Origin of the sequence: Kitasatospora sp. NPDC088346 (genome assembly GCF_044740765.1) — a bacterium.
Lineage (GTDB): Bacteria > Actinomycetota > Actinomycetes > Streptomycetales > Streptomycetaceae > Kitasatospora.
In genome coordinates, this window is the sequence record NZ_JBIURH010000047.1 from 1 (window position 1) to 56750 (window position 56750).

The window sequence follows — 56750 nt, forward strand, 5'->3', positions numbered from 1 at the left end:
CCGGTGCGGGCGGTCATCATCTCGGCGAAGGTCCGGACGTGGTCGGCGGTGGCGTCGAGCTGGGGGCAGCGGGCGAGGATTCCCTTGAGCTTGAGGGTCTCGTCAGTGCTGAGGCTGTCGGGGTGGCGGGTTATCCAGCTGGTCACATCACGGACCGAGGGCGGCCGGGTGGAGCGGTCCTGCGGCTGGGCACCGGATCGCAGTGGTCGCAGGTAGTCGCGCAGGACCGTCAGGCCGCCGGTGTAGCCGGCGGCCTTGATCTCGTCGAAGAGCGTCTTCGCGGTGGTGCAGCCTTCCTGCCATCGCTGGTGGAGGTAGGGCTTGAAGTCGTCCAGGACGCTGGTGCGGCCCTGCCACTTGCCGACCACGAGTTCTTCGGGGGCGGCGGCGTGGGCGAACCTGCGCACTGTGCCGCGGGCCAAGCCCAGTCGGCGGCTGATCTCCCGCCGGGACAGGCCCTGGTCGAGGAGGGTGTGCACGGCCTGGTGCCGCTCGCGGGTGCGGTCCGCGTATCGGTGGGCGCCCCGGTCTGCCTTCGCCGTCGCGGTGATCTTCCCCAGTTCGGCGAGGGCCGCCGCGGATTCCTCGGAGGTGGGGACGTAGGCGGGTTCGCGCAGCTGGGTGGAGTGCCGGGTGACGCAGCGTTCCACGGCTTCGGTGAGGTTGTGGAACAGGTGCCAGCGGTCAGCGACCTGGACCGCGTTCGGCGCACCGAGGCGGGCGCCTTCGGCGTAGGTAGTGGCGCGGTCGCGGCAGATGACCTCAACGCCAGGGTGCTCGGTCAGCCAGCGGGCGAGGGTGGCGGCCTCACGGTCGGGCAGCAGGTCGACGGGACGGCGGGTCTCGATGTTGATCAGCACGGTGCCGTATACGTGGCCCTTGCGCAGGGCGAAGTCGTCAACTCCGAGCACTCGTGGTGTCGTTGTCTGCGGGTCGGGCATCGCGCGGATCAGCCGCAGCAGGGTCGAGCGGCTGACCTTCGAGCTGAGGACGTCGGACAGTCTGGCGCCGGCTCGGCCGGCCAGCATCAGCGCCACCGCCTGCAGGATCGTGTGCAGCCGCAGGCTCCGCCGCCCGTGGCGGAAGGTGAGGCCTGCGACCTGCTCGACGAACGTCGCGCGGGGGCACGACGTCGCGGGGCAGCGGAAGCGCCGGACCTGCAGCTTCACGACCACCCGTCGGCCACCGACTGCCGAGTCCGCCAACCGGCGCTCGTAGCGGCTGTGGACCCGACGTGATCTGGCACCGCAGGCCGGGCAGAGCGCCTCGGGCGCACACGCGCAGGCAGCGACGGTCACGGTATCGCCGCCGATCTCGATGTTCGCTATCTCCAGGTTGTCCAGGTCCGGGAACAGGACTTTCTCGGCATCCACGTCGTTCACGGCCATTGATCATCACGTACATGGCGCCGTCCCAGTCGGAGATCATCGAAAGTGATCACAAGTCGTTGGTGTCGTTCGTGAACGGGATCGGTTCTGATCTTGGGGCGGTGGTGGCGGGGTTGAGTTTGCCGTTCAGCTCGGGGGCGGTGGAGGGGCAGGTGAACCGGATCAAGATGCTGAAGCGGCAGATGTTCGGTCGCGGGGGCCTGGACCTCCTGCGCAAGCGCGTGCTCCTCGCCGCGTGACCGGCACCCGCTCCCGGCCCGCTCGGTGACGATCAGTCATATCAGCACGGAAAGTGATCCAGAACCCACCCTGCTGATGCTGCGCCGGGAAGGCGAGTGGTTGGACATGCGCACTTTCCCCGCTCCGCTGTACGGCCGCGCCCGCGACGCCTCGGTGGTCTGGGAGCAGCCGGGGCTGGAGCTGGACGTTCTCCTGGCCACCGGCGAGGGACAGCACCTGGAGTGCAAGCGGGAGATCCCGGCGGCCGGCGAGTCCCGCAGGAAGATGCTCAAGACCATCGCGGCCTTTGCCTCGCAGGACGGCGGCACCGTTCTGATCGGGGTGCAGGACGACTTGGAGATCGTCGGCCTTCCCGGGAGCCGGAGTGTCGACGAGCAGCTTCTCCAGGTCGCGAGCATCATCAGGGACAGCCTGGAACCCGAGCCGCCCTATACCACCCGCGTGATTGACCACGAGGGGAAGAAGGTGCTGGCGATCGAGGTTTCGGCCGGTGGCCAGATGCACGCCTACTGCAACGGCCAGCGCCTGGAGTTCTACGTCCGGCGCGGTCCGAACACGGTGCCCGCCCGCCACTACGAGGTCGCAGCCGGTTTTCGCGATCCGCATGCGCTTTCGGCAGGGAGGGTGACGGGCGCTTTCTGACGCCCTTTGACATCTGCGACCTGGGCTCTGGCTGCCATCACGGCGGCCAGAGCCCAGGTCGTTGCATGCCCGGGCTTGCCCGGCCCTGGAGAGGCGGAGCCGCCTTCCGTGCCGTTCCTCCCCACGGGTGAAGCGGTGGTGAGTCGCACACCCAGGGTGATACTCTGAGGCAATACTTGAATATCGACTTTAAAGTTAGACGAGGAGGTGCGGAAGATGGTGGACGACGAAGACCTCGAGCTGCTGAGCGAAGGGCCGAGCCATACGCGGTTTCTGCTCGGGCGGATTGCCGAGGAGGCGCAGCGCGCCCAGGCTCTGGAGGACCCGCTGGAGCAGGCGAAGGCCCTCGCGCTGCTGATCCAGCCGTACGCGGGCTGGGCGCTGCAGGCGGCGGTCTGGGACTGTCGAGGCCGGGACATGAAGTGGTCGGTGATCGCGCCGGAGGTCGGCCTGTCACAGGCCGTGCTGTCCCGTCAGGTCCGTGCGAACGGACCGGTGGTCACCATCACCCCGTACTACGGGCCCGGCAGCCGCAACGCCGATGGCCAGACCCCGCTGCGCCTGGCGGTCACCAGCCTGGTCCGCCACACCATGGCGCTGGCGATGCGGTCCTCGGACGAGCGCAGTCCACTGCTGGCCCGGCTCTACATCGCGGTGATGGCCATGGCCCAGGCCCAGGCGACCAACCAGGTCGAGGCGTTGCTGACGACGGTGCAGGAAGTGCTCCGTCAAGCCGACGGACTTGCCCCCGAAACCGCCGTCAGCGAGCCCGACCGGGCGGTGCTGGGTGCGCTGGACGAGCTGAGGACCGCGTTCCGGCGCGATCAGGGCACGATCCGTGTTGCCGCGGAGCTCAAGCAGGCCATCGAGTCTTCGAAGGGGGAGTGACCCGCTGATGGACCGTAAGACGTACACCGCCGAGCTCGCCTCTCTTCGCGAGCTGCACCGAGATCACGGCCGCCGAGAAGACCATGGCGGCTGCGGAGAAGGAGCTGGACAAGCTCACCGCCCGGCGTACGCGCCGGGTTGCCGGTTGCCGGTCCGCAGCTGGGAGGCATCCTCGGCGAACGTTGTGTCTCTGACGTGGTGCAGGGCCTCGACCTTCCAGTGGTCGCGGATCAACCGCGCGAGCTGGGCGGGAGTGGCCTGTTCGGCGGTCAGGCTGGTGACCGCGTAGACGGTCATGATGGTGGTCTTGCCGGTCTTGCGGTTGGTGCGGCGGCGCTTGAGCTGGACGGCTTGCCGGGCGCCGGGGAAGAGGAGGTTGTTGACGGTGGCCACCTTGATCCGGCGGACCTCGGAGCGTCCGTGGCCGGTGCCTGTGGTGCGATCCTGGAGCGGGATCTCGCGCCAGGGAAGGGACTCGAGCTGCTTGCGCAGCTTCTTCTGGTTGCCCTTGGCGATCACGATGTAGTGCGCTTCCCGGTCCAGAAGGTAGGCGGCGTGCTCTCGCTGGGTGTGCATCGCGTCGCTGGTGATGACCACACCGGCGAGATCGGCGACCGCCTCCAGCAGCGGCTGGAAGCAGGTGATCTCGTTCGTCTTCTCCTGCACGTCCAGCTGGGCCAGGACCAGGCCGGTGGTGTGGTCGAGGGCGGCGAGCAGGTGGATCTTGCGGCCCTTGGCCCTGGCCACGCCGCGCAGGCTCTTTCCGTCCACGGCCAGCCCGCGTAGCCCGGCATCACCGGCGGCCTCTCGGCGGCGGTCGGCGAGCCAGCGGCCGACCGAGCGGTCAAGTGCGTCGCCGTCGATCCTGGCCAGCAGCCGCCGAACGGTCGTTTCGGCAGGTAGGAGCCGCTTGGGGAGCAGCGGGTCGGGGCGCAGTCCGACCTGCTCCAGCACGTGCACGGGGGCGTCGGCGATCCACTCGCCGACTGCGAGCAGTGACGTGGCTCCGGCGAGTACCGCGCACGCGGTCAGCGCGAGCACGACGACCAGGGCGTGACGTACTCCGCGCGGATCACGAGGGTCTGGCACCTCCGCCAGCCGCTCCAGCAGGCCCGGGACCTCCTCGGGCGCGGCCTCGGGCTGCTCGCGGAGCTGGTCAAGAGCAGGTGGGATCGGCGATGTTGCGTCGGCAGGCACGGTCTTCCACTCGGATCACGGGGCGTCGAGAACTCCATGATCTTGGAAGCCGTGCCTGCCATGTTTTCAGGGGCCTCGCCGAGCTGACAGACCATCACGAATCGGACGCCCTGCGACTACGCCGAAGCCCTGGTCCGGCAGGGCGTGCAGGCGGGCGAACGCGCTGGTGATCGTGTCGGTCCAGGGCCAGTGGCGGGCCAGGCGGAGGTAGTGGCGGCGGCCGGTGGTGACGAGTTGGGCGGCGGCGGAGAAGAGCCGCAGCCGAATGCGCTTGGGCTCCCACCGACGAGTGTCGCCGGTCAGCGCGAGCATGGGCATCCAGGCGAGTAGGTCGAGCGCGAGCTGGACGACCTCCAGCCAGACCTGGTTCTGGGCCGCCTGGTGCAGGGGCAGGTTGCGCAGGCCTGTGTCGCGGGCGGCGCGGATGCGGTCCTCGGCGCGGGCGCGCTGGCGGTGCCGCAGCTCCAGGCGCGCGATCGGAGTGCCGGTGGTGTTGGTGGCGAAGCAGGCCAGGCGCATGCCGTCGGCGTCGGTGAAGCGCAACTGGGCTCCGGGGTGGGGCCGTTCCTTGCGGACGATGAGCCGCATCCCCTTCGGCCAGCCTTTGAGGACATCGCCGGCGAGTTCGGCGACCCAGGCGCCGTCGCGGACATCGCCACCGGGTTCGACAGCCGGGGTCCAGGCCGTGGCCGGGATCTTCAGCACGGCCTGGTGGATGGCGTCGGTGATTGTCATCCCGACCGAGTAGGACAGCCAGCGGCCGCGTGCGGTGAGCCAGTCGAGGAAGTCGTGGGTGCCGCCGGCAGAGTCGGTGCGGATCAGGGTGCGGCGTCCGCGCCGGTACCTCTTCGGCAACTGGGCCAGCGCCGTCCGGGCCGCTTCGATGTGGTCGGCGGCCGTGTTGCTGCCCGCGTTCCCCGGCCGCAGCAGCCCGGCGACCGGCTCTCCGGAGCCCTCGCGGCCGTGGTCGACGAATGCGAACAGCGGGTGATGGCCGAACGTCTTCTTCCAGGTCCTGGCCGCGTCCTGCTTCTCGGAGTGCGCGAGGACCAGCACTCCGTCGATGTCCACGATCACCTCGCCGCCCGCGTCCGGGGCCGCCTCGCCGGCCAACCGCCAGACCCGATCGCGGACTTCGGCCCGTGCCCGCCGGATCGCCCCCAAGTGCGCGGGGCCCTGCCCCTGCGAGGGTGTCGACCAAGCGGGAGACGGTCGGGTCGGAGGCCACCGGACCGAACGCGCCGCCGGCTCCTGCGTTCAGGGCGACGTTGATCTTGGACCAGCCGGGCGGTACCGGCTCGGTGCCCTCCAGGACGGTGAGGTTGGTGACGGCCACGTATGCCTCCAGATGTGCGGGGCGGCTGCCGGACGACAGATCCGCCCATCGAATACTCCTCAATGTAGTCAAGTAGCAACGCAAAGTAACGAGCCTGTCCGAAGCGGCGGCCATGGCAACCGGGCCCGCACTGCTGCGCCCTGCCCGGCGAGGATGGGGAGGCGGACAGTGGCGTCGATCGACTGGGACCGCCGCCTGTGCTGCGCCTTCTCCCTTGTTGCGCCCGTCGGATGGTGGCCGCGCGGCGGGATCGGTCCGGGGCTGTACCCAGTGCTCATCCCACGCCGCATACCAAACGGAATACCTCCAGGTATCCTGACTGATATGGCGCTGACCACGATAAAAGTGAAGGCCGAGGTCCGCGACGAGCTCGCGCGTCTGGCGGCCGACGACCTCGGCGGGGTGACCCTGGGCACCGCACTCGAGCACCTGCTGACCGAGCACCGCAAGGCCCAGATCCTGGCCGCCTATGCCCGCCTGGAGGCCGTCCAGACGGCCTGGACCGACTGCCAGAACGAGCTGGACGAGTGGGACGCCGTGGCCGGTGACGGCCTGGGCGGTGAGGCGTGAGCCGCAAGTCCGCCCCCTGGCAGGTCTGGATGGCCGACCTCTCCCCGGTCACCGCCTCCGAGCAGGCCGGCCGCCGTCCCGTCGTGGTCGTCTCCAGCCCCCTGTTCGCCCGCTTCCCGACCGCCATGGCCATCGTGGCGCCCCTCGCCACCGCCGACCGCGGCCTGCCCCACCACGTGCCCGTCACCTCCACCCAGTCCGGCCTCAACCGCCCCAGCTGGGCCCTGACCGACGGCGTCCGCACCATCTCCGAGCAGCGCCTCATCGGCAGCCGACCCCTCGGCACCGTCACCGACAAGGAAGCCGACGACATCCGCACCTACCTGCGGATGATGATCGACCTGTAAGCCCACCCCCGGCCACCTTTCCACGGAGCGGTGCCCCGCTGCCGTACGGTGTCCGGCAGCCGAAGGAGGAACCCAAGTGAGCGCTCAGCCGATACACGGTCCCGAGCTGATCCCGCAGCCCGCCCGGACACCCCTGGCCCTGTATGAGGCCGTCGCGGCCCTCCTCCCACACCGGCTGGCCGAGATGACCGCCGACCAGGCCCAGGCCATGACGGAGGCGGTAGAGCGCCAGAGCCTCAAGCCCCTGCTGCGCTTCACCACGAAGTGGGCGGTGGACGTCGAGATCGCGCGGCACCCGGAGACGCTCTCCGAGCTGCACCGTGCCGAGTACCTCGCCACCCACGCCAAGGCGCCGGAAGAGCGCAGGCGGCAGGCCGCCCTCGCTGGAGCCATCGTGACCGCCGCCGCTGAAGCGGTGCGCGGGTGAGCTGGTGCTGGGAATACAACCCGGACGAGGCAGGCGTCGTGGCCGGCGCACCGCTCGCCTTCGTGGCCCAGATCGAGAAGAAGGCCGACGAGATCGTACGCGCCGCCGCAGCGCTCTACCTGGACGGCACCACCTACCGGGGACCAGGCGAAAGAATGAAAACCGCCGACGTCGACGACGGCATTTTCTGGTACATGATTATCCCGCGCGACGAACGCGTCTACATTCTCCGAGTCCAGGCCCTGTAGCCCTGCGACAGGAATTCCGTACAGCCGAATTCTGGTGCGCGTCGGGGGAGTGGCAGTGGTGGGGCGTCAGTGTTCTGGCAGTGGTTGAGGTCCTGTTTCTACTTCGGTGTCGTGGCCGGTGGTGGCGTGTCACTGATGAGGTGTGGACGAACGAGCTGTTTTCGGGCGTGATCGGGCCCGCCGGGTCGCGGTTGCGCGTCTCTTCGCTCTCGACGCGCGTGGTGAGCCGCTCTCGGCGCACATGTACGCCTGGTCGCGTCCGCGGTGGGGGTGGGGGAGTGCACGGTGTGGCGGTGGTTGGCCGCTGCGAGGAGTTTCGGATGTGCAACTCCTGTTCCTGCCGGGCGTTTCACCCTTGCTCCAGCGGTCCGGCATCTTCTGGCCCTGTGGGGTGGGAACACGGCGGCGGTGCACCGGAGAGTTGGCCGCGCCGTGCGGCAGCCGAGCCGTCGCTGCCGGCTCCTCCGTCGCTGCGCACGCTCCAGCGGGCGGTTGCCCGGGACTTGTCGGCCGGGCACCCGGGCCGGACTCCGTGGTGGGGAGAAGGCGCGCCGTGTCCACGATGTCTTCGGGCGCCGGCCGCCGACCTGGCGCAACGCCTGCTGGGAGGGCGACCACAAACGGGTTCCCGTACAGGTCGACGTGGAGGGGGAGTTGGCGTGTCCGTGGGTCACCTGGTTCATTGACTGCGCCACCCGCCGCGATCACCGGGGTGGCCGTCACCCCACACGCACCGTCCCGGGACGCGGTGCTGGCCGCCCGGCGGATCGCGATCACTCGGACCGGCTCCCACGGCCTGATCGGGGGCCTGCCGTCCCTGGTACGCGTTGACCGGGGCAAGGAGTTCCTGTGTGCCAGACCGGCGCGGGTATCGGGCCCGCCGGTATCGGGAGGGGCAGCGGCCCGGGCCTGGGGAATTGGGCCGACCGCCCTGCCTGCGGGTTCTGTTTTCGCTACGCTCGGTGCGCGGCCTGCCCTCGGTCGTGCAGTCGTCTCGAGAGTGGTTTTCCGTTCGTGGCAAGTGTCCTGCGTGTCATCGAGGTCCCCGACGAGTCCGTTCCCGACCGCGGTATCCCCGGCGACCGGGTCCCGGGCGTGGTGTCGGCGGCCGTGACTCCTGACCGGTTTGCGGAGCTGGCCGGCTGCGCCGCGGTGTTCCTGCCTGCGGATCCGCCCCGGCTGGGCCGGATGGCGTTCTGCCATACCGATGCCTCCGTCTCGCCCGCCTCCCCGCCGGGTGCGGACGGCCGGCTCACGGTGGTGCGGCCGCACGGCTCTTCGGTGCGCCGCAGGGAGGTCCCGGCCACGGTCGTGCCGCTTCTGCAGGCGCTGGCGCCTCTCGGCCTTGCACGCCGGATGCCGGGTGCTGATCCGGCGGCCGCGTTCTGGGGTGCGGCGGCCGTCCTCGCACTGCAGCTGCTGTCCCGTGGCCGGCTCCTGCCCGGGGTCAGCCCGCAGGGGTTCGACGCCTGGCGTATCGGGCCGTACGACCCGGACGACATCCTGCGGGTGCGGGAGTTGGCGGCGGCGATGCCGCCCGAGGCGCGGGCGCATCCGCTGCCCGGCCCGGCACCGCTGCAGTTGCCGGCGGCCGAGCCTCTGCTGCGGGCTTTCCTCGACGCGATCGCCGACGCGCTGCCGCGTACTCCCGCCGCGCACCTGGCCGCCGGCGGTACGGCGTGGGCGGCCAGGGCACCGCAGCACGTCCCCCACCAGCGCGCCTGGACGGCCCAGGTGGCCGCCGGGCTGGATGCCGGCGTACGCCTGTCCCTACGCCTGGAATTCCCGTCCCTGACCGCCCTTCAGGACGGCGAGGACGACTGGGACGACATCGACGACCAGCACGCCCCGGATGGCCCGGCCGCCGGTGACGACTTCTGGGGCGGCGGGACCGGGGACGGTTTGTTCCGGGCCGTCGTCCAGCTGCACAGCCTGGGCGAGGCTGCGCTGGTCGCGGATGCCGCGGACATCTGGACGGGCCGCTCCCCGGCCGCACACGCCTTCGGCCCCCGGGCGAAGATCGACACCCTGCTGGCCCTGCGCCGCGCCGCCCGCGCCTGGCCACCGCTGGGCCGCCTGCTGACCGCCGCCGCCCCGACAGGGCTGGACCTGTCCGACACCGAGGTGCAGGACCTCCTGGGTGAGGCCGCCACCGACCTGGCCGCGGCCGGTATCCAGGTCCACTGGCCCAAGGAACTGGCCCGCGACCTCCTCGCCCACGCGGTCATCGAACCCGCCGAGCGGGCCGGCTCCGACCTCCCCTCCCTGCTGGATGCCGACACCCTCCTCACCTTCCGCTGGCAGCTCACCATCGGCGGCCACGAGCTCACCCCGGCCGAACTCGACCGCCTCGCCGAAACCCAGCGCCCCCTGGTCAGGCTGCGCGACCAGTGGGTGGTGATCGACCCCGAGGCGCTGCGCCGCGCCCGGGACCGTGAAGCACGCGCCCTCACTCCCGTCGAAGCCCTGGCCGCGGTCCTGGCCGGCAGTACACAGGCCGACGGGACACGGGTCGAGGTCGTCGCCCGTGGCTGGCTCGCGGAGCTGAAGGAGCGCCTGGCCGATCCCGAGGCCACCGCCCGCCGCGCCCCGCTAAAGGCCCCGGCCGCGCTCCGGGCGACGCTGCGGGACTACCAGCTGCGGGGTCTGACCTGGCTGCACCAGATGACCTCTCTCGGTCTCGGCGCCTGCCTGGCCGACGACATGGGGCTGGGCAAGACCATCACCCTGATCGCCCTGCACCTGCACCGCCAAACCGCCCCGGCCACCGCCGGTCCGACACTGGTCATCTGCCCGACCTCGCTGCTCGGCAACTGGCAGCGCGAGATCGAGCGCTTCGCTCCCGGCACACCCGTGCGCCGCTTCCACGGTCCCGCCCGCACCCTTGACGGCCTCGCACCGGGCGAGATCGTCCTCACCACCTATGCCACGATGCGCCTGGACACCGAACACCTCACCCACACCGGCACCGGTGCCGACGTCTGGGGGCTGCTGGTCGCGGACGAGGCGCAGCACGTCAAGAACCCCTTCTCCGCCACAGCCAAGGCCCTGCGCACCATCCCCACCCGCGCCAAGGTCGCCCTCACCGGCACCCCGGTCGAGAACAACCTGTCCGAACTGTGGGCCCTCCTCGACTGGACCACCCCCGGCCTGCTCGGCCCCCTCAAGACCTTCCGCGACACCTACGCCCGCGGCGCGGAAAGCGGCCAGGACCCCCACGCCGCCGACCGGCTCGCCCACACCGTGCGCCCGTTCCTGCTGCGCCGCCGCAAGTCCGATCCCGGGATCGCCCCGGAGCTCCCGCCGAAGACCGAGACGGACCGTGCGGTCGCTCTGACGAAGGAGCAGATCGCCCTGTACGAGGCGGTGGTCCGCGAGACCATGGCCGAGATCGGGCAGAACACCGGTATCGCCCGGCGCGGTCTGGTCGTCAAGCTGCTGACCGCCCTGAAGCAGATCTGCAACCACCCAGGCCAGTACCTGAAGGAGACCGGCGGCAAAATTGCTGGCCGGTCCGGGAAACTCGAGCTCCTCGACGAACTCCTGGACACGATCCTGTCCGAGGACGCCTCGGTGCTGGTCTTCACCCAGTACGTGGCGATGGCCCGCCTGATCGAGGCGCACCTGACGGCGCGCGGGATGCCGGTCCAGTTCCTGCACGGCGGTACCCCGGTGAAGCAGCGGGAGGAGATGGTGCAGCGCTTCCAGGACGGGAAGGTACCCGTCTTCCTGCTCTCCCTGAAGGCGGCCGGGACCGGCCTGAACCTGACCCGCGCCGGGCATGTGATCCACTTCGACCGGTGGTGGAACCCCGCGGTCGAGGACCAGGCCACCGACCGGGCGTACCGGATCGGGCAGACCCAGCCGGTGCAGGTGCACCGCATGATCACGGAAGGCACCGTGGAGGACCGCATCGCCGACATGCTGAAACGCAAGAAGGCGCTCGCCGACGCCGTGCTGAGCGGCGGCGAGGCCGCGTTCACCGAACTGAGCGACGCGGAACTCGCCGACCTCGTCCAGCTGCGTGTGAGCACCCGGTGAGCCGCTCAGTGAAGCAGCCGACAAGCCGCGCGAGGAAGCCGGACGACGGCCGCACCCGCGTCTTCCCCCCGCTGCCGCCAGCCCCGGGACGCCGCTCGTTCGCCGAATCCTGGTGGGGCAATGCCTGGGTCGAGGCCTTGGAAGGCCCGCAGCGCTCAGCTACCGGGCGCCTGGCCCGGGGACGCACCTACGCGCGGGCCGGCAACGTCGGCGAGATCACCGTCACCCCCGGCCGGGTGTCCGCCCGCGTCCAGGGCAGCCGCCGCACCCCCTACCGCACATCCATGACCATCCCCCAGCTCACAGACCGCGACTGGGACCTCCTCCTGGACACCGCCGCCGGACAGGCCGGACACATCGCAGCCCTCCTCGACCACGACATGCCCACCGCACTGGCCGACGACGCCGCCCGCGCCGGAGTACGGCTCCTCCCCGAACAGGGCGAACCGGCCCCCGACTGCTCCTGCCCCGACTGGGGCTACCCCTGCAAGCACGCCGCCGCCGTCTATTACCAGGTCGCCCGCCTCCTCGACGAGGACCCCTTCGTCCTGCTCCTGCTGCGCGGACGCGGCGAGCGCGAACTCATGGACGAACTCCAGCGCCGCAACGCCGCCCAGGCAGCGGCCGAAAACACCGAACCCACGGCCGCCCCACCCGCCGCACCGCCAGGTGTGTCCGCCCGCGAGGCATTCGCCGCCGCCCGCATCGGGATCCCCCCGATCCCTGCCCCACCGGCCCCGGTCGAGCAACCCGGAAAGGCCGCGCACCTCGCCGACGCGGGCGACCCCGCGCCCGGCGTCGACCCGTCCGCCCTGGAATTCCTCGCCGCCGACACCGCCGCCCGCGCGGCCCTCCTGCTCCACCACGCACTCCTGCCCCTCCCGGGCGCCCGCCGGAGCGAGGCCGGCATCGCCAGGACCGAGCCCAGCGTGGACGAGGACCTGGTCCGGCTCGCCGCAGCCGCGCCCCCACCGCACGTCCTCGCCCGCCTGTCCGACAGCGGCGGCCGCACCCCCGAAGAACTCTCCCGAGCGGTACAGGCCTGGCACCACGGCGGCCCATCCGCACTCCCCATCCTCGACGAGACATGGGAACCCGCACCCCAGCAGATCGCCACCGCTCGCGACACGATCAAACAGGCATGGGACGGTGAACGGCCCCCCGCACTGCGAACCACCCGCAACCGACTCACCGTCATCGGCCACGACGCCCAACTACGACTCGGCACCGACGGACGCTGGCACCCCTACCGCAAAGACCGGGGCACCTGGTGGCCAGCCGGCCCCGCCGACCCGGACCCGGCGGCCGCACTGACCACCCTGCTCGCCGACTGAACACCCAAAGTGGCCGCCCGTGCCCAACTCTCCCTGGACGACCAACAGCAGCCGGCTCGCGCATCGGCAGCCCAGGCGGTCAACAAGCCAACCCCGAGGACCTCCAGTTGTCCGAGCTGCTCCGGGCTGAGCTTCGCGCGTCGAGCCGTGGTGTTGTTCAGCAGGCCCCCAGCGCCAGCCCCTCGCCGGTCTTGAAACCCGAGTTCGACAGTTGGTGGGCATGCCACCGCGCGGCTGATCGTGCGCCGCGTCCGCCGCTTGAACGCCGAGGGCGCGGCCGGACAGGGCGAGCTTTTCACCACCTGGCGCTACCACCCGGTGTTGGCGCTGATCGCGGCGGCGACGTGCGGGTTCATCCGCACGGTCACGGAGAAGCGGGCGTTCGCTCGGCGGCAGGCGGCCACGACGTCGGCGTTGTAGAACTGGCTGTCCGCCCGGACGATCACCGTGCCGCTCGCGCCGGCCTGCCCGGTGGCCGCGAGGGCCTCGGCGGTGAAGGACCCGGCTCCGCGGGCGTCGGCCGCTTTGCCCCACCGCAGCCGGACCGCCGCGATCACCGGGCGGGCCAACGGCGTGGAGAGGGTGGCGAGGATCGGGTACAAGGTGCGCACGCCCTTGAATCGTCCGACCTCGGCGCCCTGCTTGGCGCGACCGTAGACGCGTCGGTGGGTGGGGTCGATGTCCACGAAGGCCACTTGGTCGACCCCGGGCAGCAGGGGGGTGGCGCGGGCCAGGCGGGCGAGGAAGTCCCGCTGCACCGCATGGAGTTGGCGGTTGTGTCCGTGTGTGAAGGCGCGCAGGAAGGTGCCCAGTGTGGACGGCGCGCGCACCCCGCCGAACAGTCGCTCTGTCGCGCCGTGCCGGAGCCGGTCGGTGTCGTCGATCGAGTCGGCCCCGGCGCACATCGCTGCGACCAGCGTCATCACCTTCGCGGCCGGATTGGCACCGGCACCGCTGCCGGTGCCTTCGATGCGCAGCCTGTCGCCGACCAGGGCGGGCAGGCCGGCGCGCTCGGCCAGGCGGACCAGCGGGACCAGCCCCGCGTCCGCGATCAGATTCGGCTCGTCGAACACGACGGAGACGGCCGAGACAGCGTGAGAGGATTGCACTTACGAGATGCCTTGCCGATTGTGCGTGGTGGAGCCTAGAGAACTCCCATCATCGCAGGTCGCAAGGCATCTCTTCGTTCTGCGGAACCATCCCGACAGCGATCAACTGGTGGATCCGGGCTGAAGTAGCGGGCCTCGATCGTGCGGCTGTGGAAGGTGATGGTGCGCTTGAGGTCGCGCTCCACGATCGTCTTGGCCAGCCCGGCCTGCATCGCCGCGATCCGCTCCGCCGGCACCTCGTCCTCACTCCCGTCCTCGGCCTCACCCACCCCGGCACCCCAGGGCACCGGCTGCGCCCCGGCGGCCTTGCGGTCGGCCAGGGGGTCGCGCAGCTCCAGGACCACCACCTCGAAGGGCGCCAACAGCGATTTTTCGATCGCTTCGGCCAGCCCCAGCGAGTACACGTGGGGGCCGTAGACGCGCACATCGTCCATGGACACGGCCAGTTCCTCGGGGAGCGGCTGGTGGGCGCCCTCGCGCTGCTTGAGCGGCCGGGTGGGCGGGGCCCAGATCCGCGGGGTGGCGGTCATGTAGCAGCGGCGGGCGGCCGGGATCGCGGCCTGGTCGTGGACCAGGGTCCACGACTTCTCCACGCTGCCCGAAGACCGGTGGGCCTCATCACAGACCATCAGGGCCAGCTCGGGCAGCAGCTCCTGCTTCGCCTGAGCTCAGTAGGCGTAGGCGTTGCGGACCGCACCCGCCGAGGCGTAGGTGGCGAACAGCGTCAGCGGCCGGCGCCCCTTGGCCGCCGTCGAGATCCAGTCCGCGATGACGAGCCCGCTGGTGGAGGCCGGCACCCCGGGCGGCAGCTCCTTGGCGGCCAGGGAGCACACGGCGTGCATCTCCCCGGACCGCCCGGCCTTCCGCCAGGAGGCGATCATCTGCAGCAGCAGATCCAGGGTGGGCACCACGACCAGGACCACACCGCGCGGCGCCAGCCGCTGCCCGGCCGCGGCCCCCACGTAGCTCTTGCCGGAGCCGGTGGCCATCTGCACCGTCACCCGCAGACCGTCCGTGGCCACCTGCCCCGGGTCGTCCTTGGCGCCGGTCAGGTAGCGGCCCTTGAACAGCTCGGCGGCCATCGCCCCGGCCCTCGGGTTCTCGTTCTGGCCGGCGATGGTCTTCCAGAAGGTGGCGTCGGGCTTGAGGTAGCTGGTGCCGCCGGTGTGGATGATCTCGATCCGGCCCAGGTCCGCGACGCCGATCGTGCCCTGGCAGTTGCCCTTGGTGTCGGTCGCCAGGTCGAGGGTCATCTTCTGACCCTCCACCACCAGGTTGCCGCTCACCTTCACCGAGGACAGCGAGGCCATCGCGTCGTGCGCCCGCTTCTCGATCTCGGCGGCGGTCAGCCTGTCGGGGTCCAGGCACCCGGCGGCGTCCCCGCCCGCGGTGGCGCTGCGCGAGGAGGTGGCCCGGGCGGTGTCGGAGGACAGGGCCCCCTTGTCGTGGCCGCACCCGCCCGCTCCCAGCACCAGGGCGCAGCAGGTGGCGGCGGTGGCAAGACGCTTCGCGAGCATGGGAGTCCTTCTCCTCGGCAGGGGCAGGCGGCCAGTATGGAGCCGATCGCGCTGTCGCCCGCGCGAGTTCCCGCCGGGCGGGAAACGGCGGCGCGGAGTCCGGCAACGGAGCTCTTCGCGGTCGCTCGAGGCTGCCCGCCGGCGGCTCACGGGGCCGGTGCCGGGCGGGCGTTGCCTCGACGGCCGGGGTCCCCAGGCCGGGCGCGGTCCGCGTTCGCGCACACCCATCGCGCGGCGGCGCCGGCGGGCCACGAGCGGGCGGCATCTCGGGGCTCCTCCCATGCCCGTCGATCCGGACAAGGACCGGCCCGTCCCCGCCTGCGGGACTGCCGGAGCGCGGGGTCCGGCGGGCGCCCGCAACCCGGCGGTGCGGCTCCGGTCGGGGCACCGACCGAGAGGTCACCCGGGTGTGGCGGGCGGCGAAGGGACCGGGTGCCGGCCGCCGGGCGGGCGGCCCGCGGCACCGTCCGGGGGCCGGTGCGTTTGTCCTGCGGGCGGGCGGCGATACTCCGGGGCATGAGTGATCGTCGCCCGCTGGGCCTGCCGGTGTTCTCCGCCGATGCCTCGGACCGGCCCGCCGTGCCGGGCCCGCGCCCGCTTCCGTTGCTCGACCGGGCCCTGTTCCTGCCGCCGCCGTCCGACGAGCCCCAGTCCTCCGCACCGGCCCGCCGCCCGCTGGCCGACCGCGGGCCCCTGTTCTCCGGCGGCGCCTGAACGGGCCTCAGCCGGCGGAGAACAGGGGACCCGGCGGGCACCGGCGGCGTGAGCCGGTCCCGGGCGGTCAGCCTCCGGGCCCGCTCCCCGGACCGCCGCCAGCGCCCCGCACGGTGTCCATCTCCTGCGCCTCGGCCAACGCGTCCAGCCGCCGCTCCAGGGCGCGGCGCTCGCGCTCCTCCTGGTCGGCCAGCTCCTGCTCGTACGGGTCGAGTTCGCGCGGCGGCGGCCCGAGTCGGGCCTTGATCCGCTCGTGGTTCTCGCGTCTGTCCTGCTGGGCGAGAAGCTCCGGGTGGCCGTCGAAGCACCCGTACCCGTACTCGTCGCCGGGTGCGGAGGTCGGGCCGGGGTCGGCCAGCCGTTCCCGTGCGCCCATCCACGCCTGCGCACCCCGGGTGACGCCGAACACGGCCAGGAGTACGGCCATCTGCTCGGCGGTCGGCAGCGCCAGCCCGGCCAGGATCGCGTGGGCCCTGCTCCTGCCGATCCGGTGGCCGGCCCGCGCGGTGCGGGCCTCGACGTCCCGGTAGGTCAGTCCGGCCCGCATACGGGACAGGGCCTCGCCCAGATCCGCGAGCGTGCGTACCCGGTGCGGGCGCCGGTAGCGCCCGGCACCCGCCCCGGGCGCCCGCTCGAACCTGGCCCTCTCCCACAACCGGCACGCTTCCCGTACACACTCCGGGAGCTCGCCCGCGTGCTGGGGTGCCGGGCAGGGCGGTGGCGCTGTCGGCTGCAGATCCCCCTGCCCGCCGGCCGCCGCCAGGCCGTGGCCGCCCTCGGGCCCACCCTCGTGATCGTCATCGTGCTGCTCGCCCGCGGCTACGACATCGCCCTCAGGCTCCCGGTCAGGCCCCGGCCGGGGCCCACGCGTGAGGGGCGGGGACGCGGCCAGCGCGAACATCTCCACGGTCTCCCGCGCGGGGACGCCGGCGCCGGACACGGCCCGGCTGAGTGTGGACGCCGACAGCGCCACCGCCGAGGCGTCGGCCGCGGCCAGTTCCTCGGTGCGCCGGGCCAGTTCGCGGAAGCTGGCGCCGCTGGCGCGCTTGAGCCGCAGCAGGTGGTTGACCAGGGCGCGATGGCGGGGGCCCGGGGATGGTGCGTGGGCCACGGGTCACCGCCGACCGGGGAGGCGGCGCGGCTCCGGGCCCTTGCGGGCGGTGTCGGCCCGGGCGGCCAGGACGCGATCGAGCGCACCCAGGGCGAAAGCGGTCAAGGCCTCGGTGGCGGACCGGCCGGCGCAGCTCAGGGCGACCAGGACCACCAGCACCACGACGGTGTCGGGGCCGACGAGCCACCAGGGCAGCAGGCGCAGCCGCGGCCGCAGCGGGCCCCGGGCGGTGGCGGGCATGCACGGGAAAGCGAACACGGACACTCCAGTAAGTAGAAGGCGGCCGGAGCCAGTTGTGGCCCCGCGCCGCTGGCGGTCCGTCATCCGGACCAGGACCCACATTCGCGGATGCCGGCCGTCTGCCGCGAACCGAAATGCAGTGCCGCCGCGACGACGTCTTCGAAGGCGAAATCCGGCGCTGCGGGGCTGCCTAGCAGGCCGGCGGGGGCAGGGAGCCCTAGCCGGGCAGCCCTGTGGTGCAATCCTGTCCTTTGGTACGTGTACGACTCGTTCGGGTGGTGGCGGCCGCACCACCCGCTACCCGGGCCGGGCCCGCGGCGTTGGTCCGGGCGACCGCCCGCCGACCGACCGAAGGACCCCCCGTGCGCCTTGGCCCCGCCCTCACCGCCGCCGTGGCCGCCGCCCTGCTGCTCGCCGCCCCAGCCCCCCCATGCCGCCGCGCACGGCGGGTCCGGCCGGCGGGCGGCGGGGGAGAGCGTCACCACGACGCTGTACGGGGCGATCGACGCGCTGCCGGTCACGGACGAGGACCGCACCGGCTACCTGCGCTCCGCGTTCCGGCACTGGATCGACGCCGACAAGGACGGCTGCGACACCCGCAAGGAGGTGCTGCTCGCCGAGGCCGTCGAGCAGCCCGCCGTCGGACCCAAGTGCGCCCTGGAGGGCGGGACGTGGTTCTCCCCGTACGACGACGTGGTGCTGCGGGACGCGAAGCAGCTGGACGTCGACCATCTCGTACCGCTGGCCGAATCCTGGGACTCGGGAGCCTCCGCGTGGAGCGCGAAGGAGCGGGAGGCCTACGCCAACGACCTGGCCGAGCCCCGCGCGCTGATCGCGGTCTCCGCCCGCTCCAACCGGGCCAAGGCCGACAAGGACGTGACCGACTGGCTCCCGCCCGCCGCCGGGTACATGTGCACCTACGTGTCCGACTGGACCGCGATCAAGACCCGGTGGGGACTTGCGGTCGACCCCGCCGAGGCGGCGACCCTGCACCGGCTGGCCGCCGGGTGCTCCGACACGCCCCTGACGGTCACCCTTGCACGCTGAACGCCGCGGCCCCGGCACGTCGCCGGCGTCGGACCCCGGTGAGCACCACCGGCCGGGCAGCGACCCGCGAGGTAACCTGACCGGCGGCGCCCGGCGGCCACGAGACGCACACCTCACCCCGCCGGGCGCCACCCGCACAGCCCGGGAACACCGACGCACCAAGGACACCCGCCGGCCCCGGTGCGACGCGAACCGCCCGCCCGCCGGACCCGCAGGCGCCGCACGGCGGGGTGCCGGTCCGGCTACGCACTACCGGGCCGGCGCCCCGCCGGAGGATCAGTTCGCCGCGCCGACCGTCGCGGTGGCGGTGTACAGGCCGCGTCCGGTGCGCTGCGCCTGGCCGGCCTTGGTGAGGCGTTCCAGGCGGGCGCGGACGGCGTTGACGTTCGAGTCGAGGGCGTCCAGGCCGAGCGCGGTGGTCACCTCGCGGGCCCGCAGCGGCGCGGCGGCCGCGGAGAGCGCCGCGAGGACGCCGGCCGCGTCGGTCAGGCTCTGCCGGCGGTCGGATTCCGTGCGGCGTGCCCCGGTCGTCGCGGTCGGGCTGTCGGCCGGGCCGGCCTGCGCGGGCAGGGTGACGGCCTTCGCGCGGGCGGCGGAGGACGTGCCGCTCTTCGCCGCCTTCCGGGCGCTCTTCCTCGCGGGCTTCGCGGAGGACTTCCCCGCAGCGTCGTCTACGGCGGCTGTCGTCTTCTTCGCGGGGCGCTTGGCCGCTGCCCGGGCGGGGGCCGCCTTGGCGCGTGCCGATGCCTCGGCCACGGCGGCGGCTGGGGCCTGCTGTTCCGGGGTGGGCACGGCGGTGGACTTCGCCGCCTTCTTCCTACCGGTGGCGGACTTGGCAGCCCGCCGAGCGGCGGGCTTGCGGACGCGGGCCACGGCCTCGGCCGTGTCCGACGCGGCCGCGCCGGCGATCGCCGCAACGGGCGCGTTCTTCCCCGTGGCCGCGGCCTTGCGCACGACCCGCCTACGGGCAGGCTCTGCCGCCGCGGGCGCGGCGGTGGTGGCCTGCTCGGCGGCCGGGTCGGCGCCGGCATCCGCCTCCGACTCCGCCGGCGAGGCCGTGTGTTCCGGCTCCGGTGCGGTGGGGGAGTCCGCGCCGTGGTGCGCGAGCAGCGTGTCGGCCAGCGCCGTGAGCCCTTCCAACGCCCCGACCATGGCGTTCTCCTGGGCGGTCACGGCCGCGAGCTGCTCCTCCAACTGGCGGCGCCGCTCGCGCACGGCGGGCAGCTGCGCCTCCAGCAGGGCGACCGTCGCTCCCACACCACTGTCCGTACCGAACGTGCTGGTTGCCACAACATCTCCTACCGGATCGTCAATCACCGCTCGTAGCAGCCGAATGTACGGCCTCCACCACGGATACCCGGCGCTTTGTCGGAAAATTCCCACCCAACGAGGTGCCCGCACCGCGCACCGGCCGTGGGCCGGCCCCGGGTCCGGAACGGACAGGGGCTGCGGTGTGCCAGACGGTGCCCGTGCGGTGCTGCTCACCGCATGGGCACCGTCGTCGGCTTTCTCAGTGCCGCGCCAACCTATCGGAACACCGTCGCGCCACCGCCCCGGGCCCATCGGGCACGGTCGGGCCGGTCGTGGCCGCCCGGGTGCCGGTGGTCAGGGGTGTTCGGTGAGCGGGGGTGCGTCGGCCTGGTCGAGGATGTGGTCGATGACCTCCAGGAGCGCCGGCAGGTCGTGGACCCAGTCGCCGGTGGTGGCCATGGCGAGGGCGGTGCGGGTCGCCGCGGTGAGCGCGACGGCGGCGGTGAGGTCCCCGACACCGAGGTGCTGGCCCTGCAGGGGAGCGAGGAGGGACCCGGCGGGGCCGAGGTAGGGATCGAGGTGGGCGAGCAGGACGGTGCGCTCGTCGTCGGTCAGGCCGGCCAGGCGCCGGCCGAAGGCCATCAGCACGAACGTCGTGGCCTCGGCCATGCCGGTGAGGGCGTCGCCGGCCTCGGAGTGGGGGCGGCGCGAGGCGAGCGCGGACAGCCACAGCCCGGCCCGGGCCCCGCGCTCGGCCGCCGCCCGCAGCACCGCCGCCCGCCCGGACCCCGCCTCCGGCGATCCCGGGCGGGGCGGGGCGAGACGCGGAACGGGGCCGAACCGGGTGCGCAGGACAGGTCGCTGGGACGACGGGGTGCTCATGACGGCGATTTTCCCGGCCCGGCCGGCGCCCGTCCCGCGCCTGGCGGGCCGGCACCCGTTCGGCCGACAAACCCGCCGGCCGAGCCCCGCAACGGCGGCTCGCGTGGTGAGCCATGCCGGTCCAAGGTGGTGCGGGCAGCGGCCGGTCAGCGAGCGGACGCGGCTGATCGCCGGGTGTTGTAGCCGGCCGCTACAGGTGCTGCCGCCGGTGGCGGCTCGACGCGCAGGCGGGCCGGCGCCGCCAGGCAGCCCACCGGCACGGCTGCGGGCCCGGGCCAGTGGCCGTGCGTTCCGGTTGCGGTGGTGGTGTGTCAGAACGTGGACGCCGGGCGGCGGCGAGCGTGGCAGGATTCCGGGGGCCCCGGTTCCTCATTGCCTGCGGGGTGCCGGTCCGGCCGGCTGTCCTGGCGAGGTCGCCGGCCGGACCGGGCCGCCCCGCCGGGCGTCCGCTTCGGGCGGGCATGGAAACATGCCCTCGACGGGGCGGTGCCGACCTCCTCGGACCGACCGGACGAGGGGCTGCGCACATGAGGAACATATGGGCAGGGCGGCGCCGTGTTCCGCAGTCGCCTCCGCCCGAGCTCGTCGCCGAGGCGGCCGCGAACCCGGGCGGATCGGTGGCCGTGATCGACCCCGACCTGATCGGCGACCCGAACGGCTACGTCCCGGGTGAAGCCGTCCAGGGGTTCTGGCGGGTCGACAAGGACGGGAAGTTGACCGGGGAGTTCGTGGAGAATCCGAACTACGGGCCGCCCAAGGACGACTTCGCCAAGCTCACGGACTCCGAGCACTGGCTGGACTGGCTAGGCCAACAGCCCGCCGCCGCGGTGCGCGACTCCATCGCGGGGATCCTGGACGAGCAGGTGTCCGGCGCAACCCTGGAGTGGATCAAGGTCACCGACGTTCCGCGCTACCTCACCGGAGGCCGCCCGCAACCGGACGACGAGGACCGCATGATCGTCACGCGGGCCGGTATCGCGTTGCCGTTCGCGCTGTCCGTCATCAGCCCCGGGCGCAGGCGGGAGATCCTCCAGGGCGCGTTCTCCTGGGCGGCCGTCCGGCTGGATCAGCCCGGCGACCGCAAGGACCAGGTCTGGCTCGACCTACGGGCCGACCTGGACTGGGCCGAGGCCGAGCTGCGCACCCGGATCTACCGTGTCGGCCAGGCCCCGGTCTCCGGCCCTACCGCCTGACCGCGGTCCGGCCGCAGTCCCGGATCCACACGACATGCCATGTGCTCCTCGGGCCGCAGCGGGGATCGAACCGCGCGAACGCCGACCCGGGATGGCCGTCGTGGCCGTCGGGTAGGTCGGCCCCCGGGCGTCCGGACCGGGCGTGGGGTCGGCGTCGCGGCCACCGATGTTCAGCGGCGCAGGACGTTGACTCTCTCGGTGCCGAGGATCGGCGCGTCCGCGCAGCCGGCCGGTGTGGCGAGGTAGGGGCCGACCCAGCGGCGTGACCTGCCCGCCGGGTGGTCCCGGTCGGGGTAGGTGCGGCGGTGCGGTTTGACGAACCAGCGGTGCCGGTAGATGCGGCCCGCGGTGTCCTCGCTGCCGTGGTCGTCCCCGCCGCGGGCCGGGCGGACTGGCGCAGCGTGATGTAGCGCACCGGCGCGTCCGGGTGCTCGGCGCCGGCCTGGCGCAGGCGCTTGCGGGCGGCTGTGTCCGGCCGGACGTCCTCGCTCTGCCAGAGGCCGCGGCGTTCGTCGGCCGGCTGGCGGATCAGGAGCAGGGTGGCGAGCAGGGTCCTCAGCACGCGCAGTTGGTCGTCGGTGATGCTGCTGAGCGTGGAGTTGCCCTGGCCGTAGCGGTCCTGGACGGGGTGGCCGTTCCTGTCCGTGGACCAGGCGCGCCGGACCTGGTCCCAGTCGGTCTCGACGCCGAGGGGGACGGCCGCGCCGAAGGCGACGGCCAGGTCTCCGGCGAGGGTGCTGGTGACCTGGTGGGCCCAGCCCGGATCGACCTGTCGGCCGGCTTCCTGGAGGGTTCGCCGGTAGGGCCCGGCGTCGTCCAGGACCAGGACGCGCAGGGTCGTTGTGACGCGGGACCATAGCACGGCCCGGGGCCGCCCGAGCGTGGTGGTGTGCGCGCTCGGGTCGTCGGACCACAGGAGAAGCCCCATCGGGTCCGGGAGATCGTCATCGTCGAACGCGCAGACGGGCAGGCCCTCTCCGGTCCGGCGGGCCAGCCACGTTATGTCGTCGTTGACGAAGTACAGCTCCGCGCCGCGGACGGCCGACCGCACCAGGCGGGGGTCGGTGAACCCGTGCGTCAGCACCGCCCCCGTGCCGCGTTCGGCCCGCCGCACGTTCTCGTCCGCCCAGCGGGCCAGTTCGTGGCGCAGCTCGGGCACGTCGCAGGCGCGTAGATGGGTGGTGGCCACGGTTCAACCTAACGACTCGTCGGCCATCTCGGGCCGCCGGTGGATCATCGATCGCATCTGGTCGAGTCGGACCGATTCCGACCGGATGATGTGGTCCCCCGCCCGCGCGGAGCCGTCCCGCTGCTCCCGGCCGGGAACACCGACGGCCTCCCGGCCTGCGGCCGTCACCGCCCGGGGGCCGGTGGCGCGCAACCCGCGCATCCGCCCGGGGGAGTGCGGTCCCCTGCCCGGGCGCGCGGTCCGACATGATGCTCCGGGGCTAAGTATGGTGGCTCTTATCGAGCCCGTCATGTTCGACGAAGTACACGTTCTGACATCACAGTTGGTGACACGCGCACGGCGGCGATGGTTTGTGTTTCAGGGTTAAATCTGCGCTAGGGTGAGTGGTGGAGGTGAGGCATCGTGCCTACGCAGGAGGAGCTGTTCGCGGCGGTTGACGCGCTGTTGCACGACACCGGTCCGCGGTTGCCGGAGCCCGCGGAGCGGGCGCGGTTGCGGGAGGCGGCCGGGGTTTCGCAGGCGAAGCTGGCGCAGGTGCTGAGGACCACGCCGCAGACGGTGAAGAACTGGGAGGCTGGCCGCTCGGAGCCGAGGCCGCCGCGGCTGGAGGCGTACGCGCGGTTGCTGGAGGGCTGGGCCCAGCAGCACCCGGTGCCGGCCCCGGCCGTGGCGACCGTCGCCGACGTCCCGGCCGCCTTCACCCCCGCCGCCCCGGCTGCCCCTGCTCCTGTGGTTGCTGCTCCGGTCCTCGCCCCGGCACCGGCGGTCCTCGCCCCGGCCGAGGCTGCCCCGGTGCCGGCCGTGCGGGACGACCGGGCGCCGGCCGCCGTCCCGGGCGCGCGCCCGGCCGCTCGCGTGGGGGCGTCGCGGCCCGGCCGTCCGCCGGCGGTGCGCGCGGCCGCGCGCCCGGCCCCGACCGATGGCGAGGCGTTCCCCAACGGGCCGTTGGTGGTGCTGGACGGCGACGGCACCGCCTACGGCGTCGGCGGCCTGGTCCTGGAGTGCCCCGCCACGACCCTGGCCCAGCTTGCCACGTGGGCGCTGACCGAATCGGGCCTCGGTGCGGCCAGGCTGAACCGCAACGGCAAGGACGCGGACCCGCTGATCGTGCTGACCGCGGCCGCCGCCGAACGCTTCGGCCTGCCCGCCACCCTCGACGACGACCCCGCCACCGTGCGCTCGCAGCGCCTGCCGCAGGACCACAAGGCGGTGAAGGCGCTCACCCGCGCCAAGTGGCAGCTCACCCGGCGCGGCTTCGGCCCCTGGCCCAGGATCTACCGGCCCGTCACCGACGGCCGCCGCCAGTCCGTCCAGCTCGCCATCGTGCCCTGGCGCGCCCTGGACGACCGCGCCTGGGGGGACGCCGCCGCCCTCCCCGCCCCCGACCTGGCCCGCGTCCTCGGCATCTACGCCACCCGCGTCATCACCCCGCTCGGCTCCAGCGCCACCTGCGGACTGGAGCTGATGACCGCGCTGCGCCCGCCGACGCGCGCGGTTGCCGACGGGGCGGGCGGCTGGATCCCGGGCCCGAACCCCGGCGCCCTCACCGCGGTGGTGGAGGCGGCGCCGCCGGAGGTGCCCGACGAGCACCCGGCGGCCCAGGGCTGGGAGGGCGCCTTCATGGACGAGGAGTCCTGCCAGTGGATCCGACCGGTCCAGACCCTGAGCGAGGAGGAGATGGTCGAGCCGTTCGCGGTCGGCATCGACCTGAACACCGCCTACCTCGCCGCCGCCGTCCGCCTGAACGTGGGCCTGGGCGCGCCGGTGCACGTGCGCCGCCCGGTGTTCGACAAGAAGGTGCCCGGCACGTGGCTGGTGGACCTGTCGGGTGTTCCGTGCGATCCGCGGCTGCCCAGCCCGTTCACGCCGACCGGTCTGCCGCCCGAGGGGCCGGGCTGGTACGCGACGCCGACCGTCGCCTACGCCCAGGAACTCGGCTACGACGTGCAACCGGTGGAGGCGTATCTGCGTGAGCAGTACGGCGCGTACCTGGACCCGTGGCACGACCGGCTGCGGGAGGCGTACGTGTCCACGATGGCCGAAGCCGGCATCCCGGTCGACAAGGACACCGACGAGCGGGCGTTCCTCGCCGCGATGACCGCCCACCGCCTCCTCAAGGACGCCGGCGAAGACCTGGATGCGCTGCGGCACGCGCTCACCGGGCAGGACCTCGGGCACCTGGCCCACCTCGACGACGACCGCCTCGCCTCCGCCGCCTGGCGCCACCACCAGATCGCGATGGTCCTCTCCGCGGTGAAGTCGACGGTCAAGTTCGGGATCGGCAAGCTCCGCGAGCGCCCGCAGAGCCTCGACTACATCCCTGGCGAGCGGTGGCCGGCGCTGGAGCGCCCGACCTGGCGCCCCGACATCCGCGCCACGGTCATCGCCAAGGCCCGGGTGAACATGCACCGCAAGATGGCCAACGTCGCACGTGCGAACGGCCGTTACCCGCTCGGCGTGAACATCGACTGCGTCGTCTACGCCTCCCCGACCCCCTCCCCGCTCGGCTTCCTGCCGCTGACCGGCTCCGGGAAGGTGCTGCCCGGCACCTTCCGCCTCGGCGCCACCCCGGGCCTGGCCAAGGTCGAAGGCGTCCAGAGCATGCTCACCGTCGTGGACTGGCTCGAGCGCGAGCAGCCCCTCAACCCGGCCCGCCACATCAAGGGCCACGACACCAGCCTCACCGAGGGGAAGTAGCAGCCGCCGTGGAGGAGATCACCGACGCCCTCGACCGGGCCGCACCGAAGCACTTCACCCAGGCCCCACCGAAGTCCCCGCAGGCCCAGATGCGGGCCCTGGTCAAGGCCGCCAAGGGCGACCGCAAGGCCGTCGCCGCCCAACTCGGCATCGACCCCAACACGGTGCGCCGCTACCTCACCGGCAAGCTCCGCCACCCCCGCCCGGCCCTGCGCGAGGCCCTCGCCCGAGAGCTGGCCAAGGTGTGGCAGCCCGGCATCCGCCGCCGCACCCGCAAACGGGCCGCCACCACCAGCGGCATCACCGTCGTCCTGCGCGCAACCTTCGGCTACACCGCCCCCGGCGGCACCACCGACCAGGCCCGGCTGCGACGCCTGAGACTCCACCTCCCGCCCGCCTGGGCCGGGCGCCTGTTCGCGGCCCAGGACGAGGGCGCCGACGACCGTCGGATGCGCGAGGTCATGGCCGAGGCATTCCAGGAAATCTATTTCAAGGACGGCGGACGCAACGAGGAGCTCGAAGTCGAATTGACCGGCATCCAGGCCATCGACATCACATACTGAAATTCCCGCCGCGAAAATGCAGAAATGCGGCGCCGCACGGAACCTCGAACCCCCGCGCGAGCAGCCGCTCATGCGGGCGCCCGCCCGTCGCCCGCCGCCGGGCAGACCGCCCGGTCCCCGCGACCCGCACCACCCACGGCGGGGACACCTGCGCCGCCGGGGCGTTCCCGCCTCGTGCTGCTGGGGCGCGGCGCGCGATCGAGGCGCCCACCGGCGGCGGCGGCGATCTGCCGCTGCTGCTGCTCCACGCCGCAAGGAAGCCGGCCCGGCGCCGCGACCTCATCGACCGGGGGCCGAGCTCACCCGCGCCGGCCGGACCCGCCGGCCCGAAGGCGCGTCGCCACCCGGCCGGCCGCGCCACCCGTCCGGCCCGCTGCGCCGCGCACCCGCGGGCCGCACCCGGCACGCCGGCCGGCCGCACCCGGGCCGGACGGGAAGAGCCCGGCACAAAGCCCGCGCATTCGACTTCACCCGACTACGGTTCCGGATTCCGGGTTAATGGCTACCGTGGTGGGGTGAACTCCCGGGCCCAGACCACCGGGGGCCGGACGGAGAGCGTGATGACGTCGAACGACAGCGGCCGCGAACAACTCGCCCCCGAAGGCGCCGACGCGCTGCGCGCCCTGGCCGCCGAGGAGCGTGGCCGGGCCGAGCAGCTGGCCGCGTTCCTGGAGGACGTCGCCGCCAATGGCCTGCCCGACCCCGAGGCCTGCACCCCGTGGGAGGAGTTGCGCGAACGCCACCTTGCCGAGCTGGCGAACGGGCAGACTGGACGACGTGTCGCCTGAAACCCCGCGCCGTGCCGATGTCGCCTTCTCCGACCTCGCCGCCCGCCAGCTCGAGAAGCTGACCGCCTCCCAGGTCCACCGCCTGGACCGCGCCCTGGTCGCCATCTCGGTCCGTCCCGACATCGGCCACCCGCTCGACGGCGGTCGGCTGAGGGACTACCGCGACGACATCGACGGTGTACGGATCATCTATCACATCACGGTCCGTCGCACGATCGTGGTCGTCGGGTACGTGGAGGTCTAGGAGCCCGGCCGCGCGGTGGCCCGGCCCCGTCGAAGCGCGGATCCCCGGGGCCCGGATCGGCTGGGCCCGGATCGGCGGGGTCAAGAGCGCACCGGCCCCGGCCCGCCCGCGGTGACGGACCCCGGCGCGCCGGCCCCGGTTCATATCACCTCGCGCATGTTCCCGTTATACAGCCCACGGCACAGCGGCCCCGGTCGCCTGCCGGTCGCAAGGACGCCGACCCGTCCGGCGGGCGTCATGCCCGCGCCGCGCCCGCCCGATGCCGGGCCGCCCCGGGGGTGCGCGGATCCGCCCCCGTGCGGGCGTCCCCGCGGGGGCGGTACGGGCCGAAAGCGCCGGCTCCCTGTCAAGGGCGCCGACCCGTACAGGTGTTGTTGCCGCGATGTCCGGGCGGGCCGGGCGGCGGATGTGGGAGAGGTGGGCCACGGCAGCGGACCGGCATGGGGCCGGGCGCGGAGAGGACGGTTGCGGTGATGAGGGTCGGCGAGGCGCGTGAGCTGATCGGCGAGGCGGTCGTGCGGGCGGTCCGGGAGGGCTTCGCCCGCGAGCACGAGGAGATGGGCTACGCCGAGCGCCCCGCCCCGGCGCCGGCGTTCACCGCCGGGCGCCACCGGGCGGGTCACGACTCGTCCACCGTGCCGCGGGTGCCGCCGGCGCGGGTCGAATCGTGCATCACCGACCACACCCCCGGCCTGTGGTTCAGCTTCAAGGTCGAGTACGGCCACCCGCCCCACGTCCAGCTGTCGGTGCGCCGCACCTGGGCCCGGCAGGTCGCCGCGCCGGGCTGGGCGGTGGTGGCCGGCTGCCCGGTCCTCGACGTCCTGGAATGGGACGAGAGCACCACCCCGCGCCGCCCGGCGCGGGTGCGTGCCGCGCTGGTGCTCGCCGACTACGACCGCGGCATGCACGGCTGGCGGGCCCACGCCGACGTGCGCGACCTGAGGGTCACCTGGAGCCCGCAGGGCGCGGCCTCGCTGGTGATGCCCTGGGACGAGCCCGGGGCCGCCACGGCGCGCACCGGCGCGGCCGCCTGACCGCCCCGGCCCCCGCACGTCCCGCTGCCCGCACCCAACCGGTGCGGCACCACCGAGAGAGAGGCCCCTGTGCTCCTTCACGGCCGCGACCGGCTCGGGCCGATCGCCCACGCCTACCCGGCCGGCAGCACCCTGCCCGACCCGGCCACGTTCCAGCCGATCAGAAACTTCCCCGCCGTCTCGACCCGTGTCCGTAACCGGCCCGAGGGCGGCCTGTGGTGCGCCCCGGTCAGCCTCCGGCACCCGGACGGCACCCCCGCCGCCACCGACTGGACCGACTACTGCACGGCCGACGAGTACGGCCGCCCCACCCTGCACCCCAGCGGGGCCCCCTACGACACGGCCGTCGACATCCACCCGCACGACGACGCCCGCGTGTACGTGATCGACAACTGCGACGATCTCGACCGGCTGGTCGATCTCTTCCCTCCGCCGCCCGCCCCGGCAGGACTGCCCGAGGGCTTCTTCCGGCTCGTCACACCGAACTGGGAGGCCGTCGCTGATGCCGGCACGGATGCGGTGTTCGTCACCCGCGACGGACTGCGGGCGAACACCGCCGAGGACCGGGACCTCAAGCACCCCAGGCTGGACGCCTGGGACAGCGCCAGCGTGCTGTGGCTGCGCCCGGCGTACCGTCTCGGCGCACAGTGGCCCGTCCGGTACCAGTTCCCCGACAGGCTGCCGCAGACCTGAGGGGCACACGGCGGCCGACCGGCTCCCGGGCCGGTCCGCCCCCGGCCCGGCGAGGCGGCCGTCCGCCGTCCCGGGCTCTTCGGCTGCCGGCGAGGCCCGCCGGGCACCGGAGCACTGACCCCCGCCACCCACCGCCCCGCCTCACGGCCTGTGTCAAGTCCCCGGTCAGGGAAAGCTCTTGCTGGTATTGATGGGAGCGGCCGGTCCCCGCTTCCGGGGGTTCGGCGGCGAACCGGGAGGTACGGGCAGTTGATGGGGGCACCGATCGAGGCGCCTGCCAGGCGGCGGCGTCATGCCAGGCTGATCGCGGCGGCGACCGAGCTGATCGCCGAGTGCGCGACGGCGGCCGGCGCGGTGTTCGGCCGGATCGCCCAGGCCCCGCCCGGCCGGCGGGACGTGACGGTCGGACGGTGGCCGATCGCGGCCCTCGCCGCCGGCGCCCCGGCCCGCCTGGAGGCGGGCCGCGACCAGGACGACGAACGCTGGCCCGCCCGGGCGGCCCAGGAACGCGAGGAAGGCCGCACCACCTTCGAGCGGCGCTGCGCGCTGGCCGAGGCGGAGAACGGGCTGCTGGGCGCGGAGTTCGGCGACGGCCAGGTGGGTGCGGTCGCTGCGGTCACCGCGCCGCAGGCGGCCGCGATGGGCCTGGCGGGGGCGGGCGCCGATTTCCTGGACGCGCTGGCCGAGCCGGAGGGGGCGCTGGAGCTGCTGGCCCGGCTCACGGGCGGCGGCGAGTTCACAGCTGGGGAGGTCCTCGACGACGCGACCGACACCGCGATCGTGGTGGCGTGCCTGATGCTGCGGGACGCGGCCGGCGAACAGGACCCGAGCGCGGCCGCCCTCGGGTGTCTTGCGGCCGCCCGCCAGCTGGCGCTGGCCGTCACCGTCGCGAGCACCGACGACCCCGCGCACGGCCTGGCCGCCGCCGCGTAGGCGGGCCCCGTGGGCGGTGGCCGGTCCTCGCACGGCCCAGCGTGTCGCCCGGTCGGGCGCGGTGCGCTGGCACCGCGGCGGGCACCGGCCGCAGGCTGGTGCTCCAGCGCCCCGCCGCGGACCCCCGAGCGCGGCGGGGCCCCGGCGGTACCGGGACGGATTCCGGCGACGGCCGGGACGTGCGGGGGTCAGCCGGCTCGGAAGCCGCGTCCGGGATCGCGGGTGTGCTCGGGGGCGAAGGGGCTGAACCAGTCGAGGGGGGCGAGGTCGACCATGCCGAGCATCTGGTGGGCGGGGCCGGTGGGGTCCTCGACGCCGTCGAGCGCGGGGTCGAAGAGCATCAGGACGTCGTGGTCCTCGAACAGCAGCGCCGAGCAGGCGTCCCAGTCGAAGTCGTCCGGGTCCTCGGGCAGCTGCTCGACGGTGTCGGCGACCAGCCGGGGGCGGTCGCGCTGCAGTTCCCGGCCGCGGCGGATCGCCAGGTGCAGGGCCATCTCCTCGCCGGTGCACCCGGGGACCAGGCCACGGCCGGCTTCCAGGTCGCCGGCCAGGTCGTCGAAGGTGCGGGCCATCTGCCGGCGCCAGGAGGCGTCCTGGTGGAACGTCAGCCGCGGCAACCGGGCGAACACCCCGCCCGCCCGGGCGGTCACCGTCTCGTCGCCGAGCTTCGCGGCCTGCGCCCACGCGGCGTCGGCGAGGTCGGTCAGCGCCAGGTGCAGCACGGCCCGGGTGCGGGCGGTCGGCGCCCACCCGTCGTCGTCCTCGTCCCAGTCCTCCCGGCCGTCCCCGCCTTCGCCCTCGTCGTCCTCGTGGGTGCCGGGGCTTGTGGTGGCGCTGTTGCGGGAGCGTTCGGCCAGCAGCCGCTGCACCCGCTTCGCGGCCTCCTCCGGGGCGGCCAGCGAGGTGTCGAGCAGCCACAGGCCGTCGCCGAACTCACGGCCGGCCAGCAGCGCACCCGCCTCGTGCAGCAGGGCGGCGCCGGTGACCGGGGCGTCGCGGCGGGGGATCAGGACGGCGTAGCCGTTGTCGCTGAGCCGCTCGATCGCGCCGGAGACCAGCGCCGCCGCGAGCACCGGGTCCGTCCACGGGTGGTCGAGTTCCAGCTCCTCGACCACGAGCACGTTGCCGGGCAGGTCGACCGCGGCCTCGAACTCCGTACTGCCGGACCCGTCCGCCTCGAACAGGAGCTCCGCCACCGACGCCAGGAACGCGCTCTCGTCCCCGAGCCGCTCGCGCAGGTTCCCCGTCCGCCAGAACAGCCCCCGCGCCACCCGCAGCACACCCACCGGTTCCCCGCCGGCCGCGACCTGCACCTGCCACCGCTGCACCCCCGACGCCGCCGGGTCCAGCAGCCGGTGCCCGTGCCGGAACTCCACCTCCAGCACCGCCGGATCCCGCGACCACCACGCCCGCACCGCCCACGACCCACCCCTGACCCGACTGCTGCGCCGCCCGGTTGGAGGCGGCCGAGGAGTCCAGCGTAGGGGCGCGGGAGAGGGGGCGGGGTCCCACGTGCGGGTGACTTCGGGCGGGGAGTCAGTCAGTGGGCCTGTTCGGGTTGCTGGTCGGGGTCGGGCATGCCGAGGGTCCGGGCGGCGTACCGGGCGGCGGTGGCGCCGTCGCGGGTGCCGCTGTACTTCACCGCGAGGTGGAGCAGCAGGGCGGCGTCGAGGGTGAAGGCGCGGTGCGGGTGGGGCTTGCCGTCGATGACGACGGCGTAGGTGGTGCGCGGCCCGCTGCCGCTCTTCTCGATGAGTTCGGCGATGTAGGTGTCGCCGGTGTGGGGGCCGAGGGTGAGGACGTCGCCGACGTGGCCGCGGCCCACCCGCTGGGCGGGGAAGAACAGGTCCCTGGCCCGGGTGTACTGGGCGCGCTGCTCGCGGCCCTGTTCGGCGAGGCCCTGGAGCCGGGCGGCCTCGATCGTCCCGGCGAGTGCGCGGTCGGCGCCCGGGGCGGCGGTGTCCGTGTTCAACGCGGTCTTCCTTCCGAGCGGGGTGGTGGTGTCGGTCGGACAGTAGCGCCGTGAGGAGCGCGGGCAAGGGGGTTTCCCGGACCGCCCGCACCCCGGGGACGGGCCGTGCCCGCGCCCCGCGCCGTGCCGGGCCGGTGCCGGTGCGGGTCAGAGCGGGGTCAGGGCCGGGTCAGGGGCTCGGGGCATGCTGATGGCACGTCAAGGAGCCGCGGCGAGCGGTCCTCGGCCGGGAGAGGTGCCCGGAGCGGTTCATCGGGTGCCTGGCCAGCGATGGCCGAGCAGGGTCCCCTGGGGCCCGCGCAGGTTCGAATCCTGCCCTCTCCGCCTGCGATCACCCGGGCCACGAACGCCCGGCGGCGGCCCGCGTCGGCGCCGCCCACGACGACGGCCCGCAGCGGACGCGTCGGCGTCGGCCGGGGCGACGTGGCTGGGCCGGCCGACGGAGGAACGCGCCCGTCGCCGGCGCCTCGTTCCGCGGTTCGGCGGTGTGGCTGTCGCTCGCCGCCCGCGACCTCCGAACGCCGTCCGGCCGTGCGGTCAGGCGGTGGTGCGGCGAGAGGCCCGCTTCGCGGGAGCTGCCTTCCTGGCCGTGGTGGTGGTCTTCTTCGCGGGCGCGGTCTTCTTCGCCGTGGTGGTGGCCTTGCGGGTGGGCGCGGCCTTCTTCCCGGCGGCGGACGTGGTGGTGGCCTTCCTGGCCGGTGCGGTCTTCTTGGCCGCGGTCGTGGTCTTGCGGGCGGGTGCGGCGGTCTTCTTCGCGGGTGCGCTATTCCTGGCCGTGGTGGTGGTCTTCTTCGCGGGCGCGGTCTTCTTGGCCACGGTGGTGGCCTTGCGGGCGGCGGCTGGTGCGCCGGCGGCCGCGGTCAGGGAGCCCTTGGGGGCCTTGGCGACGGCGGTTCCGGCCTTGGGCAGCTTCTTCGTGCCGGAGACGAGGTCTTTGAAGCCCTGGCCAGGGCGGAAGCGCGGCACCCGGGTCTTCTTGACCCGGACCAGCTCGCCGCTCTGCGGGTTGCGGGCGGTGCGGGCGGCGCGCTCGACCATCTCGAGCGTGCCGAACCCGGTGACCTGCACCCGATCGCCCGCGACCACGGCTCGCACCATGGTGTCGAGCACCGCGTCCACGGCGTCCTCGGCCATCGCGCGGCTGCCGAGCTGCCCGGCGACCGCTTCCACGAGTTGTCCCTTGTTCATGACGTCGACTCCAACACCTTGTTTGAGAGGGTTTGTGCCTATTTCGCTCTCAACATAGGTGCCGTTCGGGCGCTCCGCCCGTCGGTGGGGGCCCGGCGCTCGCACCGCCGGTGCGCCGGGCCGGACTTCCGGGCGCCCTGTCCCACTCCGTCCTGCCCGCAGCCCTGTTGTCCCCCGCCCCGGCCAAGGGGGCCGGGCGGGCCGCTGGCGAGGGGGCCTCTGCCTTGCCTGGGGCGGGAGTTGTGCCGGGCGTAGGCTCGGGGGCGGGGCCGTGGCCGGGTGCCGGCCGGCACCCGGTCCGGGGTGCTTGTGCCGGTTGGGCGCGGCGGTGTTCAGGGCGGGCGTCGGGGCGGCGAGTTGCTCCCGGTGCGGCTGCGCCGGCCGTGGTGGCCGGCCGGGCGCGACCGGCACCCCGCGGGCGGGCATGGCTCGCCCGGGCCGGCGCCTGCGGCCCGGCCGGGCGGCACGGTGCGCCTGCCGGGGGCGGCATACTGCGGTCGGGACCGATCGGGGGAGGGGGCTGGGAGCGTGACGGGGGACCAGGTGCCGGTGCCGGCCGCGGGTGCGGGGCGTCGTCCGCAGCGCAGCCGGGTGCGGCACGGGCAGGCGTCGTGCGCGGACTACGGCTGTGCCCGGCCCGCCTGCCGGGGTGCGGCCCGCAGGGCCCGCAGGCGCCGCGACCTGGAGCGTGACCAGGGGTTGAGCGCCCGGGTCGAGTCCGGCCCGGCGGCGGTGCGGGCGGCGGTGCTGGTGCGCCGCGGCATGTCCGCGCAGGACATCGCGTGCGCCTCCGGCATCGCCGTCACCCTCATCCGCCGCCTGCTGCGCACCGGCGGTGGCCGTCCGGTGCGGATCGTGCGTGCCACGTCCGAGGCGGTGCTCGGGGTGCCGCTGCCGGGGCCCGGCCGGCCGCCTTCGCCGGGGCGGGGTCTGACCTGTGCGGATGCGGCGGCCGCTGTCCTTGCGGAGTTGGCCGCCGAGGGCTGGCCGGCGACGTTCCTCGCCGTGCGCCTGGACACCAGCGTGGCGACCGTCGCGGCGGTCAGGGACGGGTCCCGGCGCAGGATCTCGGTCGCGCTCGATGTGCGGATCCACCGGCTGCGGGCCCACCTGGCGGCCACCACCCCGGCCGCCGAGGGCGTGCGGGCCCGCGACGCGGCCCGCACCCGGAGCCGGGCCGCCGGGCCGGCGCGGTCCCGCCGGGCGCCCAGCGCCGCTGCCTGACCCCGGTGATCGGGCAGCCGTGCCCCGCGACACCCCGGCAACCCGGACCGGAGGCTCGCGTGGCGGCCCGCTCGGCCGCCTCCGCTGCTCCTCAGGTCCCCCGGAGGTCAGGTGGTGGGTGGTGCGGGGGGCGGGCTCCACTGGTTGTCGGGCTGGTCGAGCCACATGGTGCGTTCGCCGGTGCGGGTGAGGGTGAGTCCGAACCGCTGCCAGCCGGGGGATCCGGCCTGCTGCCAGGTGGTGAAGGCGGTGTGGATCTCGTCCCACAGGCGGCGGGGGCCGCTCTGGCGCACGTCGTACTCGTCGGCGTTCGGGGTGGAGTCGACGGTGGCCCAGGAGGTGACGGCGGTGTCGAAGAACCACCAGGTCACGGTGTTCTGGTAGAGAGCGCGGCGGTAGTAGAGGTCGGGCAGGCGGGTGCCGATGGCGAGTTGGGCGAGCCAGGAGGAGCCGATCGTCTCCGGGTCGAGGTCGGTGACCGACGCGGTGGCGTTGCCGGGCCACTCGCCGGGGAGGTAGGCGTCGACGGGCGGGGCCTGGTAGCGCTGCTGGCGCATCCGCATGAAGTCGCAGGGCCCGGTGAAGTGGCCGGTCGCCGAGTTGCCGTGGTCGGCGGTGCGCAGGCGGGCGATCGCGCCGCCGCCGAACAGGGTGGTCACCGGCGCGACCAGGAGTCCGCCGGGGCGGGTGAGGTCGAGCCAGCCGGTCGGCAGGTCGGTGACCAGGCTGGAGCAGGTGGCGATCAGCCGGTCGGCCCGCCCACCCCCGCCGTCCTCGTGGCCGGTGGTGGGGTCGGCGCCGTCGCCGGTGACCACGCGCACCCCGGGCAGGCCTGCGGTGGTGAGGTTGGCGCGGGCGGTGTCGGCGACGGTCTTGTCGATCTCGACGCTCATCACGCGGTCCGGGCCGAGGCGGTGGGCGAGGAGGGCGGCGTTGTAGCCGGGGCCGGTGCCGATCTCGTGGACCAGGTGGCCGTCGTGGACGTCGAGGTCGCGGAGCATGGAGGCGACCATGGTCGGCATGCTCAGGCTCGAGGTGAAGTCCCGCATGCCGGCCGTGTCGTCGCCGTCGTCCCACTGGGTGACGGCCGGGGTGTCGCGGTAGGCGCCGGCCATCCAGGCCGCGGGGTCCTGGGCGCGGTCGCGCTCGACGGTGCCGGCGTCGGTGAACTCCCAGTAGACCGGGGGCAGGAACAGGTGCCGCGGGACGGTCTCGAACGCCGGGCGCCACGCGGCTGCGAGCACGCCGGTGTCCGCGAGGTGCCCGGCCAGCGCCCGGCGGCCGTCCCTGCCGGCGTCGGCGCTCGTGCCGGGGTCCGTGGCGGGGGCGGCGTCGGCGCCGGGGTCCGTGGCGGGGTCGGTGTTCACTTGTGCTTCGGCTCGGGCTTGGGGCCCTGGCCGTCCGGGCTGGGCTTGGGCCCGATGTCGGGGCCGCCCGGCTTGGCGTGTGCCCCGCCGCCGCCGTCGCCCGCGCCGCCCTTGTTCTCGTCACCCATCGTTGCGTCCCTCTCACTCGACGGAGTCACCATCCTGGCGGCCGCCGGCCGCCGACGGCAGGAGAATCGCGAACTTCGCCCCGTGCGGGCGCGGTTCGGCGGCCGGACGGGTCGCGCCGCCTGGTTGCCGCACGGCACGCCCATCCCCTGGTGCTGCCTCGCTGCGCCGTTCGGGCCTGGTTCGGCCCGATCGCGTGTTCGTTCGCTGGTGCGGTCGTTGGCAGGGCGGCGGGGTGGCGGCTGGGCCGGCCGGCACCTTGTTGTCCGTCCCCGTGTCCCGGGGACGGGGCCCATCGAGCGTGGCACCGCCCGGGTGCGGGTGGTGCGGAAGGACGGCAGGCGTGAACAAGCAGGAGCTGATCGATCTGGTGGCCGAGGACACCGAGGCGTCGAAGGCGATGGTGAACAAGGTCCTGGACACCCTCCTGGTCACGATCAGGTCGGCGGTCGCCGAGGGCGGCGAGGTGCAGCTGCCCGGGTTCGGGTCGTTCGCGGCCGGCGACCGCGCCGCCCGCACCGGGCGCAACCCGCGCAGCGGTGAGGCGATCGAGATCGCGGCGTCCCGCACGGTGAAGTTCACCGCGGGCAAGGCCTTCAAGGACGCCGTCAACACCCCGGCCTGACCCGGTCCCTCGCCCGCCGCCCCGGGGTCTTGGGGCCGGCTCAGCGGCGTCGCCGGCGGCGGGCTCCTCGACGGTGCGGGAGCGGCGACCGGGTCGCCGGCCCGAGCCGGTCCCCGCCGCCTGCCCGTGGTCGGCGGTGTGGCGCGTTGACGGCAGCTGGGGGCGGGCGGGAGCATACGGACCGGGCACGCGGGTGCCCGGCCGCGCGACGGGAGAACGCCCCTCCTGTCCCCGACGCTCAGGACCGGCCAGAAATCCCGCCCGTGCGCACCAGGCCGTCGAGATGGACGTCACCGCCGACGCCGGCACCACAGGGGCGGGTCCCGGCGCGGGAAGACCACGACGATGCCCTCAGGCTTCGACACCACCCTGCTGGCCGCCACCGCCGACCGCCGCCGTTGCACCGGCGAGTCGCACCAGGCCCTGGCGGCCCTGCACCGGGCGGGCGCCGACGTGCGCACCGTCCCGGCCCCCGCCGACCCGGAGCAGGCCGACCTGGAGGCCGCCGTCTTCCTGCGGGTGTGCCGCATCGGCATCCGCAGCGCCGACCCGCTGGGCATCCGCTCGGTCCACCCCGAGCCGCACCGGCTGGCCGTCCGTCTCACCCCCCAGCCCTACGTCGTACGGCTGTGGGCCGAGGCCCTCCTGTCCGCCCGGCGCCCCGACCACCCGGGCCCTCACGCCGACCCCCGCGACCACGTCGTCGGCATCCCCGGCCTGCGCTGGCACACCATCGGCCACGCCGTCCACCTCCACCGCCCCCGCACGAACACCCTCCTGAGCCTGGGCGGCTTCCCCACCCGCTGGTGGCCCCGGGCCGCCGCGGCCGTCCACCGCTGGCGCCCCGAGGCGTACACCGGAGCGCACTGGCACGCGGCCGAACAAGCCGCCCGCGCCGCCCAACGCACCTCCGCCCTCCACCCCACCACCCTCCTGTCCCCGCTGCTGCGCCGCGTGCGGGCCACGGCCGGCCCGGGCCCGGTCAACGCCACCGACGCCTGGGACGCGATCGGCGGCCTGCGCCTGGAGGCCCTGGACGGGCCGCCCTGCCCCGACCTGGTGCGCCTGCTGGGCGATGGTCCCTGCGGAGTCGGCTGGCAGGCGCGGATCGACTGGTGCGGATGCCCGGGCGGCACCGTCGGGTCGAACTGCTCGGTCGACTTCCGAGACCCCGGCGACGGACGCGTCGTGTACTACTCCAACCGGCGCGTCCGTCGCAGCGCACAGGACCTCCAGGCCCTGGCCGACAACAACGAGGGCGCGTTCACCGCCTGATCACGCCACCCGCCGCCGCAACCGGCCCGGGCGTCGTCGCCCCGCTCGGCCCGCCGGGCCTGCCGGCCATCGTCGCCCACCCGCCCGCGTGGCGCGGTGGCCGGGCGGGCCGGCGCGGTCCCACTCGGCCCGCGCCGGCGCCGGGGCCCGCCATCGGGTCTGTGCGTCTCCCGGACGGTGCCGGCGGCCGGCCTTGCGCGGAGTTCCCCGTCCTGCCCGGGTGCGGTGCTCGCTTGGCCCGGGATGCCGTTGGCCTGGCGTCTCTTGACGGGTGGTCACCCGTAGGGGACGGTGGCGTGCAAGTGGCCGCAACCGGCTTGGTCCTGGAGGGTGTCGTGGAGCTAGATTTCGTCGGGATCGATCCCGAGACGGGGGACAAGGGCTCGCCCACGGTGTGGGTGGACCGCCCCGGGCGGAGGATCGTGATCCAGGGTGTGAAGGGCGAGGCCGCGCTGCTGGCCGAGGTCGCCGGTCGCAGCTGGGCGCCGGGCCACGAGCCGGGCATCCCCGGCCACGAGGCCGTGGTCCACATCCCCGCCCGGATGATCCCGATCCTTCGAAAGGCATGCGATGACGCAGAGCGTGACGGCCTCCTCTGACCTGTCCGCTGCGGCGGCGGGCGGTTTCGCCGCTCTGCTCGCCGCGTGCCGGCACTCGGCGGTGCACCTGGAGATGCGCGACACCTACGCGGTCGCGGATGAGGTGGAGCGGATCGAGGCGTGGCGGGCCGGCGACCGCCTCGATCCCGCGGACCGGGCGTCGTGGTGGCGGCCGTGGTTGGACACGATCGCGACCACAGTGGCGCGCGGGGTGGTGGTGCGCCGGGCGCGGATCGTCTCCGAGCCGGTCAGCGAGTACACCCGCTACCTGCACTCGATGACGTTCACCAACGTCGCCGCGGGCGAGGAGGTCCGCTGGCTGCCGAGGATCGAGGCCTCTACCATCGCGCTGCCGGGCAGCGACTTCTGGCTGTTCGACGGCAAGGTGGTGATGTTCAACCACTTCACCGGCGACGGCGACTGGGCGGACCCCGAGGACACCGTCAGCGACGACGCCGCCGTGGCGAAGCTGTGCGCGACCGCGTTCGAGGCCGTCTGGGAGAAGGCCGTCCCGCACGAGCACTACACCGTCTGACACCCCCGCACCCCACCCGCACGCCCCGCACGCACCCAGTGCGCAGCACGTCGTCACGCCGGACGGACAGCCCAATGCCCACCTCCCCGCTCTCCAGCGCCCAGGCGGCCCGCGCCGCGCTCGCCGCCCGCCTGCGCGAGCTGATGTTCGACGCCGGGATCGACGGCAAGGAACTGTCGGCGCGCTGCGGCTGGCACCCCGCGAAGACCTCCCGCATCCTCGGCGGGAAGTCCGCGCCGGCCGAGGACGACCTGCGCGCCTGGTGCACCGCCTGCGGAGCGCCTGGCCAGGCCGCGGACCTGATCGCCTCGCTGCGCACGGTGGAGCTGATGTACCTGGAGTGGCGGCGCCTGCACCGCACGGGGATGCGGCAGGTCCAGGAGGGCACCCTGGCCCTGCACCAGGACACCTCGGTGTGCCGGGCGTACGTCTCCAACGTGGTGCCGGGGTTCCTGCAGACCGCCGCCTACGCCACCGCCCTGATGCGCTCGATCACCGCGTTCCAGGGCACCCCGGACGACGTGGCGGACGCGGTCGCGGCCCGTACCGAGCGCGGCCGGCTGCTGCACGACGGCCGGCACCGCTTCGTCGTCCTGGTCGAGGAGACGGTCCTGCGCTACCGGATCGGTGACGCGGCGACGATGGCAGGTCAGCTCGGCCACCTGCTCGCGGTGATGCCGCTGCCCTCCGTCTCGCTCGGGATCATCCCGTTCACCGCGCCGCGCACCGTGTGGCCGCTGGAGGCGTTCTACCTGTTCGACAACGACCAGGCGTCGGTGGAGACGCTGACCGCCGAGGTCACCGTCACCCAGCCCCGCGAACTCGCCGACTACCACCGCGCGTTCGCCGCGCTGGCGGCGATGGCCGTCCACGGGGCTGCGGCCCGCGCCCTGGTCACTGCCGCGATCGACTCCCTGGGGTGAAAGCCCGCAATCACCCGCAATCGCGTTGAGGGCCGGATCGGCTGCCGCCTACGGTCGGTGTCGTCGCCTGCTGCGGCGGGCGCCGGACACCCGACCCGCCGCAACGAGCGGGCGGCGTGTCAGGGGCCGCCGCGCGGGTCCTTCCCCCGGTGGGGCCTGCGCGGCGCCACCACCGCGTTCGCAACGCCCTCCGGAGCTTCGTGGCCACGCACCCCAGCACCCGCCCGCCGACGGCACCGGCGACCGTCCGGCCCGCGATACCGCCGACGGCTCGGGCCGCCGCCCGGCCGCCGGCGACGGTCCGGGCCGCGCAACCGGCCGCCGCCCGCCCGCCGGCCCCCGACGTGATGAAGGCGCTGCTGCCGTACGAGCCGCGCTCCGCCGCCGAGGCCCGCCGCCTGGTCCGCACCGCGCTGGCCGCCTGGGGCCTGGAGGAGCTGGCCGATGCGGGCGAGGTGGTCGTCAGCGAGCTGGCCGGCAACGCGGTGAGGACGGGCTGCCACAGGAGCATGGCGGTCACGGTGGAGCGGATCACCGAGGCTCGGGTGCGGATCAGCGTCCGGGACGGATCCCGCACCCTGCCCTGCCTGATCGACGCCGGACCCGATGCGGAGTCCGGCCGCGGCATGGCGCTGATCCACCACCTCACCGCCGGCCAGTGGGGCGCCACCCCGGAGCCCTACGGGAAGACCGTGCACGCCGACCTGCGCACCCGCCCACCCCACGGCCCGGAGCCGGCCGGGTCCGTCTGACGCCGGAACGACCGCGCCCGGCCGCCGTCCGTCCCGGCGGGCGGCAGGCGCTCCCGGTGGCGGTGACCGGGGTGAGGGGCCCGGTGCGACGGCGGCCCGTCAGCAGCCGAACTCCCGGCCGGACCGGTCGTGCTGCGCCCGGCGTGGGGGAGTGTGCGGGGCCGCCGGGCCCGAGGTGCCGGGTGTCGGCTCTCCGCAGCGTCGCCGCTCGGCGGCCGGTGGTTCACCGTGACAGGTGTCCGCCGCCGGTTCTCGCTCCACCCCGGGGCGAGTCCCCGGCTCAGCCGAGGTCGCCGGCCAGCTTCACCGTGCCGGTGTTGTCCACGTACCGGGCGGTGACCCAACCGGGCTGGTCGCGCAGCAGGTACCAGATGTCGTTGCCGTCGATGTTCTGGGCCCTGACCTTGCAGCGCAGGCCGACCTTGGTGCCGGACGGGAGCGCGCCGACAGCCCTGGAGTCGGTACTGGGGTACTCCCGGACCTCCACACCACTCGCGCTGACAACGGTCCCGTAGGGCTCACTCGGCGTCGAAGCCATCTCTTCCTCGCATCTTCCTCATCGGCGGAGCACGGGCCCCGCCGCACCACAGGCATCAGGGCAGGAGGGACGGTGACCGGCCGCCTCCGTGCAGCGAGCCTAGGAGACCGACCGGCGCAACCGATCACGCCCACCCATCCTCGGCAATCCGTTCGTACAGATCCGGCCGTTGTGGTTGCTGCCTGATCAGCCGCGTGCTCCGCCGGGTGCCGGCAGGCTCGTGACGCCCGGGATCGGCCGCCGGCGCGGGGATTGACGTGCCGACGGGCGCATCTTCGTGGTGTCAGCCCACCCGGGCGCCGTCCCGTCCGGCCCGGCCGGTACCCACCGAGCCCACCAGTGCCCACCTCACCCCGGCCACCGGCCCAGGACGGATGACCGCCGCAGGACCTGCCCCGCTCACGGCTCGCGCCCGCGCCCGTGGCCCGCACGGTCGCCGGTTGCTTGCCGGCCACGGGGCCAAGGTGACCCTGCCGTTCCGGACCATCCCCGCCGCGCCCCCGACCGGCCCGGGCGCCCGGAGCCCGCCCGGCTGGGCCCGCCCCTCCCTGACCGCTGCGCCCTGACCGCCGGCGCCGCCCGGTCCTGTCGGATGACCGAACCCGCTGCTGCCCCGGACCGACGGACGCCGGCCCGGGGCAGCAGCGGGTTCTGCGCCGGTCGTGCGCCTTGCGCGCCGAGGGCGGGTTGACCTGTTCACGCTTCGATACGGCCCGTCATGGGGCATGATCACAGCGTGAGTTCGTGGTGGACGGTACGCAGGGACGGCCTGTTGGCCGAGCTGGCGGACGGGTTGGTGTTCTTCGGCGCGGACCCGCTGGAGGACCCCGGCGCCGGCGAGCTCGCCGACACCGCGCAGGCGCTCGCGGTCGAGTACCGGGCCAGCGCCCGCGGCCACGCCGTTCACCACGCCGGTGACCTCCTCGAGCGGGCCGCCGCCGAGCTCCGGGCCGCCGACCGGTTCCGCGGCGCCCTCCTGCCGCAGGTGGTCCGTCACCTGCGCCGTGCCCGGGCCCTGTTGCCGCGGGCCCGCGCCTGCCTGGAAGCCGGCCCCGGCACGGCCCCGCGCCCACGCGGGGTAGAGCGCCACCGCACCATGCAGGACCGCCGGGTAGGGTGCCCGGCCCGCCGGACCGGGCAGCGGCGCCCAGGGGGCCGCGCTGCTTTTCGGCCCCCTGGTACCCCTGTCGGGAACGCCCGCCCTGGTCCTCATGGTCCCGGGACCTGTCGTCCTGCTGCTCTCCCTGGCACTCAACCGGCTTCGGAGCACGTCCTCACCGAGCTGACCCGGCCCGGCCAGGCATCACGCCAACGGGCCGGCAGCAACTGCGCCCGCCGCCACCCGGTGCCGGGTCGGTCAGTGGGCGGTCAGCACCCGGTCAGGCCACCGGGGCATCCTGAGAACACGTCAGGGGCCGATCGGGACTCCTGGCCGGGAGAGGTGCCCGGAGCGGTTCATCGGGTGCCTGGCCAGCGATGGCCGAGCAGGGTCCCCTGGGGCCCGCGCAGGTTCGAATCCTGCCCTCTCCGCCCCGCAACCTCACCCGGCGCCGCCCGCCCGCCGGTCCCTCGCTGCGCCCGGCACCGCACGCCCTAGGGGTTCACCCCGGGCCTTCTGGTCCGCCGATTACCCGGGCCACCCGGCGTGGGGGTTTGTGGCGCTGGGCAGACCGTGGACCGGGCGCGGTGGCACGATGAGGGCTCCGCGAGCCATTTGGGGGTGGGGCGTTGCCGGGTGACACGCGGCGCATCCAGACCGCAGTGCGGGGAGGCGCCGAGTCCGACGCCCCGCTGCTCCTGCCACTGGAAGCGATCGAGGTGGAAGCCTTCCGCCGCCGGCATGCCGAGGACACCTTCTGGTGCGGCCTGCTGCTCGGAGGCTGCGGCGGCCGGCTCACCACGAAGCTGTACACCGACCGGGTGTGTCACTTCGCCCACTTCCCCGACCCGACGGGCACACACGTGTGCGAGCGCCGCGCCCGGGACGTGGCCAGCGCCGACCACCTGTACGCGACCGCCGCGGCGCGGGACTGGCTCGAGGGCCAGCAGGCCAGCGTCCGCCACGGCACACCGCTCGGCTCCATCGTCGACATCCACTGGGAACCCCAGGCCCGCGGGCTGCGCCTGCACCTGGACGGCGCGGTGGCACCGGTATGGGACGACGAGACTCTCGAGCCGGTCCTGGGCATGTCCGTCCCGGTCGACGACCGGACGCTGGCCGGCCGCCGGTACGTGCACCGGGTGCGGTTCGACAGTGTCGGCACCGCCCGGAGAGTACGCATCGGCACCCAGGCCCTCACCCGGGACACCGAATGGTTCGCCCTGGGCGACTGCGCCATGACACCGCAGGGCCTGCACACGCCCGCCGTCGAGCGGATCACCCGCTCCCGCACCACCCCCGCCGGCCAAGGACTCTGGCGGCCGCCCGCCCCCGCCCGCCGACAGGACCGGACGCCGCCCGCGCTGCGCATCGAGGCCGCCATCCGGTCCGGCTCCCGGTTCGCCGTGCTGTCCGCGTGCCGTGAGATCGAGGCGGCCGGCCTGCACGAGGGGACCGGCGCCGAGCCGGTTGCCGCCGCGCTGGAGCGGGCACGGGCCTGGCTGGATGGGGAGCGGAGGGAACGCGCGCAGGTTCTCGAGCAACTGCACCGGGCCGTTGAGGAGGGCGCGGTGGAGACGGTGCGTACCTTGCTGGCGCGCGTGGACAGGCGGGCTCTCAAGCGCCGGACCCAGGAGGAGAACGACATCGTCACCGCCGCGATGCGGTTCCTCAACACCCATAGGCGCCAGCAGGAGGCACAGGCCCTGCGGGAGCGCCAGGAAGCCAGGGACCGTGAGCGCCAGGCCGCCGCGGAAGGCGCGCGGCAGGCCGCCGAGAACCGTGAGCGGCAGCCCGTTCAGGACCGCGGACCCAAGCCGGAACACGAAGCCGCCGCGCTGGCCGGAGCCCAGCGGCAAAGCCGACGGGACGCAGAAGCCGCGCACCGTCGGGTCAAGGACATCCTCCGCGACCTGAGGCGCCTCGGCACCGGCCTGGGCCCGCGCACCCTGACGCACCTGCTGGGCTCGCTCTCGACGACGCTGAACGCTGCCGGGGACAGGGTCACTCCGGAAGAGCGCCGGGAAGCCGAAGAATGGCTCACCCGCGGCCGGCGACTGCGTGGCGCGACCGCCCGCACCCCACCCGACCGCCCCACCCCGCGAGCCCACCCGTGACGAGCACCGGCGGCCACGCAACCATCCGCCCCGACGGATGTCCCTGGCGAACTCCCGGGTGTCAGTGGTGCCGGGCACCCTTGGACGGGTGCGGTACCGGGACCTCGTGGCACCACCGGCAGGCGTCTACCGAAGCGAGCGGGAGATGGCCGACAGCGTGCTGGACGTCCTCGCGGCCCACTTCCACATCGAGCGGGAAGTCACGGGGCGGTACCCCACCGGAGAAGCAGTTCGAATCGACGCCGTCCTGCGGCCGATCGACCCCACCGGCTGGTTCGACGCGCAGCCCATCCTCGGTGTCGAGTTCAAGTTCCCCGAGAAGATCAACGGCGCCGCCGAGTTCGGCGCCCAGATCGCCCAGGCCGCCGACTACACGCACTGCACCTTCGGTGCCTTCGGGCGTCTCTCCGTCTTCCTCTGCCCGTCGCCGGTCTCCCAGCTGATCGCCGAGACCGAGGCGACCATCGCCGGCAGGGGCTGGATGCTGCCCCAGTGGCGCGCCCACCTGGCCGCGGTCAACGAGCAACTGTCGTCCCCCCGGTCGCCGCAGGAGGTCGAGGCCGACGCCCTCCACCACGCACTGGACGCCGCCCGCCGACGGGGACGCCCAGGACGCATCCGCCCGCGCGGAGGGACACCGCAGCGACGCCCACCGGGAACGGGGCCTGCTCGACCAACGGGCGGCCTTCGTCACGCGCCTGCTCGGGCGGCGTCGGTGAGCTGATGCCCGCCGCCAGGGATGGACGCTGCTGCGCTGCGGCGAACCGGTGTGGAGCGAGAACAGCGGACCGATGCGCCGCAGCGGCACCCTGACCCCCAAACTGGGCAACCGGTAGCCGAGCCGAACATCCGCCCCGTACACAGCGGCCTGACCGCGTCGACGGCGTGCGTACACGGGGAACCGCCCACTGCGCCCGGTGCGGCGGCCGCCACCGGTGTCAGTCGCGGACCTGGTGCTCGACCCGGTGCCGCAGATCTCGTCCGGGTGTGACCGGGCGATCGCGATCGCCTCGTCCACGAGGTGGTGCAGGGGCGCCGGGTAGGCCGAGGGGTACAGGGGCAGGCCGGGGAGGATGCAGCGGCGGACGTCCAGGTCCTCGTTGTCCACGAACTCCCGCAGCGCCGCCTGGTGCCACTCGCGCACGCCGACCGAGGCGTCGTCGGGCTCCGCGCCGTCCTCGGTGTGGCCGGCCACCCGGATCCCCGGGTGGTCGAGCCGCAGGGCCGTCCAGTACCAGGCCCGCGCGGCACCTGCGCGCTGCGCGTCCGTGCCCTCCCGCAGGTAGCCGGTCAGCAGGGAGCGGACCCGCCCGCGTCCGAAGGCGTTCAGGGCGGCCTCGACGAACCACCGGTTGAAGCTCGGGCCCGGGTCGTTCACGGCCGCGCTCAGCAGCACCTCGAACGCCTCCTCGGGGAAGGCCGCCTCCTGCTTGCAGGCCTCGCGCAGTGCCGCCCGGATGCGATGGCCCCACATACGGTTGTCGGTGTCCGGCTCGCGAACCGCGTCCAGGCCCAGCACCCGGACCACATCCGCCAGGCACCGCTCGAAGAGGCCGCCGTCCGCCGCTTGTGGTGCCGGCAACGCCATGAAGACGCGCGCGCCGTCACCCCCGCCGCCCTCGCGTGTCCCGGCTCCGCCCAGGACGCTTCCTTCCCCTCGAAGTCCCGTGTCGGCCAGCGTAGTCCGCGCCACCGGCGGCCCCGAACGGGCCGGGCGGCCGGCCGGCAGGGCGGTGACGCCCGACCCGCTCCGGGGCCGCCGGAAAACTCCGCGCCCGCTGTCGGCGGCCGGGCGTAGCGTGCGGGCATGACCACCCCTGTCACCGGCCTGGTCGGTGACGGCGGCCAGCAGGGTGGTCAGCGCGGTGCCCGCGCCGAGCCCGGCCAGCGCGACCACCAGCGGCAGGCCGGCCGATGCCCTCGACGGCTTCACCCAGGCCCGGATCCGTCTCGCAGGCTGCCTGGAGGAGACCACCAACCTCTACGCCGTCACCGTGCCCGTCATGCCGGCCCGATCGCACGCTGGCCGGAGATCGAGTCCACCGCCGACTCGACGGTGATCCGGTACCCGGCCGTCGACGTGCGGGCCCACGGACACGTCCTGCTCGACCCCGTGACCGTCATCGCCGACCAGCGGCACACCACCGCCCTGGCCACCCACTGGAGCGCACGGCCACCAACCTCGACGGCCGGGCGGAGAACACCGAGACCCTCCAGCCCGCGCCTCTCCTCCTCGACGTGGACGAGCTGATGTGCCAGGACACCGCCGGCGACTGATCGACGCCCGGCACCATCCGGACCGGCAGGCGACCACGAACACCCACGCAGGACGGCAACACCCTGCGCCCGAGGGCCGCGCCGGCCCGGCCACTGCCGGACCGTCAGGCACCGATCCCGTTGCCGACCGGGCGGGTGCGGTGCAGCCGCTGGAACGCTCCGGCCAGCCGACGCTCGATCCAGCGGGCACTGTCGGACGGACTGCCGAGGCGGGCATCGTCCGGCGCCACGGAGTACAGGCAGAACCCGCCCCGTGCCATCAACCACTCGTGCGCCGGATGCCCGGGCCAGCGCTCGTCGGGACCGCGCCTGATCACGCCCCGGTGGTAGCCGACCCGTCCCCGGATCCCCCGCTGCTGCTCGGCCTTGCCGAAGTAGACGATCGACGACTCACCGACGGGATAGCCGATCCGTTTCCCGGCCGCCAGGAAGACATAGACCCCCTGCCGGACCGGGACATCGGCGGGCCACTCGTTCAGCAGGTCGAACATGCCGCCGAACGCGGGCCAGCCACGCACGGCCAGGACGTCCCGGTTCAGCCGCCGCAGCGTCGGGTCCGAAGATTCGCTCACGCCAGAACCGTAAGCGCCGGGACCGGTCCTCGCCGTGCCGGCGGACCGCGATGCCTCACACCGCCCGCCCCTGGGCTGCGGCTTCCGGCCTTGCCCGTGGGACACGCGGCTCGCCTACATCTGCGGCCCCCGGCGGCCGCCCGTCAGGTGCCGGGCGAACACGGTGAACATGGCGGCGCGGCTCGCGCCCCGGGCACCGCGCAACGCGGCCAGGAACCCGGCCAGCAGGGTGAGCTGGCGCAGATGGGCCGCGAGGGCCGCGAGGATGGCCACACACGGGATCGTGCCGTTCGCGTTCACAAGACTGTGGAGCATGAGCAGGAGAGGTCCTTCCACCGGACGGTTCGTGACACCTGATGACCTCATGCCGCACGCGTGTTGAAGCCGCGCACTTCGCGGGGTTGTAATCGCGAGGTGCCTCGAACCCCTGCCTCCGGCGCGGACGCCGAACTGATCCAGGCCCTCGCGGACCGCGGCGTCACCGTGACGGTGTCCCAGCTCGAGCGGTGGCGCACCGCCGGATCGCTGCCCCGCCACCCCCGTACCGGTCTCGGACGCGGGCGTGGCACCCGCGCACGGCTCCTGCCGGCCACCCTCGCCCGGGCCGAGGCCCTCGCCCGCACCTCCCGGCAGGGCCGCACCCCCGCCTCCGCGCTCGTGGGACCCCTCGCGCAGAGCATGGACGGCTCCTCGCCCGGCGCCCTGCGCCATGCCGTCACGGGGGCCCTGCGCCGTGCGGTGGCCGATTTCGCCCCGTCCGGCGCCGGCCACCCGCCCGGCGCCGCCCTGTCGAGCGAGGAGGCGGACGACGCGCGGGCCGAGGCCCTGCTGGCCACCGCTGGCCGGCGCGCCGAGTCCGTGGCCGGGCGGCTGCCGGACACCCACGCCGTCCTCCTTGACCTGGCCGCCGACGAGAACCTGGACTTCCACGACATCCCCCGGATGCCGCGGTGGAAGCGGCCGGGCCCATTGATGGCGGCGGGGTTGCGGCTCTTCGCCGGCGGGCCGGACGCCGTCGGCCAGGACGAGATCGCCGAATCCCTCGGCCTCGCCCTGGGCCTGTCCGAGGACGAGACGGACACCATGAAGCAGCTGGTCGCCGCCCGGGAGAGCCAGGCGCTGCTGCGCGGTGACAGCCCCTGGCCCTCCGTCGTGTTCGACGCCGAGTCGATGATCGCGGCGGTGGAAGCGGCGTCCGACGAGGAGCTCCTGCGTACCGCCCGCACGACGCTTCACGCCACGGCCCTGCAGAGCTTCGCCATTCTCGGCAGCATCCTCGGCATCGCGTCCCAGGAGGACATCCCGCTCAGGATGGAGCCCGAGGCGGTCCGGCGGATGCTCCAGCACCCCGTTTGGTGGGCCTGGGGCCAGTTCGTCGCCGTCGGCGGGGTCACACGGGAGGAGGACCTTGCGGTAAAGATCGCGATGGCTCTCCCGCCCGGGCCCGCCGACACCGACGCCCTCGAGAGCTACGCGACCTTCCTACGCGCCGCGCTCGGCCTCCCCGACGAGCCCACCACGACCGGGCCCACCCCCACGCCATAGGCCGCCCCGCCCCGCCCTGTTCCCGGTCGCCCACCCTGGCCACGGGGCGGCCACCGCAAGCCGGATGCGAGCCGGCTCCCGAGTCCGGGGCGTTCGCCTCGTGCCGGGCACCGCCTCGCTGCGCCCGGCACGTCCGTTGTCCCGGCTCGCGCTGTGTCCCGGCGCGGGTGCGTGGGGTGGATGGGTGGCGGATGCTGGTGGGGTGATCGAGGCCAAGGGACACAACGGGCACGTCGCCTTCGACGGCGAGTACGTGACGATCACCCGCAAGGGGTTCCTCGCGCGGACGTCGGTGGGCAAGGGCGAGAAGCGGATCCCGATCGCGCAGATCACCGCGGTGCAGTGGAAGCCGCCGGGGCTGCTGGTGAACGGCTTCATCCAGTTCACCGTCCCGGGCGGTAACGAGCGGCGCTCCGCCTTCGGCGCGCAGACCAGCAGCGCGATCAAGGATGAGAACAGCGTGCTCGTCATGAAGAACCAGGCTCCGGCGTTCGAGAAGCTGCGCGCGGCCGTCGAGGAGGCGATCGCCGCCCTGCACCGGCCGGCATCCTCCACCGGCTCCGCCGCCGACCCGGGAGCCTCGCTCGCCGACGAACTGGCCAAGCTCCAGCACCTGGCCGACGCGGGCGCCCTGACCCCCGAAGAGTTCACCGCGGCCAAGGCCCGCCTCCTGGACACCACCGGTCGCCCGCCCGCCGCCTCCTGAACCCGGGTGACGAGACGGACTGTGTGGCCGGCCTCCTCGCCGGGGAGATCGGTGTCGAGGCGGTCGGTGATGTCCCACCTCGGGTTGCCTTTCAGGTCCGGTCGTATCCGGCTGCCCCTGGTCCCCGGCGCGGGGTTACTCGGTCAGGCCGTGGGCGGCGAAGAACGACCGCCAGTCGCTCACGGCCCGGGTGGCCATGTCCAGAGCGTCCGTGCTGCCGCTCGAACCGTCCGGCTTCTGCCATTCCACGAGGAAGGACACGCTTCCGCTGCCGTCGGCGGGGGTGACCGCTCTGGCCACCCACGCGGTGGTCTGCCCGGGCCGCCGGGTGTGGTGCTTGTCGGTGTTGGCCACAGCCATCGCCAGGCTGATGGACGGGCTGCCGTGAGCGTGGTCCTCCACCGTCTTCTTGTTCACCGCTGCCGCAGGGTCGTTGATCAGCCAGTCCTTCAGGTGAAGGCAGTCCAGGCTGAACTGCTCGGGCGTCTTCTTGCGCTGCTCCCCGGACAGGCCGGGATCGCCCTCTCCCCGGCTCCACTTCTCCAGTTCCGCGAGGCCGGCCAACACCTCGCGCCAGCGTTTCTGCCACCGGCGGCCGGTGTTGTAGATGATCTCCATGCCAAGGGGGCGCGCACTCGTGACCACGATCGCCGGTTTCAGCCGGTATGTACGGGCCGTGCCGCCGCAGGCCGGGCACACCCACCCCGGGGAGGGACTGGCCGTGCGGCCGCACCCGGTGCAGGTGGGCTGATTCTCAGTGTCGGTGGGCTCAACGCTGCTGACCATGGGGCCAAGGTAGACCCCACGGGCCCAGTTGCACCTCGCCGTGCACCGACCCCACCGGGCCCTGCCGTCCCGGGGCAGCACCCCCACCGCACCGCCGCACCTGCCGATGTGACGGCGCCGCAGCCCCGGCAACCCCGCAGCAGGAAATTCTTCGGCGCGCTCCCGGAACCGAGAGATCCCCGCCGGGCAAGAGCGAAGAACCTCCTGGCACACGGCCGTACCGCACCCGGCTACCTCCGCCCCGACCGGCCCGGAACCTGCCTGCCCGACCAGGCCCGCCCCCCGATGTGGGACCGTCGCCCCCGGCTCGCCTATGACCATCCCCCCGCAGCAGCCCTTCTCGAAGCGCTGCTGCGCGTCGTTCTTGTCCTGTTTCGCGGGCGGCTCAGGCCGGGACGCGGTGGAGCTGCCAGCGCGGTGCCCCGGGACTCCGTCCTGCTACCAGCCGTCGGCCTCGTCGGCTGAGGCGTTGGCCTCGGCAATGCTGCGCAGGAGCGCAGGTCCGACGGGCTGCCGGTTTTGTGCGGATTTGAAGGCGTAGCCGAGCGTGGCCTCGATGGCCCAGTGCGAAGACGGCGCGTTCTCGAGCGCGAACTCGAGGGCCTGCGCGATGTCCTCGCGTCGGAGTGCCGTCAGGAGCGCCTCGGGCCGACCGGGAGGCCGGCGGCTGGGCACGGCTGTTTCCTGGGCATCGTCAAGGAGCTTGAACCGGCTGTCGCCCAGCACCGCAAGACCGGTGTGCAGCAGCTGCCGATCCTCGGGTGACAGACCGTACGGCTCGACGAGCGCCTCGAGGTGCGCGGCCATCGTGGACATCCGGGCCGCCTCGCCTGCAGTCTGCCTGGCATCGAGCCACGCCTCCACGGCCGCTGCCTCGCCCTGGGACAGCGCCAGGTGCCGGTAGGCGTTGTCGATGTTCACCCGCTGGCCGGGGTCGGGGGAAGCACGGCGCATCCCCTGGAGCACGAGTGCCGCGGCGGCGCGCTGTGCAGCGCCGGCCGAGGCGGCCGCGTGGAGGCGGTCGAAGACGAGCCTGCGATGCGGGGGGCGGGCCAGGCGCACGAGAGCGGCGCCGAGGCCGATGCGATTGTTGACGGGAGGGTGGTCCAGCACGGTGAACAGACACTGGGCCAGACCCCGTTCGAACCGGGGGCGGTCGCGGGCGAGGTTGTCGTCGAGGATCTCGGCGGCGAGGGACGGGGCGGTGGGGAAGCGGCCGTTCAGGCGGTGGGAGTCGGTGTCGAGCTGCTTGAGCAGAGTGAGGAGGCTTCTCTCGAAGCGCTCCGAGGCGAGCAGGAGATGGCCGGCAGCCAGGAGCCAGGTGTTGCGCCAGTGCGGGTGGTGGGCGATGAGGCGCAGCCGGGCCATGACCTGGAGGTCGTCGCCTTCGGTGAGGGCACGGGCGGCCATCAGCTCCTGCAGGGTGCGGATGTCGAAGCCGACGCCACCGTCGCGGGGGGCCAGGAGGACCAGCCGCTGGGTGGCGGCCCTGACGAGATCAGTGGCGCCGCGGTCGGCCTGGGCGGGCTCGAACCCGCGGGAGACGAACCGGGCGACGGCCAGAGCGTGGAGATCTTCGGGGTTCATGGCGGCCTCCGCCCCGTCGGCCGTCTCGGAGGCTGCTTGCAGGGTGAGGCCGACCTGTTCGTGGAGCCGGTCGATGTGAATCCGGTGCTGCGACAGGAACCGGGCGATCGGAATGTCCTTGGCGACCTCCCGTTCGAACATCGTCTGGTAGTACAGGTTGAAGAGAGTGAACCGGTCGGGCGGCAGGGTGGGGAACTTCTCCACGATGAATGACATGATCGTCACCTGGAGCGGAGTCTCCATCAGCCGCAGTGTGACCGGATCGCGTGACGCGTCGACCATCCGGCCGCCGACCTTCGAACGCATCTCGTCGTCGTTGGTGAACCGCTTGTCGGTGATCTGCCGCGCGAACGCCGCGGCATGATCGGCCGGTAGCCGCTGCAGGAAGAGATGGCGGAACGTGTCCGCTGAGAAGCGCTCGTCGTAGCCGGTCGGCCTGGTGGTGACCACCACGAGAAGGTCCGCATCACGGTCCTCGGCCGTCGTGAGCAGCTCGTCGATCTTGTCATAGACGAGACGTCGGTCCGCCTGCGAGGGGACCTCGTCGAGACCGTCGAGGATCAGAGCCCAGGGCCACGCCGCCAACCAGTCACGCAGAGCCTGTGCCGAGACGTCCCGGTCGGTGCGCCTGAGGATCTGTCGGGAGATCCACCGCAGCAAGCTCACCTCTGCGCCGGAAGCCAGTTCCTCGGCGTACTTGGCGAGGTCGATCCGCGTCGGCCAACGCCGGTTGCCCGGCACCGGCAGATCGAGCCGATTCATGGCTTCCCGCGTGCCCGCCAAGATCTCCTCGGCACCGGGTCCCGTGTCCGCGTCGGTGAGCATCGCCGTGCGGTAGGCCTGCGCAATGAGCTGGCTGAGGGTGGACTTGCCCTGTCCGGGACCGCCCACCAGGACCAGGTTCGGGCGCCTGACACGGTCAGGCTCGCGGGGGCGCAGCACCATGTCTCCGAGTTCGAGCACGTACCGCACCGCCTGGACGGTGCCGCCGTCCGCAGCCTCGACAGCCGCCGGCAGGTCGATGGCAATGTCGTCCAGCCACAGCTTCGCGTCGCCGGGCCCGCCGGACTGACTCAGCCTCACCCACCGGTCGGCCTTGAGGGAGTGCAGGAGTTCCTCCCGCAGCGGGTCCCGCGCCTCCAACGATCCGAGGCTTACCCGCTCCGGGCTGAGCCTCGACATCACGTCGCCGACGGTGAGCAGCCCCGGGAAAGCCCAGCGCACGCTCTGGTGGGCGTCCAGCATGGACCTGATCTGGTCGGCATGCCAGATCACGACCCCCTTGACCCGCAAACGACTGTGCGGCTTTCTCTCCTTCTCCAGATGACTGCTCACGAACGAGTCGATCTTGTCGATCCCACCCACCCTGGCGACCGACGACAGTTCGACATTGCTCACGAAGATCAGGTAATCAGGCAACCGGAGCCGGGTGTGATTCTTGGCCGCCTCGAGCCAGTGATCGAGCTCCTTCCGGATCTCCTGCTGCAACCAGAGCGCGTTGTCACGCGGAGTCGCCTTCGGCTTGACCTGGAACTTCGCCTGCAACACGGTGTAACCCGTCCAGACATCCAGCGCAGGGGCGACCCCTTCCGATGTCGCGGACCAATTGATCGTCCCCTCGAACGTCGCCTCACGCCCACCGTCCGGGCCATCGCCGAAGACCCGCACACCCGGCCCGAGTTCCCGGCGGGCGAGTGCCACCACCATCTGCTCGAACGCTCGAGAGCCGAGGCGATTCAGGTCGTAATCAGGCACACCGCCATCCTGTCAGAGCACACCGACACCCACAGCCCCCTCACCCGGCGCAGCGAACCCCAAGCCCCACACCCGCCTCCTCAGCGCCGCCACATCCGACCGCGTTGACGAGTGACACCAACGCGACGAGCGCCTGACGACCTGGAACTCCTCTTCCGGACTTCCAACATCGCGCGGGCGTGCTCTGGCCACTCCCACCAACATCCGTCAGGCCTCGACCACCGCCGCCCAGGGCAGCCCCAGCCCGGCGAGCACCCCGAGCTGCGCCGCGTCGAGGCGATCCCGGCGGCTCTTCACGTTGGACAGCCACACCCCGAGCTTCACCTCGCTGCCGTCCTCCAGGACCTCGACGTGGCCCCGGGGGACCACGACGCGCTGCTCCCGCTCCACGTACCGCTGCAGCGCCGCCACACCCCGCTCGAACGCCCCCAAGCCACCACCAGCAGCGCCCGCCGCTGCGCCCGGCGCCGAACCAGACACACCCGCCGCGCCCGGCTGCCCGGCCGCCGCTGCGCCCCGGGGCTGGGGGAGTGGGTGGGGTTGGATGCCGAGCCGCTGGAGGCGTTCGCGTTGTTCGGGCATGAGGCCCTGCCAGGTGACGGGGCGGCGCTGGCGTTCCAGCCAGCGGCCGATGTCGTCGCCGTCGACGGTGACCCCGGGCAGCAGATCCGCCAGGGCCGCCCTGCCGTCCAGGCACACCGCCACGCCCGCCCAGTGCCGCTGCCAGGCGATCGGCCAGGCCGGGTTCCAGTCCGGATCGACCGCCGCCAGCGCGGCGGCCCGCCGGGGATGCCCGTCCAACGCGCCCGGGCGCCGACAGTTCGACAGCCACTGCCCCACCGCCCGATCCAGCGCCACCGCCCCCCGCGGTGCCGCCAGGGTCCGGTGCTCGGCGTACCAGACCCGCGCCGCCGCGAGGTTCTCCTCGAACACCGCCTCCTGCTCGTCCCACACCATCCCCAGCGCCTCGAGCCGCTTGTACCGGCCGCCCTCCATCGCCCCGGCCCCGTGCACCCGGCGCTGCGCGCTGATCCACCGCCCGAGCCCATACCCGGCCTCCTTGTGCTCGTAGGGGACCCGCAGGTGCTTCTCGCGCTTCCGGTAGGCCTTGGCGGCCATGTAGCCACGGGTCCAGTCCAGGCGCTCGGTGTCGATCACGTTGAACGACACCAGGTCCGCCAGGAAGTACGGGTCCCGGGTGGAGGAGAACCGCACCAGCAGCCGGCTCTCCTGCTCGCCCTCACCGGGCGCCTGCCCGATCCGCACCGGGGCGGCGTTGGGGGTGTTGGTGGTGGGGATGGCGAGCACGTCCACGGCCTCCTCGTCGTGCGCCCTCAGGCCCTGCAACACGCGCACCAGCGGCCGGTAGGACGCGGAGGTGACCATGTCCTCCTCGCTCTCCCCGGGCCGGGTGAAGCACACCACCACCAGCGAGGCCAGCTTGTCGTCCTCCGGCTTCTTACGCAGCGCCCGCCCGATCGCCTGCACGATCTCCACCGGCGCCCCCTTCGGGTCCAGGAACGCCACCGAGTCCACGGCCCGCACGTCCACGCCCTCACCCAGCACCCGGCAGTTGCACAGCACCGCCAGGCCCGGCCAACGACCGAACGCGCCCAGCACCTCGCGCCGCTCCTCGGCCGGGTGCTCGCCGCACAGCCAGTCCACCCACACATCCGCCGGCGCAGGGTAGAAGCCGGGGTCGTCCGCATGCAGCTGCGCCGCGACCTTCGGTAGGCCGGCCGCGAACGCCTCCGCCTCCACGGTCCGGTGATGAAAAGTGATCATGGTCCGCAGGCGGTGCTCGGCCGCGGTACGCATCATCGCGGCCTGCGTGGCGCCCAGCCGCAGCCCCCGCACCCGCTCCTCGTTGCGCTCGGCCCCGCCGAGGAGCTCCGGGGTGAGGTAGGGGTCGGGGATCTCCACCACGATGATCTGATACCGCGCCAGGACTTTTCGGGAGACCGCTTCCCCCATGGTCAGTCTGTATACGACCGGCCCGAAGATCGTCTCATCGTCCATCGACGCGGCCATCTCCTCCGGCAGTGGATCCCGCACCCCCTCCCGCGGCTCCCACCCCGCCCGGTCCTGCCACACCCGCGGCGTCGCCGTCATGTACAGCCGCCGCACCGCCGGGATCACCTCCTGACGGTGGATGTCCGCCCACGCCTTCCCCAGACTCCCCGACGTCCGGTGCGCCTCGTCCACCACCGCGAGGTCCACCGGCTCCAACGCCTGCCCGTAGGCGCCCTGGAACGCTGCCTCCAGCACGTCCAGGCTGGTATAGGTGGCGTAGACCGTCACCGGCCCGCTGCCGGCCCACAGCGCCAGCTGCAGCGGGTTGGTGGTGCACCGCACCCCCAGCGAGAACAGCAGCCCGTCGTCCCGCAGCGAGCACACCGCCACCGCCGGCCCCTCGTGCCCCACCCGCCGCCACTCCTGCACCGTCTGGGTCAGCAGGTCCAGCGTCGGCACCAGCACCAGCACCCGCCCGTCCCGCGCGATCCGCAGCGCCGCCGACGCCGCACTGATCGTCTTACCGCTCCCGCACGGCGAGATCGCCGTCACCCGCATCCCGCCGGCCGGCACCACACCACCCGGCGGGATGTCGAACCCACGCACGATCGCCTCGACCATCTCCACCTGATGCGGCCTGAGCCTCACAGCCATTTCTGAATTCCCTTCCCAGGGCACGCACACGAGCCGAGCGGTCGACGAACCGAAAAGCGGACCCCCACCCCGGAGGACGTGGCCCAAGAACTCAAAAGCTACACAGTGCATCATCCCGCATCAAGAGCCGCCCGGCGGGTTGCGCCGCATCGAGGATCCTCACCCGGATCGGCACCACGTGCACCGTGGACGAGGTACACTGACACACCGTCAAGGCGAGGACGGCAGTGCGGACGACGTCGATCGCACTCTCCGGCCGCCGCCCGCGGACGCCACCCGGAGAAGGAGCCGGCCCCGCACCAGGCCCGCCGGCACGATCAGGCCACGGACCACGCGCCGACCCGCAGCCGGAATCGAACAAGGCGTCAACAGGGGTGGTGCCAGCCAAAAACGAAACCTACACAGTGCATCACGCCCGAGCCGCCCACCCCTCCCAGTCAGCCGGATTCCCGCTTGCGGGAATCCCTGCCAATTCGCGCTTGCGCGAAATGGCACACCATCAATATTCCGTCAATCGCGCTTGCGCGAATTGACACACCATCAAGATTCCGTTCACGGAATCCAATTCGCGCGCTGGCGCGCGAATTCCGCCGAAGCGAAGCGAAGGCGTTCAATATGCAGCGGCTTGCCGCTGCATTACCCGCTCCGCGGG

The 56750-nt window shown here is 73.5% G+C and carries 53 protein-coding genes and 3 pseudogenes; 33 read left to right on the forward strand and 23 right to left on the reverse strand.

What is annotated here, in order from left to right; all coding sequences use genetic code 11:
• The coding region (locus ACIOFR_RS34500) for an ISL3 family transposase (protein WP_401003505.1) at positions 1–1382 on the reverse strand (1382 nt) is incomplete at its 3' end.
• A gap of 20 nt (positions 1383–1402) precedes the next feature.
• Between ACIOFR_RS34500 and ACIOFR_RS34505 the strand changes: the two genes are divergently transcribed.
• The 3 genes from ACIOFR_RS34505 (at position 1403) to ACIOFR_RS34515 (ending at position 3158) form a co-directional block, all read left to right on the forward strand.
• Positions 1403–1627: a hypothetical protein gene (locus ACIOFR_RS34505; RefSeq protein ID WP_401003602.1), complete on the forward strand. Its 225-nt coding sequence runs from the start codon at positions 1403–1405 to the stop codon at positions 1625–1627.
• A gap of 25 nt (positions 1628–1652) precedes the next feature.
• Complete coding sequence (locus ACIOFR_RS34510; protein ID WP_401003507.1) at positions 1653–2270, forward strand: helix-turn-helix domain-containing protein; 618 nt, start codon at positions 1653–1655, stop codon at positions 2268–2270.
• 216 nt (positions 2271–2486) lie between these two features.
• Positions 2487–3158, forward strand: coding sequence for a hypothetical protein (locus ACIOFR_RS34515; protein WP_401003509.1), 672 nt, complete (start codon positions 2487–2489; stop codon positions 3156–3158).
• 114 nt (positions 3159–3272) lie between these two features.
• Here the strand turns inward: ACIOFR_RS34515 and ACIOFR_RS34520 are convergent, their stop codons facing one another.
• On the reverse strand, positions 3273–4355 hold the full coding sequence (locus ACIOFR_RS34520) for an ISAs1 family transposase (RefSeq protein WP_401003511.1): 1083 nt from the start codon (positions 4353–4355) through the stop codon (positions 3273–3275).
• A gap of 126 nt (positions 4356–4481) precedes the next feature.
• Positions 4482–5625: pseudogene (locus tag ACIOFR_RS34525) on the reverse strand (IS1380 family transposase); the annotation flags it as partial.
• A 390-nt stretch (positions 5626–6015) separates the two neighbouring features.
• Here ACIOFR_RS34525 and ACIOFR_RS34530 point away from each other — a divergent pair.
• The 6 genes from ACIOFR_RS34530 (at position 6016) to ACIOFR_RS34555 (ending at position 12658) form a co-directional block, all read left to right on the forward strand.
• Positions 6016–6261, forward strand: a complete 246-nt coding sequence (locus ACIOFR_RS34530; protein WP_401003513.1) for a hypothetical protein — start codon at positions 6016–6018, stop codon at positions 6259–6261.
• On the forward strand, positions 6258–6608 hold the full coding sequence (locus ACIOFR_RS34535) for a type II toxin-antitoxin system PemK/MazF family toxin (protein ID WP_401003515.1): 351 nt from the start codon (positions 6258–6260) through the stop codon (positions 6606–6608). The genes ACIOFR_RS34530 and ACIOFR_RS34535 overlap by 4 nt, the downstream gene beginning before the upstream one ends.
• A gap of 76 nt (positions 6609–6684) precedes the next feature.
• Complete coding sequence (locus tag ACIOFR_RS34540; RefSeq protein ID WP_401003517.1) at positions 6685–7035, forward strand: hypothetical protein; 351 nt, start codon at positions 6685–6687, stop codon at positions 7033–7035.
• Positions 7032–7283, forward strand: a complete 252-nt coding sequence (locus ACIOFR_RS34545; protein WP_401003519.1) for a hypothetical protein — start codon at positions 7032–7034, stop codon at positions 7281–7283. Before ACIOFR_RS34540 ends, ACIOFR_RS34545 begins: the two co-directional genes overlap by 4 nt.
• A gap of 1356 nt (positions 7284–8639) precedes the next feature.
• Complete coding sequence (locus ACIOFR_RS34550) at positions 8640–11324, forward strand: SNF2-related protein (protein WP_401003521.1); 2685 nt, start codon at positions 8640–8642, stop codon at positions 11322–11324.
• Between the two features lie 8 nt (positions 11325–11332).
• Positions 11333–12658 (forward strand): SWIM zinc finger family protein, encoded by a 1326-nt coding sequence (locus ACIOFR_RS34555; RefSeq protein WP_401003523.1) that lies wholly within the window; start codon positions 11333–11335, stop codon positions 12656–12658.
• A 308-nt stretch (positions 12659–12966) separates the two neighbouring features.
• Here the strand turns inward: ACIOFR_RS34555 and ACIOFR_RS34560 are convergent, their stop codons facing one another.
• The 3 genes from ACIOFR_RS34560 to ACIOFR_RS34570 form a co-directional block, all read right to left on the reverse strand.
• Complete coding sequence (locus tag ACIOFR_RS34560) at positions 12967–13767, reverse strand: transposase (protein WP_401003525.1); 801 nt, start codon at positions 13765–13767, stop codon at positions 12967–12969.
• 35 nt (positions 13768–13802) lie between these two features.
• Positions 13803–14360: a hypothetical protein gene (locus tag ACIOFR_RS34565; RefSeq protein ID WP_401003527.1), complete on the reverse strand. Its 558-nt coding sequence runs from the start codon at positions 14358–14360 to the stop codon at positions 13803–13805.
• A gap of 75 nt (positions 14361–14435) precedes the next feature.
• Positions 14436–15284: a DEAD/DEAH box helicase family protein gene (locus ACIOFR_RS34570; protein WP_401003529.1), complete on the reverse strand. Its 849-nt coding sequence runs from the start codon at positions 15282–15284 to the stop codon at positions 14436–14438.
• Positions 15285–15800: 516 nt separating this feature from the next.
• On the opposite strand from ACIOFR_RS34570, the gene ACIOFR_RS34575 reads away from it, so the two are divergent.
• Complete coding sequence (locus tag ACIOFR_RS34575; RefSeq protein WP_401003531.1) at positions 15801–15998, forward strand: hypothetical protein; 198 nt, start codon at positions 15801–15803, stop codon at positions 15996–15998.
• A gap of 67 nt (positions 15999–16065) precedes the next feature.
• Here the strand turns inward: ACIOFR_RS34575 and ACIOFR_RS34580 are convergent, their stop codons facing one another.
• The gene (locus ACIOFR_RS34580) at positions 16066–17109 is read right to left on the reverse strand and encodes a hypothetical protein (RefSeq protein WP_401003533.1); all 1044 of its coding nucleotides are present in this window, start codon (positions 17107–17109) and stop codon (positions 16066–16068) included.
• Positions 17110–17112: 3 nt separating this feature from the next.
• Entirely contained in the window at positions 17113–17373 is a 261-nt protein-coding gene (locus tag ACIOFR_RS34585) for a hypothetical protein (protein ID WP_401003535.1), read from the reverse strand.
• 345 nt (positions 17374–17718) lie between these two features.
• Between ACIOFR_RS34585 and ACIOFR_RS34590 the strand changes: the two genes are divergently transcribed.
• A complete protein-coding gene (locus ACIOFR_RS34590) occupies positions 17719–18396 on the forward strand; it encodes an HNH endonuclease family protein (protein WP_401003536.1) in 678 nt (225 codons plus the stop codon).
• Positions 18397–18672: 276 nt separating this feature from the next.
• On the opposite strand, the gene ACIOFR_RS34595 is transcribed toward ACIOFR_RS34590, so the two are convergent.
• Both ACIOFR_RS34595 and ACIOFR_RS34600 read right to left on the reverse strand, forming a co-directional pair.
• Entirely contained in the window at positions 18673–19686 is a 1014-nt protein-coding gene (locus ACIOFR_RS34595) for a hypothetical protein (protein WP_401003538.1), read from the reverse strand.
• Positions 19687–20001: 315 nt separating this feature from the next.
• Complete coding sequence (locus ACIOFR_RS34600) at positions 20002–20529, reverse strand: hypothetical protein (RefSeq protein ID WP_401003539.1); 528 nt, start codon at positions 20527–20529, stop codon at positions 20002–20004.
• A 527-nt stretch (positions 20530–21056) separates the two neighbouring features.
• Here ACIOFR_RS34600 and ACIOFR_RS34605 point away from each other — a divergent pair.
• Positions 21057–21722, forward strand: a complete 666-nt coding sequence (locus ACIOFR_RS34605) for a hypothetical protein (protein ID WP_401003541.1) — start codon at positions 21057–21059, stop codon at positions 21720–21722.
• Here ACIOFR_RS34605 and ACIOFR_RS34610 read toward each other — a convergent pair.
• Complete coding sequence (locus ACIOFR_RS34610) at positions 21712–22911, reverse strand: hypothetical protein (protein ID WP_401003543.1); 1200 nt, start codon at positions 22909–22911, stop codon at positions 21712–21714. The genes ACIOFR_RS34605 and ACIOFR_RS34610 overlap by 11 nt on opposite strands.
• Before the next feature lie 402 nt (positions 22912–23313).
• Here ACIOFR_RS34610 and tap point away from each other — a divergent pair, with 402 nt between their 5' ends.
• The 7 genes from tap (at position 23314) to ACIOFR_RS34645 (ending at position 29863) form a co-directional block, all read left to right on the forward strand.
• Positions 23314–25608 carry a telomere-associated protein Tap gene (gene tap, locus ACIOFR_RS34615; protein ID WP_401003545.1) on the forward strand — a complete coding sequence of 765 codons (2295 nt, stop codon included), beginning with the start codon at positions 23314–23316 and terminating at the stop codon, positions 25606–25608.
• Positions 25609–25616: 8 nt separating this feature from the next.
• Entirely contained in the window at positions 25617–26171 is a 555-nt protein-coding gene (tpg, locus tag ACIOFR_RS34620; protein ID WP_401003547.1) for a telomere-protecting terminal protein Tpg, read from the forward strand.
• A gap of 560 nt (positions 26172–26731) precedes the next feature.
• The gene (locus ACIOFR_RS34625) at positions 26732–26959 is read left to right on the forward strand and encodes a hypothetical protein (protein ID WP_401003548.1); all 228 of its coding nucleotides are present in this window, start codon (positions 26732–26734) and stop codon (positions 26957–26959) included.
• Positions 26949–27203: a type II toxin-antitoxin system RelE/ParE family toxin gene (locus tag ACIOFR_RS34630; RefSeq protein ID WP_401003550.1), complete on the forward strand. Its 255-nt coding sequence runs from the start codon at positions 26949–26951 to the stop codon at positions 27201–27203. The genes ACIOFR_RS34625 and ACIOFR_RS34630 overlap by 11 nt, the downstream gene beginning before the upstream one ends.
• Positions 27204–27676: 473 nt before the next feature.
• On the forward strand, positions 27677–28237 hold the full coding sequence (locus tag ACIOFR_RS34635) for a hypothetical protein (RefSeq protein WP_401003552.1): 561 nt from the start codon (positions 27677–27679) through the stop codon (positions 28235–28237).
• 69 nt (positions 28238–28306) lie between these two features.
• A complete protein-coding gene (locus tag ACIOFR_RS34640; RefSeq protein WP_401003554.1) occupies positions 28307–28930 on the forward strand; it encodes a hypothetical protein in 624 nt (207 codons plus the stop codon).
• A 252-nt stretch (positions 28931–29182) separates the two neighbouring features.
• Positions 29183–29863 carry a hypothetical protein gene (locus tag ACIOFR_RS34645; protein ID WP_401003556.1) on the forward strand — a complete coding sequence of 227 codons (681 nt, stop codon included), beginning with the start codon at positions 29183–29185 and terminating at the stop codon, positions 29861–29863.
• A gap of 188 nt (positions 29864–30051) precedes the next feature.
• On the opposite strand, the gene ACIOFR_RS34650 is transcribed toward ACIOFR_RS34645, so the two are convergent.
• Together ACIOFR_RS34650 and ACIOFR_RS34655 are read right to left on the reverse strand one after the other, a co-directional pair.
• Positions 30052–31248 carry a hypothetical protein gene (locus ACIOFR_RS34650; protein WP_401003557.1) on the reverse strand — a complete coding sequence of 399 codons (1197 nt, stop codon included), beginning with the start codon at positions 31246–31248 and terminating at the stop codon, positions 30052–30054.
• 155 nt (positions 31249–31403) lie between these two features.
• On the reverse strand, positions 31404–31835 hold the full coding sequence (locus ACIOFR_RS34655) for a hypothetical protein (RefSeq protein ID WP_401003559.1): 432 nt from the start codon (positions 31833–31835) through the stop codon (positions 31404–31406).
• Positions 31836–32064: 229 nt separating this feature from the next.
• Between ACIOFR_RS34655 and ACIOFR_RS34660 the strand changes: the two are divergent.
• Positions 32065–32159, forward strand: a pseudogene (locus ACIOFR_RS34660).
• A 213-nt stretch (positions 32160–32372) separates the two neighbouring features.
• On the opposite strand, the gene ACIOFR_RS34665 reads toward ACIOFR_RS34660, so the two are convergent.
• On the reverse strand, positions 32373–33023 hold the full coding sequence (locus ACIOFR_RS34665; protein WP_401003561.1) for an HU family DNA-binding protein: 651 nt from the start codon (positions 33021–33023) through the stop codon (positions 32373–32375).
• 528 nt (positions 33024–33551) lie between these two features.
• Here ACIOFR_RS34665 and ACIOFR_RS34670 point away from each other — a divergent pair.
• Positions 33552–34247, forward strand: a complete 696-nt coding sequence (locus tag ACIOFR_RS34670; protein WP_401003562.1) for a hypothetical protein — start codon at positions 33552–33554, stop codon at positions 34245–34247.
• Between the two features lie 107 nt (positions 34248–34354).
• Here the strand turns inward: ACIOFR_RS34670 and ACIOFR_RS34675 are convergent, their stop codons facing one another.
• Both ACIOFR_RS34675 and ACIOFR_RS34680 read right to left on the reverse strand, forming a co-directional pair.
• Positions 34355–35614 carry a protein-L-isoaspartate(D-aspartate) O-methyltransferase gene (locus tag ACIOFR_RS34675; protein ID WP_401003564.1) on the reverse strand — a complete coding sequence of 420 codons (1260 nt, stop codon included), beginning with the start codon at positions 35612–35614 and terminating at the stop codon, positions 34355–34357.
• The gene (locus ACIOFR_RS34680; protein WP_401003566.1) at positions 35611–35742 is read right to left on the reverse strand and encodes a hypothetical protein; all 132 of its coding nucleotides are present in this window, start codon (positions 35740–35742) and stop codon (positions 35611–35613) included. Before ACIOFR_RS34680 ends, ACIOFR_RS34675 begins: the two co-directional genes overlap by 4 nt.
• A gap of 341 nt (positions 35743–36083) precedes the next feature.
• Between ACIOFR_RS34680 and ACIOFR_RS34685 the strand changes: the two genes are divergently transcribed.
• The 6 genes from ACIOFR_RS34685 (at position 36084) to ACIOFR_RS34710 (ending at position 40449) form a co-directional block, all read left to right on the forward strand.
• Positions 36084–36365: an HU family DNA-binding protein gene (locus tag ACIOFR_RS34685; protein ID WP_401003568.1), complete on the forward strand. Its 282-nt coding sequence runs from the start codon at positions 36084–36086 to the stop codon at positions 36363–36365.
• Between the two features lie 345 nt (positions 36366–36710).
• Positions 36711–37640: a hypothetical protein gene (locus ACIOFR_RS34690; protein ID WP_401003570.1), complete on the forward strand. Its 930-nt coding sequence runs from the start codon at positions 36711–36713 to the stop codon at positions 37638–37640.
• A 302-nt stretch (positions 37641–37942) separates the two neighbouring features.
• Complete coding sequence (locus ACIOFR_RS34695) at positions 37943–38239, forward strand: hypothetical protein (RefSeq protein ID WP_401003572.1); 297 nt, start codon at positions 37943–37945, stop codon at positions 38237–38239.
• Entirely contained in the window at positions 38223–38774 is a 552-nt protein-coding gene (locus tag ACIOFR_RS34700; protein WP_401003573.1) for a DUF6879 family protein, read from the forward strand. The genes ACIOFR_RS34695 and ACIOFR_RS34700 overlap by 17 nt, the downstream gene beginning before the upstream one ends.
• Before the next feature lie 74 nt (positions 38775–38848).
• Positions 38849–39697: a DUF5753 domain-containing protein gene (locus ACIOFR_RS34705; RefSeq protein WP_401003575.1), complete on the forward strand. Its 849-nt coding sequence runs from the start codon at positions 38849–38851 to the stop codon at positions 39695–39697.
• Between the two features lie 200 nt (positions 39698–39897).
• Positions 39898–40449, forward strand: coding sequence for an ATP-binding protein (locus tag ACIOFR_RS34710; RefSeq protein ID WP_401003577.1), 552 nt, complete (start codon positions 39898–39900; stop codon positions 40447–40449).
• A gap of 280 nt (positions 40450–40729) precedes the next feature.
• Here the strand turns inward: ACIOFR_RS34710 and ACIOFR_RS34715 are convergent, their stop codons facing one another.
• Positions 40730–40987, reverse strand: coding sequence for an SH3 domain-containing protein (locus ACIOFR_RS34715; protein ID WP_401003579.1), 258 nt, complete (start codon positions 40985–40987; stop codon positions 40730–40732).
• A gap of 1435 nt (positions 40988–42422) precedes the next feature.
• Between ACIOFR_RS34715 and ACIOFR_RS34720 the strand changes: the two are divergent.
• Together ACIOFR_RS34720 and ACIOFR_RS34725 are read left to right on the forward strand one after the other, a co-directional pair.
• Positions 42423–42517 (forward strand): annotated as a pseudogene (locus tag ACIOFR_RS34720).
• A gap of 231 nt (positions 42518–42748) precedes the next feature.
• The gene (locus tag ACIOFR_RS34725; RefSeq protein WP_401003581.1) at positions 42749–44203 is read left to right on the forward strand and encodes a hypothetical protein; all 1455 of its coding nucleotides are present in this window, start codon (positions 42749–42751) and stop codon (positions 44201–44203) included.
• A 61-nt stretch (positions 44204–44264) separates the two neighbouring features.
• Here ACIOFR_RS34725 and ACIOFR_RS34730 read toward each other — a convergent pair whose 3' ends face one another.
• The gene (locus ACIOFR_RS34730) at positions 44265–45722 is read right to left on the reverse strand and encodes a hypothetical protein (protein ID WP_401003582.1); all 1458 of its coding nucleotides are present in this window, start codon (positions 45720–45722) and stop codon (positions 44265–44267) included.
• Positions 45723–46010: 288 nt separating this feature from the next.
• Here ACIOFR_RS34730 and ACIOFR_RS34735 point away from each other — a divergent pair, with 288 nt between their 5' ends.
• Positions 46011–46454: a hypothetical protein gene (locus tag ACIOFR_RS34735; protein WP_401003584.1), complete on the forward strand. Its 444-nt coding sequence runs from the start codon at positions 46011–46013 to the stop codon at positions 46452–46454.
• A gap of 130 nt (positions 46455–46584) precedes the next feature.
• On the opposite strand, the gene ACIOFR_RS34740 is transcribed toward ACIOFR_RS34735, so the two are convergent.
• Together ACIOFR_RS34740 and ACIOFR_RS34745 are read right to left on the reverse strand one after the other, a co-directional pair.
• Positions 46585–47052, reverse strand: coding sequence for a hypothetical protein (locus tag ACIOFR_RS34740; RefSeq protein WP_401003586.1), 468 nt, complete (start codon positions 47050–47052; stop codon positions 46585–46587).
• Between the two features lie 114 nt (positions 47053–47166).
• Positions 47167–47325 (reverse strand): hypothetical protein, encoded by a 159-nt coding sequence (locus ACIOFR_RS34745; protein ID WP_401003588.1) that lies wholly within the window; start codon positions 47323–47325, stop codon positions 47167–47169.
• A 141-nt stretch (positions 47326–47466) separates the two neighbouring features.
• On the opposite strand from ACIOFR_RS34745, the gene ACIOFR_RS34750 reads away from it, so the two are divergent.
• Both ACIOFR_RS34750 and ACIOFR_RS34755 read left to right on the forward strand, forming a co-directional pair.
• Positions 47467–48597 carry a hypothetical protein gene (locus ACIOFR_RS34750; protein WP_401003590.1) on the forward strand — a complete coding sequence of 377 codons (1131 nt, stop codon included), beginning with the start codon at positions 47467–47469 and terminating at the stop codon, positions 48595–48597.
• 202 nt (positions 48598–48799) lie between these two features.
• Entirely contained in the window at positions 48800–49303 is a 504-nt protein-coding gene (locus tag ACIOFR_RS34755) for a DUF4429 domain-containing protein (protein ID WP_401003592.1), read from the forward strand.
• 135 nt (positions 49304–49438) lie between these two features.
• Here the strand turns inward: ACIOFR_RS34755 and ACIOFR_RS34760 are convergent, their stop codons facing one another.
• The 3 genes from ACIOFR_RS34760 to ACIOFR_RS34770 form a co-directional block, all read right to left on the reverse strand.
• Entirely contained in the window at positions 49439–49921 is a 483-nt protein-coding gene (locus ACIOFR_RS34760; RefSeq protein WP_401003594.1) for a hypothetical protein, read from the reverse strand.
• A 606-nt stretch (positions 49922–50527) separates the two neighbouring features.
• Positions 50528–53431 carry an NACHT domain-containing protein gene (locus ACIOFR_RS34765; protein ID WP_401003596.1) on the reverse strand — a complete coding sequence of 968 codons (2904 nt, stop codon included), beginning with the start codon at positions 53429–53431 and terminating at the stop codon, positions 50528–50530.
• Between the two features lie 207 nt (positions 53432–53638).
• Positions 53639–56098, reverse strand: coding sequence for a Helicase associated domain protein (locus ACIOFR_RS34770; RefSeq protein WP_401003598.1), 2460 nt, complete (start codon positions 56096–56098; stop codon positions 53639–53641).
• Between the two features lie 453 nt (positions 56099–56551).
• Between ACIOFR_RS34770 and ACIOFR_RS34775 the strand changes: the two genes are divergently transcribed.
• A partial coding sequence (locus ACIOFR_RS34775; RefSeq protein ID WP_401003600.1) for a hypothetical protein occupies positions 56552–56750 on the forward strand: 199 nt, incomplete at its 3' end.

Bases quoted from the DNA above. Each gene is read 5' to 3' on its own strand.
- ACIOFR_RS34505 (WP_401003602.1), top strand. From the start codon at position 1,403: ATGGCGCCGTCCCAGTCGGAGATCATCGAAAGTGATCACAAGTCGTTG.
- ACIOFR_RS34515 (WP_401003509.1), top strand. From the start codon at position 2,487: ATGGTGGACGACGAAGACCTCGAGCTGCTGAGCGAAGGGCCGAGCCAT.
- ACIOFR_RS34530 (WP_401003513.1), top strand. From the start codon at position 6,016: ATGGCGCTGACCACGATAAAAGTGAAGGCCGAGGTCCGCGACGAGCTC.
- ACIOFR_RS34550 (WP_401003521.1), top strand. From the start codon at position 8,640: ATGCCGGGTGCTGATCCGGCGGCCGCGTTCTGGGGTGCGGCGGCCGTC.
- ACIOFR_RS34570 (WP_401003529.1), bottom strand. From the start codon at position 15,284: ATGCTCGCGAAGCGTCTTGCCACCGCCGCCACCTGCTGCGCCCTGGTG.
- ACIOFR_RS34575 (WP_401003531.1), top strand. From the start codon at position 15,801: ATGAGTGATCGTCGCCCGCTGGGCCTGCCGGTGTTCTCCGCCGATGCC.
- ACIOFR_RS34600 (WP_401003539.1), bottom strand. From the start codon at position 20,529: ATGAGCACCCCGTCGTCCCAGCGACCTGTCCTGCGCACCCGGTTCGGC.
- ACIOFR_RS34605 (WP_401003541.1), top strand. From the start codon at position 21,057: ATGAGGAACATATGGGCAGGGCGGCGCCGTGTTCCGCAGTCGCCTCCG.
- ACIOFR_RS34625 (WP_401003548.1), top strand. From the start codon at position 26,732: ATGACGTCGAACGACAGCGGCCGCGAACAACTCGCCCCCGAAGGCGCC.
- ACIOFR_RS34635 (WP_401003552.1), top strand. From the start codon at position 27,677: ATGAGGGTCGGCGAGGCGCGTGAGCTGATCGGCGAGGCGGTCGTGCGG.
- ACIOFR_RS34645 (WP_401003556.1), top strand. From the start codon at position 29,183: ATGGGGGCACCGATCGAGGCGCCTGCCAGGCGGCGGCGTCATGCCAGG.
- ACIOFR_RS34665 (WP_401003561.1), bottom strand. From the start codon at position 33,023: ATGAACAAGGGACAACTCGTGGAAGCGGTCGCCGGGCAGCTCGGCAGC.
- ACIOFR_RS34680 (WP_401003566.1), bottom strand. From the start codon at position 35,742: ATGGGTGACGAGAACAAGGGCGGCGCGGGCGACGGCGGCGGCGGGGCA.
- ACIOFR_RS34690 (WP_401003570.1), top strand. From the start codon at position 36,711: ATGCCCTCAGGCTTCGACACCACCCTGCTGGCCGCCACCGCCGACCGC.
- ACIOFR_RS34705 (WP_401003575.1), top strand. From the start codon at position 38,849: ATGCCCACCTCCCCGCTCTCCAGCGCCCAGGCGGCCCGCGCCGCGCTC.
- ACIOFR_RS34715 (WP_401003579.1), bottom strand. From the start codon at position 40,987: ATGGCTTCGACGCCGAGTGAGCCCTACGGGACCGTTGTCAGCGCGAGT.
- ACIOFR_RS34735 (WP_401003584.1), top strand. From the start codon at position 46,011: ATGACCACCCCTGTCACCGGCCTGGTCGGTGACGGCGGCCAGCAGGGT.
- ACIOFR_RS34760 (WP_401003594.1), bottom strand. From the start codon at position 49,921: ATGGAGATCATCTACAACACCGGCCGCCGGTGGCAGAAACGCTGGCGC.
- ACIOFR_RS34770 (WP_401003598.1), bottom strand. From the start codon at position 56,098: ATGGCTGTGAGGCTCAGGCCGCATCAGGTGGAGATGGTCGAGGCGATC.